The sequence below is a fragment of the Citrobacter sp. 50677481 genome (assembly GCF_001463265.1).
GTDB lineage: Bacteria > Pseudomonadota > Gammaproteobacteria > Enterobacterales > Enterobacteriaceae > Citrobacter_A > Citrobacter_A sedlakii.
The window spans coordinates 1-57,671 of the sequence record NZ_LNHZ01000027.1 but is presented as its reverse complement, the minus strand read 5'-3'; the positions used below and the strand labels follow the sequence as shown (position 1 = coordinate 57,671).

General features: G+C 54.6%; 44 protein-coding genes, 1 tRNA gene and 1 pseudogene (1 of these 46 running past the window's edge). 16 read left to right on the top strand and 30 right to left on the bottom strand.

The features are described from left to right. The 5 genes from APU02_RS06000 to cmoM form a co-directional block, all read right to left on the bottom strand. Window positions 1–769, bottom strand: the start of a protein-coding gene (locus APU02_RS06000) for an inverse autotransporter beta domain-containing protein (RefSeq protein ID WP_060569541.1). Its footprint begins 3,461 nt before the window's first position; the window shows 769 of its 4,230 coding nt (coding positions 1–769); it begins with the start codon at window positions 767–769; its stop codon lies off the left edge, out of view. Window positions 770–1,094: 325 nt separating this feature from the next. Next, window positions 1,095–5,543 carry a chromosome partition protein MukB gene (mukB, locus tag APU02_RS05995; protein ID WP_060569540.1) on the bottom strand — a complete coding sequence of 1,483 codons (4,449 nt, stop codon included), beginning with the start codon at window positions 5,541–5,543 and terminating at the stop codon, window positions 1,095–1,097. Beyond that, window positions 5,543–6,247 (bottom strand): chromosome partition protein MukE, encoded by a 705-nt coding sequence (mukE, locus tag APU02_RS05990; RefSeq protein WP_042288098.1) that lies wholly within the window; start codon window positions 6,245–6,247, stop codon window positions 5,543–5,545. The genes mukB and mukE overlap by 1 nt, the downstream gene beginning before the upstream one ends. After that, on the bottom strand, window positions 6,228–7,550 hold the full coding sequence (mukF, locus tag APU02_RS05985; RefSeq protein WP_042288102.1) for a chromosome partition protein MukF: 1,323 nt from the start codon (window positions 7,548–7,550) through the stop codon (window positions 6,228–6,230). The genes mukE and mukF overlap by 20 nt, the downstream gene beginning before the upstream one ends. Further along, window positions 7,543–8,355: a tRNA uridine 5-oxyacetic acid(34) methyltransferase CmoM gene (cmoM, locus tag APU02_RS05980; protein WP_060569539.1), complete on the bottom strand. Its 813-nt coding sequence runs from the start codon at window positions 8,353–8,355 to the stop codon at window positions 7,543–7,545. Before cmoM ends, mukF begins: the two co-directional genes overlap by 8 nt. 133 nt (window positions 8,356–8,488) lie before the next feature. On the opposite strand from cmoM, the gene elyC reads away from it, so the two are divergent. Further along, entirely contained in the window at window positions 8,489–9,268 is a 780-nt protein-coding gene (gene elyC, locus APU02_RS05975) for an envelope biogenesis factor ElyC (RefSeq protein ID WP_060569538.1), read from the top strand. Here the strand turns inward: elyC and APU02_RS05970 are convergent. From APU02_RS05970 to APU02_RS05905, 14 genes are all read right to left on the bottom strand, one after another. After that, window positions 9,245–10,138: a YcbJ family phosphotransferase gene (locus tag APU02_RS05970; protein ID WP_042288113.1), complete on the bottom strand. Its 894-nt coding sequence runs from the start codon at window positions 10,136–10,138 to the stop codon at window positions 9,245–9,247. The two genes, elyC and APU02_RS05970, sit on opposite strands and share 24 nt — an antisense overlap. Before the next feature lie 153 nt (window positions 10,139–10,291). Continuing rightward, window positions 10,292–11,038: a 3-deoxy-manno-octulosonate cytidylyltransferase gene (gene kdsB, locus APU02_RS05965; RefSeq protein ID WP_060569537.1), complete on the bottom strand. Its 747-nt coding sequence runs from the start codon at window positions 11,036–11,038 to the stop codon at window positions 10,292–10,294. Continuing rightward, window positions 11,035–11,217: a protein YcaR gene (gene ycaR / locus APU02_RS05960; RefSeq protein ID WP_042288120.1), complete on the bottom strand. Its 183-nt coding sequence runs from the start codon at window positions 11,215–11,217 to the stop codon at window positions 11,035–11,037. Before ycaR ends, kdsB begins: the two co-directional genes overlap by 4 nt. A 51-nt stretch (window positions 11,218–11,268) precedes the next feature. Then, the gene (locus APU02_RS05955) at window positions 11,269–12,501 is read right to left on the bottom strand and encodes a winged helix-turn-helix domain-containing protein (protein WP_060569536.1); all 1,233 of its coding nucleotides are present in this window, start codon (window positions 12,499–12,501) and stop codon (window positions 11,269–11,271) included. Between the two features lie 41 nt (window positions 12,502–12,542). Further along, window positions 12,543–13,520, bottom strand: a complete 978-nt coding sequence (gene lpxK / locus APU02_RS05950; protein WP_060569535.1) for a tetraacyldisaccharide 4'-kinase — start codon at window positions 13,518–13,520, stop codon at window positions 12,543–12,545. Continuing rightward, window positions 13,517–15,265 (bottom strand): lipid A ABC transporter ATP-binding protein/permease MsbA, encoded by a 1,749-nt coding sequence (gene msbA, locus APU02_RS05945; RefSeq protein WP_060569534.1) that lies wholly within the window; start codon window positions 15,263–15,265, stop codon window positions 13,517–13,519. The genes lpxK and msbA overlap by 4 nt, the downstream gene beginning before the upstream one ends. Window positions 15,266–15,301: 36 nt before the next feature. Next, entirely contained in the window at window positions 15,302–17,566 is a 2,265-nt protein-coding gene (locus tag APU02_RS05940) for a ComEC family protein (RefSeq protein ID WP_060569533.1), read from the bottom strand. Window positions 17,567–17,770: 204 nt separating this feature from the next. After that, the gene (gene ihfB / locus APU02_RS05935; protein WP_000167332.1) at window positions 17,771–18,055 is read right to left on the bottom strand and encodes an integration host factor subunit beta; all 285 of its coding nucleotides are present in this window, start codon (window positions 18,053–18,055) and stop codon (window positions 17,771–17,773) included. Window positions 18,056–18,210: 155 nt separating this feature from the next. After that, window positions 18,211–19,884 carry a 30S ribosomal protein S1 gene (rpsA, locus tag APU02_RS05930; protein ID WP_042288135.1) on the bottom strand — a complete coding sequence of 558 codons (1,674 nt, stop codon included), beginning with the start codon at window positions 19,882–19,884 and terminating at the stop codon, window positions 18,211–18,213. A 113-nt stretch (window positions 19,885–19,997) separates the two neighbouring features. Beyond that, window positions 19,998–20,681, bottom strand: coding sequence for a (d)CMP kinase (cmk, locus tag APU02_RS05925; RefSeq protein WP_042288138.1), 684 nt, complete (start codon window positions 20,679–20,681; stop codon window positions 19,998–20,000). A gap of 172 nt (window positions 20,682–20,853) precedes the next feature. Continuing rightward, window positions 20,854–21,615: a M48 family metallopeptidase gene (locus tag APU02_RS05920; protein WP_060569532.1), complete on the bottom strand. Its 762-nt coding sequence runs from the start codon at window positions 21,613–21,615 to the stop codon at window positions 20,854–20,856. A gap of 141 nt (window positions 21,616–21,756) precedes the next feature. Continuing rightward, entirely contained in the window at window positions 21,757–23,040 is a 1,284-nt protein-coding gene (gene aroA, locus APU02_RS05915) for a 3-phosphoshikimate 1-carboxyvinyltransferase (protein ID WP_060569531.1), read from the bottom strand. A gap of 71 nt (window positions 23,041–23,111) precedes the next feature. Further along, window positions 23,112–24,200 (bottom strand): 3-phosphoserine/phosphohydroxythreonine transaminase, encoded by a 1,089-nt coding sequence (gene serC, locus APU02_RS05910; protein WP_060569530.1) that lies wholly within the window; start codon window positions 24,198–24,200, stop codon window positions 23,112–23,114. Between the two features lie 199 nt (window positions 24,201–24,399). Beyond that, entirely contained in the window at window positions 24,400–25,092 is a 693-nt protein-coding gene (locus APU02_RS05905) for a DUF421 domain-containing protein (RefSeq protein WP_060569529.1), read from the bottom strand. A 136-nt stretch (window positions 25,093–25,228) separates the two neighbouring features. On the opposite strand from APU02_RS05905, the gene ycaO reads away from it, so the two are divergent. From ycaO to APU02_RS05880, 5 genes are all read left to right on the top strand, one after another. Then, window positions 25,229–26,989: a 30S ribosomal protein S12 methylthiotransferase accessory factor YcaO gene (gene ycaO, locus APU02_RS05900; RefSeq protein ID WP_060569793.1), complete on the top strand. Its 1,761-nt coding sequence runs from the start codon at window positions 25,229–25,231 to the stop codon at window positions 26,987–26,989. 405 nt (window positions 26,990–27,394) lie between these two features. Then, on the top strand, window positions 27,395–28,252 hold the full coding sequence (focA, locus tag APU02_RS05895) for a formate transporter FocA (RefSeq protein WP_042288150.1): 858 nt from the start codon (window positions 27,395–27,397) through the stop codon (window positions 28,250–28,252). A gap of 57 nt (window positions 28,253–28,309) precedes the next feature. Then, window positions 28,310–30,592, top strand: coding sequence for a formate C-acetyltransferase (pflB, locus tag APU02_RS05890; protein WP_060569528.1), 2,283 nt, complete (start codon window positions 28,310–28,312; stop codon window positions 30,590–30,592). A 190-nt stretch (window positions 30,593–30,782) separates the two neighbouring features. Then, window positions 30,783–31,523 (top strand): pyruvate formate lyase 1-activating protein, encoded by a 741-nt coding sequence (gene pflA, locus APU02_RS05885; protein ID WP_042288154.1) that lies wholly within the window; start codon window positions 30,783–30,785, stop codon window positions 31,521–31,523. Between the two features lie 63 nt (window positions 31,524–31,586). Continuing rightward, the gene (locus APU02_RS05880) at window positions 31,587–32,378 is read left to right on the top strand and encodes a hypothetical protein (protein ID WP_042288155.1); all 792 of its coding nucleotides are present in this window, start codon (window positions 31,587–31,589) and stop codon (window positions 32,376–32,378) included. Window positions 32,379–32,423: 45 nt separating this feature from the next. Here APU02_RS05880 and APU02_RS05875 read toward each other — a convergent pair whose 3' ends face one another. Continuing rightward, window positions 32,424–33,845 carry an amino acid permease gene (locus APU02_RS05875; protein ID WP_060569527.1) on the bottom strand — a complete coding sequence of 474 codons (1,422 nt, stop codon included), beginning with the start codon at window positions 33,843–33,845 and terminating at the stop codon, window positions 32,424–32,426. Between the two features lie 209 nt (window positions 33,846–34,054). Next, entirely contained in the window at window positions 34,055–35,203 is a 1,149-nt protein-coding gene (locus APU02_RS05870) for an MFS transporter (RefSeq protein ID WP_060569526.1), read from the bottom strand. Window positions 35,204–35,516: 313 nt separating this feature from the next. Here APU02_RS05870 and ycaC point away from each other — a divergent pair, with 313 nt between their 5' ends. Next, window positions 35,517–36,143, top strand: coding sequence for an isochorismate family cysteine hydrolase YcaC (gene ycaC, locus APU02_RS05865; RefSeq protein ID WP_060569525.1), 627 nt, complete (start codon window positions 35,517–35,519; stop codon window positions 36,141–36,143). A 73-nt stretch (window positions 36,144–36,216) separates the two neighbouring features. Here ycaC and APU02_RS05860 read toward each other — a convergent pair whose 3' ends face one another. The 8 genes from APU02_RS05860 to lrp form a co-directional block, all read right to left on the bottom strand. Continuing rightward, a complete protein-coding gene (locus APU02_RS05860) occupies window positions 36,217–37,080 on the bottom strand; it encodes a dimethyl sulfoxide reductase anchor subunit family protein (RefSeq protein WP_060569524.1) in 864 nt (287 codons plus the stop codon). Window position 37,081: 1 nt separating this feature from the next. Beyond that, on the bottom strand, window positions 37,082–37,699 hold the full coding sequence (gene dmsB, locus APU02_RS05855) for a dimethylsulfoxide reductase iron-sulfur subunit DmsB (RefSeq protein WP_060569523.1): 618 nt from the start codon (window positions 37,697–37,699) through the stop codon (window positions 37,082–37,084). A gap of 10 nt (window positions 37,700–37,709) precedes the next feature. Further along, window positions 37,710–40,154 carry a dimethylsulfoxide reductase subunit A gene (gene dmsA / locus APU02_RS05850; protein ID WP_060569522.1) on the bottom strand — a complete coding sequence of 815 codons (2,445 nt, stop codon included), beginning with the start codon at window positions 40,152–40,154 and terminating at the stop codon, window positions 37,710–37,712. Between the two features lie 234 nt (window positions 40,155–40,388). Further along, window positions 40,389–41,681, bottom strand: a complete 1,293-nt coding sequence (gene serS, locus APU02_RS05845) for a serine--tRNA ligase (protein WP_042288170.1) — start codon at window positions 41,679–41,681, stop codon at window positions 40,389–40,391. Window positions 41,682–41,772: 91 nt separating this feature from the next. Next, window positions 41,773–43,116, bottom strand: a complete 1,344-nt coding sequence (gene rarA / locus APU02_RS05840) for a replication-associated recombination protein RarA (RefSeq protein ID WP_060569521.1) — start codon at window positions 43,114–43,116, stop codon at window positions 41,773–41,775. 8 nt (window positions 43,117–43,124) lie between these two features. Then, a complete protein-coding gene (gene lolA / locus APU02_RS05835; protein ID WP_042288173.1) occupies window positions 43,125–43,736 on the bottom strand; it encodes an outer membrane lipoprotein chaperone LolA in 612 nt (203 codons plus the stop codon). Window positions 43,737–43,881: 145 nt separating this feature from the next. Beyond that, the gene (gene ftsK, locus APU02_RS05830) at window positions 43,882–47,769 is read right to left on the bottom strand and encodes a DNA translocase FtsK (RefSeq protein ID WP_082636778.1); all 3,888 of its coding nucleotides are present in this window, start codon (window positions 47,767–47,769) and stop codon (window positions 43,882–43,884) included. 134 nt (window positions 47,770–47,903) lie between these two features. Further along, on the bottom strand, window positions 47,904–48,398 hold the full coding sequence (lrp, locus tag APU02_RS05825) for a leucine-responsive transcriptional regulator Lrp (RefSeq protein WP_000228469.1): 495 nt from the start codon (window positions 48,396–48,398) through the stop codon (window positions 47,904–47,906). 544 nt (window positions 48,399–48,942) lie between these two features. Between lrp and trxB the strand changes: the two genes are divergently transcribed. The 6 genes and pseudogenes from trxB (at window position 48,943) to infA (ending at window position 54,775) form a co-directional block, all read left to right on the top strand. Then, window positions 48,943–49,911 (top strand): thioredoxin-disulfide reductase, encoded by a 969-nt coding sequence (gene trxB / locus APU02_RS05820; protein ID WP_042288179.1) that lies wholly within the window; start codon window positions 48,943–48,945, stop codon window positions 49,909–49,911. A gap of 114 nt (window positions 49,912–50,025) precedes the next feature. Further along, window positions 50,026–51,792: a cysteine/glutathione ABC transporter permease/ATP-binding protein CydD gene (cydD, locus tag APU02_RS05815; protein WP_060569519.1), complete on the top strand. Its 1,767-nt coding sequence runs from the start codon at window positions 50,026–50,028 to the stop codon at window positions 51,790–51,792. Further along, window positions 51,793–53,514 (top strand): cysteine/glutathione ABC transporter ATP-binding protein/permease CydC, encoded by a 1,722-nt coding sequence (gene cydC, locus APU02_RS05810; protein WP_060569518.1) that lies wholly within the window; start codon window positions 51,793–51,795, stop codon window positions 53,512–53,514. Window positions 53,515–53,556: 42 nt separating this feature from the next. Then, complete coding sequence (aat, locus tag APU02_RS05805; protein ID WP_042288185.1) at window positions 53,557–54,261, top strand: leucyl/phenylalanyl-tRNA--protein transferase; 705 nt, start codon at window positions 53,557–53,559, stop codon at window positions 54,259–54,261. Next, window positions 54,262–54,629 (top strand): annotated as a pseudogene (locus APU02_RS25745) (hypothetical protein). It abuts the gene before it with no gap. Then, window positions 54,557–54,775, top strand: a complete 219-nt coding sequence (gene infA / locus APU02_RS05795) for a translation initiation factor IF-1 (RefSeq protein WP_001040187.1) — start codon at window positions 54,557–54,559, stop codon at window positions 54,773–54,775. The pseudogene APU02_RS25745 and the gene infA overlap by 73 nt, the downstream one beginning before the upstream one ends. 73 nt (window positions 54,776–54,848) lie before the next feature. Here the strand turns inward: infA and APU02_RS05790 are convergent, their stop codons facing one another. Next, window positions 54,849–55,757: a LysR family transcriptional regulator gene (locus APU02_RS05790; protein WP_060569517.1), complete on the bottom strand. Its 909-nt coding sequence runs from the start codon at window positions 55,755–55,757 to the stop codon at window positions 54,849–54,851. Window positions 55,758–55,866: 109 nt separating this feature from the next. Between APU02_RS05790 and APU02_RS05785 the strand changes: the two genes are divergently transcribed. The 3 genes from APU02_RS05785 to APU02_RS05775 all read left to right on the top strand — a co-directional run bounded on the left by APU02_RS05785 (window position 55,867) and on the right by APU02_RS05775 (window position 57,655). Beyond that, on the top strand, window positions 55,867–56,727 hold the full coding sequence (locus tag APU02_RS05785) for a pirin family protein (protein ID WP_060569516.1): 861 nt from the start codon (window positions 55,867–55,869) through the stop codon (window positions 56,725–56,727). Window positions 56,728–56,743: 16 nt separating this feature from the next. Next, window positions 56,744–57,421 (top strand): isochorismatase family protein, encoded by a 678-nt coding sequence (locus APU02_RS05780; protein WP_042288194.1) that lies wholly within the window; start codon window positions 56,744–56,746, stop codon window positions 57,419–57,421. A gap of 146 nt (window positions 57,422–57,567) precedes the next feature. After that, window positions 57,568–57,655: transfer RNA gene (locus tag APU02_RS05775), tRNA-Ser, on the top strand. Window positions 57,656–57,671: the final 16 nt, after the last annotated feature.

Here is a 57,671-nt window from a genome sequence, read left to right as displayed (position 1 = left end):
CTCCGAATAACCCCACGCTGTCGCCATAATATTTTTCATAAATTATATTGGCGCCTAACTGAGGATAAGCAGGCAAATACCCCGTCGCGCGAACATCAAAACCATTCGCCGCGCGCTCGTCATAATCCCGATACTGAGAAGATGCCATCCAGTCACTGAGACGAAAATAGCCATTAGCGGCAAGTTTGACGTAATCCCAACCTAACTCAGCGCCCACGCCGAGACGTTCGTGATGGTTATCCGAAACCTGCCGATCGTAAAAAAGATTTGTGCCCCACATCCAGTCGTCAGAAAAATGGCGATACCCCAGTCCTGTATTGATAACATTTCTGTCATCATGCCGTCTGCCGCCTAACTGAGTAAAAAACAGATGTTCTTTTTCGTTATACAACGGAAGCAGGAGATCAAGTTCAGAATCAGAAAGCGTAAAATGTTCATCAGTACTGATATTCACCCGCGCCGTGCCAAACTGATTCAACCACTTTTGCACGGCGGAGGAGGCTTCGCCTGTCGCCGTCGAGATAACCGTAGTGCTTAATGCGGTCGCTGCGTCATCACTACTCAGTAACGATCCCGCTTGCACGGCCGCTTGCGCAACACGATTTGCGTCCTGCCCTTCGCGATTATTCGTATCGTTGGCTGATAAAACAGAGGACTTGTCCTGTGCGCTCTCAGCATAACTCGGTGAAAAATAGACCAGGCTTGAGGAGGAAAATAACTGAAGCGCTATTTGCAAACAGGCTAAAGACTTCCTTGTCGATAAATTCATATAATTTGTCCCTGGTTTATCCATAGGGAAAGTTAAAAGCTTATTTTATGGTAAACAGCACAACACCTTCAATTACGCCAATAATTAACAGGATTAAATTACCCGGATAAAAGTTGAAATTACATTCTTGAAAGAAATTAATATAAACCCGCCAGTCAGTTCTTTTGAATAAAAATTAACACCTTATAAAGATAAGCAGAATGAATATTAGAATTTTGAGTTATATATTTAATTTTATATAAATATAAATTTAGAATTTTTCAGGTATCACGCGTAAAAAAGCCGTAATCCAATGATTACGGCTTTTACGTTGTTGCGAACCGATCTACGACGCTTCAGTCACGCCCGGCACACCTTCCGGAGGCTGTGGCGCAAAGCCGCGCAGCCCTACCACGTGTACGTGTTCCGTATTCTGGAAGACTTTACGCACCAGTTTATAGGTGGTGCCTTTTTCCGGACTGATGTTTTCCGGCGCCGCGATGATGAGCTGCATCTGCAGGCGTTCGCACAGCTCAAACAGCGTGGCGATGGAACGCGCATCGAGACGCGCCGCTTCATCAAGGAACAGCAGGCGGCACGGTGAGATATCTTTGCCGCGCAGGCGACGCGCTTCATCTTCCCAGCTCTGTACCACCATCACCAGAATAGACATACCGGTACCGATCGCCTCACCGGTAGACAGCGCGCCGGACTCTGCGCGCAGCCAGCCGTCGGAACCACGGTTAACCTCAACTTCCATTTCCAGGTAGTTACGGTAATCCAGCAATTCCTCGCCAATGGTCTGCGGCGTGCGCTGCCCCATGTCAATTTGCGGATTCAGTCGCTGATACAGCTTCGCCAGCGCTTCCGAGAAGGTGAGGCGATTGCTGTTGAACAGATCCTGATGCTGCTCGTGCTGTTCAGACAACACCTCCAGCAGCGTCGCGTGGGTTTCACGCACGTTGACATTCAACCGTACGCTATTGACCTGGCCGAAGGAAACGCTCTGCAAGCCCTGGTTGAGCTGACGGATACGGTTCTGTTCACGCTGGATAGTTTTACGAATGATGTTCGCCACGCTACGGGAGCTGATCGCCAGTTTCTGTTCGCGGGACGTCAGCTCTTCGGTCAGGCGGCCCAGTTCGATCTCCATCTGTTCGATCGCTTCCACCGGGTCGTCGGTACGAATGATATCCTGACGGATACGTTCACGCAGATGCTGATACACCGCGACGAAGAACTGAATTTTACGCTCCGGACGTTTTGGATCTTCCGACAAGCGCAGGACGTCACGCAGATGCTCGTTATCCGCAACGGCCAGACGCAGCGCGCCGAGCGCCTTATCCGACATGGAACGCAGATCGTCCCCGGAAAGATAGGCCAGCTCGCGGCGGTGCAGGCGGCGCTCCACGCCGCTGTCTTTCACCAGCCGCATCACTGCACACCACCCGGCTTTCGCCGTGACAACCTGCTCACGCATTTCAAAGTAATCGCGTTCCAGACGGCGCAGTTTACGGGTCAGGTTATCCATTTCCGCTTCACAGAAGGTGAGCGCTTTCTCAAGCTGGTTGCGGCGCGAACGGTTATTGCTGAGCTGGGCATGCAGTTCATCACGACGCATCCGCGCACGCTCTTCCGCCCCGCTGTCGGCGCGCACGCCGATATCCTGCAGCTCGCGTTGCAGGTCGTTGAGCAACTCTTTCTTGGTGTCATAGGAACTTTTCAGCGACGCCAGCACCTGGTTGTACTGGCTCAATTGCGCAGCATGACCACGCAGCGCTTCGCGGGCGCGGGTGCGTTCCGCTTCCGCCTGTTCCAGACGTTGACGCAGCTTTTCGTTCAGATCGCTGTTGCCGCTGAGCATTTCCGCTGAGTCGGAGTAACCGAAGTGGGCACGACGCTGCACCACTTCCGTCAGCGCAAACGCCTGTTGACGGGCATCGCGCTGCACTTGTTGGGCATAGGCGAAATCGTCTTTCAGTTGTTCAAACTGTTCCGGGTCGCTCTGCAATACCGAAACGACCGGTTCCAGTTTAGCAAGCTGGTTGCCGTGCTGCTGAATAAAGCGCGCGGCTTCCTGCGCATCGTCCAGCCGTTCGCGGATCTCATCCACGCGATCCGCCAGACTGTCGTCCGCCAACAGATTGAGACGCGGCAGCAGGCGGTTCAGGGCAGAAACGCCCTCTTTCGCCTGTTCGTACTGGAGACGCTGCTGCTGGTTATCGCTTTCATGGGCGGTCAGCGCGCGCTCGAGCTCAACGCGGCGGGCGTTCAACTGGCGAATTTCGGCTTCCGGATCGGACTCAAACGCCACCGAAAGATGGCTACCGATGAAGCGGCTAAAAGCCTGATGCAGACGCTGGGTTTTCTGGACGTCAAAAGAGAGCGTGGCGAAACGTTCCGACAGACCTTCACGCTCAGCGTGCAGGCTTTCGATACGGCTTTCACGCGCAGCGCGGCCAAACAGCGGCACCGACGGAAAACGGGAGTAACGCCACTGGCGATCGGCAATTTTGACCACCACCGCTTTTTCCAGTTCGTCGACGCTGAAAACACTGTCATCGAAAGACTGCGGATCCCCTTCAATCAGATACAAATCTTCCGGGCAATCCGTTAAGCCTTCCAGTTGCTCGGCGATCTGCGAAAGATCCGGGACCACGATAGCATGGCGCGACGGGCCGTACAGCGCGGAGAAGTACGGGGCATCTTCCAGACTGACGTCGTCATAGATTTCCGACAGCAGGACGCCGCCAAACCGTTCCGCCAACGCGTTAAGCCGTTGATCTTCCGCACCGCCAGGCTGACTTAAGCGTTCAATTTCTTCGTCAACGGCGTTCTTACGCGCGCCGACTTCATCACGCTCAACAATCGCTTCACGTTCGCGTTCCAGCAACTGTTGCAGATATCCGGTCACATCCTGGCTGGAGGTGAACTCCTCGCCACACTGCTCGCTGAGTTGACTCAGGCTGTTCTGCGCCGCCAGCCACACCGGCGCGCGCTGCATTAAGTGCTGAATGCGCGACTGAAGCTGCTCCTGTTCCTGACGCAGCGCCATCCGCTGTTCGTGAGCGTTAGAGACGCTGTCAGAGAGCGACGCGATGCGCGCTTCCAGTTCCTGATGCAGTGCCTCCAGTTCATCAATGTCGAACTGTTTACCCTGCCGTTTGCAGAACTCCGCCAGCAGACGCTCCGCATCTTGCTGTTCGCGCAGGCGCTGCTCCAGCTCGCTCAGGCGCATCCGCAACGGCTGAACCTGTTCAGCCAGGTGGCGTTGATCGACGCCTTCGCGCAGCAGTTCGCGCGCCACGTCCCATGCTTCGTTACGCGCCAGCGGGCCGTTAATCGCCACCACCAGTTGATACGCCTGCTCAAACTGGCTGTGCGCCGTTTGCGCCACACTCATTTTCTGCTCGAGAGAGAGCATTTTTTCGGTGGCTTCCTGCTCTTTCGCCTGGAAGGTGTCCAGCCACTCGGCGGCGCTGTCTGCGGTGAGGTCCGGCAAATGGCAAAGTTCTTTAGCGCGCTGTAACGCGGAAATCGCCTGGTTGTATTGAATCGCGCGGGTCTGCTGAACGTCCAGCGCCTGCTGGTAGTCGGCGAGCTGGCTTTTCAGCTCATCCACTTCCAGTTCGGCGGCTTCGGCGCGCGCCTCGTTATCTTCCTGCCGTTCGGCGGCTTCCGCCACCACTTCGTTTTGCTCTTCGAGACGGATCTGCAGCTCGTCGAGATCCGCTTCGTAGCGCTCAATTTTTTCCTGCTGACGGAGCGCGGTTTGCACCAGATTCAGGTGATCGCTCGCGGCCTGATAGTCGGCCTCAAGATCCCCTTCCGCGCCGTTGTGCTCGGCAAGTTCGCGCGCCATATCGACATGTTTATACTGCTCAGCCGCAAGCTGTTTACGCGAGGCGTAAAGTTCACGACGGAACTCCAGCGCCTTGTCCAGGTGAATGCGACGCTCGTTGGCGTGGCGCATGTAGTCCGCCGCCACATAGTTGGTGGCTTCGCTGATCAGGTGCTTAAACAGATCGCGGTCAGACTGGGTGACGCGGATCGCTTCCAGGGTCATGCGGTTTTCACGCAGCGCCGCTTCCATATCCTGGAATGCCTTGCGCACACCGCTGTTTTCCGGCAGCAGGTAGTCGCGTAAAGAGCGGGTGATGGCGCTGGAGATGCCGCCGTACAGCGACGCTTCAATCAGGCGATAGAATTTACTGCGGTCGGAAGCCGAGCGCAGACGACGGGCAATGATGCCCAAATCAAACATCAACGAATGGTAATCAGTTATGGAGTTGAACTGCTTAAACTGTACGCCTTCCATTTCATCAAGCTTGTCTTTCAGCTCGTTGAGCGTGAGCACGCGCGCCTGACGTTCGTTGAGGGTTTCCGTCACCAGTTGCGTCGGCTGAACCGACATCGGCAGTCCCTGAATGGCAAAGGGTTTAATGTCCACTTTCCGGTCGCGACCGGCGACCTGTTGCAGACGCACGCCGACCACCACCCGCTGGTGGCGTGAGTTGATGGTATCGAGCATCGAATAACACACGCCCGCCTTCAGCTTACCGTGCAGGCCTTTATCGCGTGACCCGCTGGTCGCCCCCGCTTCGGTTGTGTTACGGAAGTGCAGCAGGGTTAAGTCCGGGATCAACGCCGTGACGAAGGCCGCCATGGTGGTCGATTTCCCCGCCCCGTTACCGCCGGAAAGCGTGGTGACTAATTCATCAAGGTCAAAGGTACGGGCAAAGAAACCGTTCCAGTTAATCAGCGTAAGTGAGCGAAATTTACCGCGTTCAATCATTATTCTTCTTCTCCACTGTCCGGCTGATTCTCTTCGGTCTCATCGTTGAGCTGTAAGTGGTTTTCGACCGGCATCGCCTCTCCGTCGCGAATTAAGCGGCGCTGGGCTTCGCGCGGGTCGTCGCCAGTACGAACATCCGCGCCAAAGCGGAATACCGATTCCGTAATGCGGAATTTGCTGCTGTCGTGCCCCATAAACCACACCATGCCTAAGCGACGCAGGCGGTTTAAGGACGAGCGCATTTTTTCCTGCAGCTTTTGCCGGTCCACGTCGGAGCCGGTTGAGCGGTTATTCACCAGCTTCAACAGTTTAGCTTCGTCGGCCAGCGTTAACAGTTCGTCGTACAGCTCCTGTTGGGTGAAAATCCCTTCATTCGCCAGCCTCTCCGGGCTGAGATAGAGGTAGCAGAGGATTTTCCCGACCATCATATCCAGTTCGGAAAGAACAGAACGCGGGATCAGCGTCGTGGAACGCGGACGCAGGTAGAAAAACCCTTCCGGCGCGCGGATCAGCTCGACGTTATAGCGGCTGTAAAACTCTTCCAGATAGTCCTGAAAATCCATCAAAAAGGCATGATTATCCAGTTCGTCCAGTCCAATATGACGGCCTGAGCGTAACGCGCTGTCCAGCGCCGGAAATAACGGATTCGCCAGCGCCTGCGCCAGCTTAACCGGCATCACTTGTTCAATATTTGTCAATGACATGCGCCTGTACCTTGGCTCCGTAATCATTAATCGGCTGCCATTTGGCTGGCAGTCCGGTGAAGTCTGCTTGCGCTACGCCAAGACGTACCGCCTGATCGATAACAATACGCGCCACGTCGAAATGACGCGCACGCGGGTACTGCGACAGATATTCGCGTACCACGAGACCGAGATCCAGCGGCGTCTCTTTGGTTTTGTAGACAGCCAACTGTTCTTCGATGATCGCCGCCAGTTGCTCGCGGATCTCGTTAAATTCTTCGTACTCTAAATCCGGTGGAAGTTCCCCGGTCACCTCTTCGTCGCGCAGCGCCATTTCCTCGTCACGCATATCCAGCAGACGATCGGCGTTCGCATAGGTCAGCGCCCACGGCTCGTCGAAATAGGTCTGGACAGACTGGCGCAGACGCTGGGCAAAAACGCGATTTTTATCCATGTCGATAGCGGTACGGATAAATTTATGCACGTGGCGGTCATAGCCGATCCACAGATCGATAGACTGCTGACCCCAACTGATAATACGGTCAAGCTTACTTTGCAGATCAAATACCAGACGATCGACGAAATGCAGATCGTCATGCGCCAACGTCGCATCCTGGATGCGCAGCAGGTTGGCCTGCAGCTTATCACCCGCCGCCTCCAGCGTATCCTGCAGTTCGCGCAGGGTGCCCGACGTTTCCGAGAGCAAGAGTTCGCAGCTGGAAATTGCCGCCCGCCAGTCTTTATTCAGCAGTTGCGCGATGTCGTCTTTAACCTGCTGTTGCTGCTCATCCATAATGCGCTGGGTGAGATCGATGCTGTCGAAAATTTCCGCCACCGAGTATTTTAGCGGCGCATAGACGTTACGATGCCAGTGGAACTCGTCGCCGCCTTCATCCGCGGCATCCGCTGCGCGCTTCAGTTCTCCTGCGACGATCGACAACTGCATTGACAGACGCAGCGTGGAGAACTCGCGCTGGCGGATATAATAATCGGTAATCCCGATGCCAAGCGGGGTAAGACGATAAATGGCGTTCCCTTCCGCCTGCTCGCTGGTAAAGCGGTTCAGCAGACGTTGACGCACCATGTCGTTGATCGCATTGTTCGCGCGTACGCCAATGGTTTCGCTGGTTTGCTCAAACGCATCACTGACATGGCGAAACGCATCCACCAGTTCGCCTTCACTCATCTCGCCGTCGAGTCGCTCACCGTTCAGCGTGGCCACGGCCAACAGGAACGAAAGTCGGTCTACCGGCAGCGAGATAGAAAAATCATTTTTTCTGGCCCAGGCAACCAGTTCGGGGACTGTCTGGGAAAATTCACTCATAGGTTATCCTTGCATCTGCGGGTAAAGCCTCATGGGACAGGCGTTTCAGCGCGGTGACGTGTATATACCGGCCAAGGCTTATCCAGGGTTCCTGACGGCAATAACGCGTTTCAAGTTCAAGCAGCATCTCATAGCAGTCCCGCTGCTGGTGCTTTTCACGCAGATAATCATGAAAGACGCGCACCCCGGTTTTTCCGGTTATTTGCCAGCCAATCTGTTCCAGCCACTGATAAACCTGCCCTGGCTCACGGGGATAGTCCGGTGAAAGCGTGCGCTTTTTACGCTTTGGCATCCCCACCTGCACGTAATCGAAATTCCCGGCCACCATATTGTGCATCAACAGGCCGTTGGCATTGTAGAACATTAACGACAGTGCGCCACCGGGGCGCAATACCGACCACAGCGTCTCTAATACGCAGACCGGTTCTGCAACCCATTCCAGCACCGCATGAAACAATATCAGATCAACCGGGCTTTCCAAATGCGAAGCTACGTCCTGAGCGGCGCATTGTATAAAATGCATGTTATCGCTCACACCTTTTGCGTCCGCCGCCTGCTGCGCGCGGGCGATCATTTCCGCGGAAAGGTCACATAAGGTGACGTGGTGGCCCCGCTCTGCCATTTTGATCGCGGTCTGGCCTTCGCCGCCGCCGGCATCCAGCACGCGCAGTTTTTGCGTACCGTATTGCGCCAGCAGGCCATCGAGATCCTGCCAGAGGATCGCCTGGCGCAACTGGCCTTTGGTGGTGCCGTAAATGTTACGGGAAAACTTTTCCGCGATGTCATCAAAATTGCGATCCCGCATCGGGCTCTCCACTGACGGCTTGGGGTTCTTAATCAAAACCGCTATTTTGTCACACCCGAGCGGAGAATGAACCTGTCTGGTGTAATATCCTGATTATTCTTCTGCTGTATGGTTAAAAAAGGAACCAAAAAGAATGCTTTTTACACTAAAGAAAGTGATTGGCGGCATGCTGCTGCCTCTCCCTTTCCTGTTGTTAGCGATCGGCGCAGGGTTGATGTTGCTGTGGTTTAGCCGTTTTCAGAAAACCGGGAAGGTGATAATCAGCGCAGGCTGGCTGGCGCTGTTTTTGCTTAGCCTGCAGCCCGTTGCGGACGGACTGCTTCGGCCGATAGAAAGCCGGTATCCCACCTGGCAGGAGACACGAAAAGTGGACTACATCGTCGTGCTGGGCGGCGGCTATACCTGGAATCCCGAGTGGGCGCCCAGCTCCAACCTGATCAGTAACAGCCTGCCACGCCTTAATGAGGGCATTCGCTTATGGCGGGCGAATCCGGGTTCGAAGCTGATCTTTACCGGCGCGCCCGCGCTGACTAATCCGGTCAGTACCGCGGAAGTCGGCGCGCGCGTCGCCGAATCGTTAGGCGTGCCTCGCGCAGATATTATTACCCTGGAGCAGCCGAAAGATACTGAAGAAGAAGCGCTGGCGGTGAAGCGGGCCATTGGCAACGCGCCGTTCCTGTTAGTGACGTCCGCCTCGCACCTGCCGCGGGCGATGATTTTCTTTCAACGCGTCGGGCTGGATCCGCTGCCTGCCCCGGCAAATCAGTTGGCAATTGATTCACCGCTGAATCCGTGGGAATACGCGCTCCCCTCGCCGGTCTGGCTGATGCACAGCGATCGCGTGGGTTATGAGACGCTGGGGCGTATCTGGCAGTGGCTGAAAGGACTGTCAGGCGAGCCAGGGCAGGAGTGATTTCGCCGCAAGATCGACGTTAGCGCGGCTAAAGCGCCCGGTATTGACCAACTGGGCCACTTCGTCCCATAAGACATAAAGCCAACGCCGACAGATAAACGACTCTGCCACAGGCGCGCGGCGCAGGTAATGCCAGAGCAGATCTTCCGCCAGCGCGTTATCCATCAGACGGAACAGTTCATATTCCCGCGGCGCCCAGAGCATAATGCCCGGCCCCACCATCGCCAGAAGCTGATCGCTTCTGGCATCTTTTAACATACTGCGCAGGCTGAAATTGCCATGCACCAGCACGCAATTATCATTGAACCCCTCGAATAACGCAGGGAGGCATTCCCGCGTTCGAAACAGGATCCTTTTGTCCTGCATCGTCAGCCCGGTGTTGTTGAACTGATTGAGCGTGCTCCATAGCACTTCAACACGCTGGCGATACCAGGAGGGCCAGATGTTTTCCTGGGTATTATCCACCGCGCCGACGCAGCCCCGGCTGTCCTGACGATGCCAGGCGAGCAGACCTTCGACGATCTGATCTTTAAGCTGCTCCCAACGCTCCGGGGTGCGCGCTGGCGCTTCCACAGACACGCCCCGCAGGCGTTCCAGCAGCAACACGTCGGGGCCGGGGTGCTCGTCGTGGGTCATTACGCCATACACGACCGGCATCCGGACGGTACCGCTGCGCGCCAGCATAGTGATTTTCCACGCCAGCTGCTGCGCGACGCCGGGAGTGGTGAAACTTCTGGCCATCAGCGGCATCGGATTGCCATGGCTGTCATACAGTGACCACAGCGCCGTATCGGCTTTTTCATTCACGCATTCAATACGGCTTAGTTTTTCGCCCAGTAAATGGCTTAATTCGGCACGCAGCTGTTCCATTCAGTTTACCCTTATAAACGCTACTGCTTTTATAATGAGCGCCAGAGGGGCAGATGTCACCCGGATGAGATCAATTGTTGACAAGAAAATGTGAGGAAAATCGTAACGGTACGACGCGCCGCCCGGGATCGGACGATGCGTCGTAAGGGAACATTAACGCATTTCGGCGCGGACGCGCTCAAGATCTTCGGCGGTATCCACCCCGGTACCGGGAACTTCTTTCGCCACCGCGACGTGGATCTTTTCGCCGTACCACAGCACACGGAGCTGCTCCAGCATCTCGATGTTCTCCAGCGGGCTGGGCTGCCAGCTCACGTAACGGCGAATGAAACCGGCACGGTAGCCGTAAATCCCCAGATGGCGCAGGAAGGTATCGCCAACGGTTTCCAGGCTTTTGGCGAATCGGTCACGATCCCATGGGATTGTCGCGCGCGAGAAGTAAAGCGCATAGCCTTCCGCATCCAGCACAACTTTGACCGCGTTGGGATTAAAGGCTTCTTCCGCGCCGTGGATCGGTGCCGCCAGCGTAGCCATGCCGACCTGACGCTGCGCCAGGTTTTCTGCGACCTGACGAATAATGACCGCCGGGATCATCGGCTCGTCACCCTGAACGTTAACAATCACGGTGTCATCGCTAAACCCGCACTTCTCGACGACTTCCGCCAGACGTTCCGTGCCAGACTGGTGGTCAGCGCGGGTCATGCAGACTTCGCCGCCCGCAGCCTCAACGGCGCGCGCGACATCGTGGTGATCGGTTGCGACGATAATACGCTCGGCGCCGGATTCACGGGCGCGCTCCAGGACGTGCACTATCATCGGCTTGCCATTAATATCCAGCAGCGGTTTGCCAGGCAGGCGCGTTGACGCATAGCGCGCGGGGATGATGACCACGAAACTCATGATTTCCCCTCGTCAGCCGCCAGCACGCGGGCTTCTGTTTCCAGCAGGACGGGAATGCCGTCACGCAGGGGAAACGCAAGGTTATCCAGTTTGCAGATCAGTTCTTGTTTTTCCTGGTTAAACCAGAGTTTCCCGTTACAAACCGGGCAGGCGATGATTTCAAGCAGACGATGATCCATAGTTCCTCCAGATGGACCGGACAGTGAATCGGTAAATCTTATCATAATCGTTCACGCGTCTGCGTCTAATTCCCAGCCCTGCCGACATTCCGTGAACAGTCCCGGCGGGCAGTGGCCTAACGTCACGCGCGTGGCCTGCTGCCAGCGGGCAAAATCGTCAATCGCCTGTTTTAAGCCGTTCTGTAGCGAAATCCCGGACGCGACGCCCTTTTCCAGGTGCAGCGAAATGATCTCCAGCACCGCTGTTTTACGGTGCATTTTGGCGTCCATCCGACCAACCAGCTGTCCCCGGTGAAGCAACGGCAGGACAAAATAACCAAACTGCCGTTTCGGCGCGGGGGTGTAGCATTCCAGCCGATAACTGAAACCGAAGAGTTGTTCCGCGCGTTTACGATCCCAGACCACCGGGTCAAACGGCGACAGAACCGCGCTGTGCGTCGCGCTCAACTTTTTCGCCTGCGCCTGTTCAAGCAGCGGCAGGAGCTCAGCGTGTAGCCACAGCGTACCGAGCGTGTCGACTTCAACGGGAATAATTTGCTGTTGCTCCGCGCGCGTCTCTCGCCAGCGCTGTAGATCGGGTCGCTTTAGCCGATAGTAATCCGCCAGCCATTGCTCGCGAAAAATGCCAAGGCTACGGGCGCTGTTGTCCAGCATGAACAGCTCAGCCTGGGCGCGCGGTAGCAGGTCGCGCTCATCATCCCAGTGCGGCATCACGCGATGGGTTAAATCATAAACGCGCTGAAAGTTGCGCCGTTCAACCACCATCAGTTTCCCGGCGGTGAACAGCCCTTCCAGGTGGCGCTTATGCGGCTTCCACTCCCACCATCCGCTGGTTCCCTTACGTGGATGCGCAAAATCCGCCGACCGCACCGGGCCGTTATGCTGAATATGCTGTATGAGTTGTTCAATTTCCCCGGCATGGTCGTTCATCCACGCCGCTTTGTACTTCCAGCCCATGTTTTCCGGGGTCAACATCCGGTGACGTATGAGCTTGAAGTCGCTGCGCGGCAAAAAGCAGGCTTCGTGCGCCCAGTACTCCATTAGCTCGCCGCGAGTCAGCGCGGCGTCAAGCCACTGCGAGGGATAATCCCCCAGACGGCTGAACAACACCAGATAAGGGCTGCGCGCGACAATATTGATGGTGTCGATTTGCAACAGCGACATGCGGGTTATGGTCGCGAGAATATCGGACTCACGGGCTCGACGGCGTGGCTTGCGCAGTAAGCCCTGTGCAGCGAGGTGGAGAAGACGGGCCTCTTTAAGAGAAAGGGACGGCAACGACATTGATGACTCCATCATTCATTCGCTGCCCTCGTGTCAGAATGCTAACGCGCCAGCGAGATCAGCTTTTCAAGTAACGCTTCAGGTTTGTTCCCCGACAAATGCGCATCGACAGGGAGATACCACCAGTTATCTTCTGCAAACGCGCGACACTTCACGGCATCTTTTTCCGTCATGATCAGCGTTTGCTCTGCATTCAGCAATGCCTGTACGTCACGCGCGCGCAACGCCTGGTGATCCGCCAGTGCGACACACTTTTGCGGCTGCACGCCGCAGGCTTCAAGCGTGGCGAAAAAACGTGGCGGATGACCAATGCCTGCCATCGCAACGACATTGTGTAACTGCGCGACGTTACGCCGCTCGCCAGTGCGCAAATTTACCGCCAGCCCCGGCTCCAGACGCATTGGAATTTCGCCCGGCTGCGGCACACCGCCATTAACAATCGTCGCATCAACGGTTTTCAGACGGCCTGCACGTTCACGCATCGGCCCTGCCGGTAACCACCAGCCGTTACCGAAGCGGCGAACGCCGTCAATGACCACGATCTCAACATCACGCGCCAGACGATAGTGCTGCAAACCATCGTCAGTCACGATAATCTGGACGTCATGCTGCGCCAGTATCGCCTGAACCGCCTCCGGGCGATGAGGCGATACGGCAACCGGCGCCCCGGTACGCTGATAAATCAGCACGGGTTCATCACCCGCCTCGGCCGTAGTGGTTTCAGCGCTCAACAACAGGGGATAGGCAGCCGCTTTGCCGCCGTAGCCTCGCGAAACAACACCAACGCGCAGTCCACGTCGCTGAAGCTGCTCCACCAGCCAGATCACCACCGGCGTTTTGCCGTTACCGCCTGCCGTCAGGTTTCCCACCACAACAACCGGCACCGGGGCGCGCCAGGCGCGTTTGATGCCCAGCCGATAGCACAGACGAATCGCCCCGCTCACCAGGCCATACAGCCAGGAGAGCGGCAGGAGTAGCCGCCACAGAGGCGATTCACCGGACCAGATGCGTGCGATCATTGACCAAACTGCATTTTGTGTAGCTGCGCATAAACGCCATGATGCGCCAGCAGTTCGCTATGCGTCCCGCGTTCTACGATCACGCCGTCTTCCACCACCACAATTTCATCAGCCTGTTCAATGGTAGAAAGGCGATGCGCAATCACCAGCGATGTGCGGTTTTTCTGCAACTCGTCCAGCGCCGCCTGGATGGCGCGCTCAGACTCGGTATCAAGCGCCGACGTCGCTTCATCCAGAATCAGGATTGGGCTGTCACGCAACAGCGCACGCGCAATGGCGATACGCTGGCGTTGACCGCCGGAGAGCAGCACGCCGTTTTCCCCGATGATGGTATCGAGGCCATTATCCATCTTATTGATGAAATCCATTGCATAAGCCATACGAGCAGCCTCTTCGATCTGCTCACGGGTGTAATGCTCGTTACGCGCATAGGCAATGTTGTTGGCTACCGTATCGTTGAACAGATGCACATTCTGCGACACCAGCGCAACCTGATTACGCAGGGACGCCAGCGTATAGTCACGCAGCTCGTGACCATCCATCAGGATTTCGCCTTCATCGATGTCGTAGAAACGCGTAATCAGACTGGCGATCGTCGACTTACCGGAGCCAGAGCGCCCCACCAGCGCGACCGTCTTACCCGCCGGAATTTTCAGGTTGATGTTGCGCAGCGCAGGCACTTCGCGTCCCGGATAGGTAAAGGTAACATTGCGGAATTCCAGATCGCCGCTGGCGCGTTCAATAACGCGTTTACCGTCATCTTTTTCCTGTTCGCTGTCGAGAATCGCAAACAGAGTCTGACACGCCGCCATACCGCGCTGGAACTGGGCGTTGACGTTAGTCAGAGATTTCAGCGGACGCATCAGGGCGATCATTGCCGAAAAGACAACGGTAATGGTCCCCGCCGTCAGGCTCTCCATAACGCTCGGGAAGCTAGCCGCATACAACACAAACGCCAGCGCCAGCGAGGCGATAAGCTGGATGATGGGGTCAGAAATAGACGACGCGGAGACCATTTTCATCCCCTGCAGACGCATTTTGTTGCTCACCTTATCAAAGCGTTTGGTCTCAACTTCCTGGCCGCCAAAGATCAGGACTTCTTTGTGTCCCTTCAGCATTTGCTCGGCGCTGGTCGTGACCTGCCCCATCGTGTTCTGCATGTTTTTACTGATGGCGCGAAAACGCTTTGATACCACGCGGATCGCAATCGACACAATCGGCGCCAGCACCACGAGGATAATCGACAGTTGCCAGCTGTAATAGAACATCATGGCAAACAGGCCGATTATCGACGCGCCTTCGCGCACAACGGTAATCAACGCGCTGGAGGACGAGGAAGCCACCTGTTCAGAATCATAGGTGATGCGGGAGAGCAGAGTCCCGGTAGATTGCTTATCGAAGAAGGCGACGGGCATTCCCATCATATGACCAAACAAACGGCGACGCATGGTCATCACCACTTTGCCCGATACCCAGGAGATGCAGTAACTGGAGATATAGCTGGTAATACCACGTAATATCATCAGCCCAATGACCACCAGCGGCATCCAGAGCAGCACTGAGCGATCGGTTTTACCAAAACCTTCATCAAGTAAAGGTTTGAGGAGCGATAACATGAAGGTATCGCTGGCCGCGTTGAGGATTAACGCCACACCCGCCACGATCAGACCCGCTTTGAAAGGCGCAATGGTAGGCCACAGTCGGCGAAACGTCTGCCACGTAGAGAGATCTTTATCGTTATGCATTCAAAAAACCAGCATTTGTTGAAATAGCCGCATATTCTACCCGTTATCGCCTGACACGCCAAACCACTGATGATACCAACGCGGTAAAATTTGCTCCCGTAGGCTGCTTATGCGCCAGCCCTGTGCGGAGAAATCCAGCGAAATTTGCCCCTGATGCGGGGTATCGCGCCACTGGTACCCCTGCTGCTGATAGCGCTGTCTGACCTTCCATGACGGTAACCGCCAGGCGTTATAACGCGATGCCGAGGCCAGCGCCATCTCGCCATTAACCCGCTGTATGAGTGCCAGCGAAGAGGACGTATTGCTGCCATGATGCGGCACCTGAATAATCGTAGCCGACAGATGCTGCCAGTAATGACTCAGCATCCGTTGCTCAGCTGGCGCCTCTATGTCGCCCGTCAACAGTAGACTGTGGCGACCATCGTCGATCTTCACCACACAGGAGTGATTATTGCCCTTGCCGCGATCGCCTTTTAACGGCCAGTGCGCGCTGAAACGCAATCCCTGCCAGTACCAGACCTCACCGCGATAACACGGTAAATGATTTCGCCAGCCTAACGGACTGCGGACCCAAAGCCCGGGCCAGGTGCTCAGCATAGAGTCTAGCCCACCCCGGTGATCAAGATGTTCATGGCTGAGAATAATCCCTTCTGGCTCCAGATGATGCCAGCGTAGCCACGGAATAATAATGTGTTGCGCGCTATCCCCATCAGGCCAGGCCAGCCCGGTGTCGTACAACAGCGCTTTGCCGTTACGCGCGATAACTACCGACAATCCTTGTCCAACATCCAGCATATGTGCGTGCCACATATCGGTACGCGGCGGACTCCAGAAAGGCCAACTGAGCAGGGCAAGCGTTGCCAGGCAGAGTCCGGGTAACACCCGTAAGGCATTAAACCGCCAGCCAACAAGCACCAGCCAGGGAGCGAAAACCAGCCACTGCCAGCGCGCATCTACCGCTATCCATCCTTTCGGCAATTGGGTTAACGCCCAGAACACGGCGGCAAGCGAGCGATCGGCCAGATACCACAGTACAGACTCAACCACTAACGGCCCGCTGACGTGCGCCACCATTCCTGCGAGGATCAGCGGTACGCTAATAAACGTTACCAGCGGCACGGCGAATAAATTCGCCGCAAAAGAGGTCAGGCTAAGGCCGTGAAACAACGCGATTTGCAGCGGCAAAAGCAACAGCGTCATCCCCAACTGTAAATGGGCCAGCTCGACCAATAAACGCCCTGCCCGCGGTAACGTCCACTCCGGACAGGGAAACCATTGATACCAGAACAGCAGGGCCGCAACGGCGAAAGCGGAAAGCCACAGGCTCTGGGAGAGCACCGCCAACGGATCGCAAATAACAATCGCCGCCAGACAGCTGCACCAGACGGCCCATCCGCTCCACTGCCGTCCACTCAGCTTTAGCGCCGTCCAGACAAATAGCGCAATGATCGTACGCAGCGCGGGTGGCTGAAGACCGGTTAGCCAGGCGTAGAATATGGCGCCGAGCAGCCCGCCGATAAGCGGATGCTGCCAGTGGATCCAGCGCACCGGCAGCAGAAACTGAACGCCACGAAGCAATCCACTGACGAGCAGAGCCATTAAGGCAATATGCAACCCGGAAATCGCCATCAGATGGGCGGTGCCGGTATCGCGAAGGATGTTTTTCACCTCTTTCGTTATCGCCAGACGTTCCCCCATCCCCAGACCGACTATCACCTGCTGCCACGGATACTCAGCCAGCCTGGCTTTCAGTGATGCGAGATATCTGGCTCGCCAACTGCATTCCCCGTCCAGGATTTTTGCCCGCAGAAAACGGCCTGTGAGCGGTTGATGCTGTGCCAGGGCGTAGCGCTGGCTGTCAAATCCCCCGTCATTTAACTGCCCGTGAACAGCCCTGATCCTAATCGTCATCGCCCAGCGCTGCCCTGCACAGGGTTCGGACGGCAAATACTGCCCATAAAGAACGATACCCACCGAAGGAAAAAGACGACGCCCTGCCAGATGAGTGATACGTCCGGCGTGTGTTGTGATGTTATCCGTCGCGGTCAGCTCGATAATGGCGTCCTGATTTTTTACCGGCAGCGTGTTTCCGGCCCAAAGCGACTGTTTAGCCGCGAAAACGCCCCACAGAAAAAACAACAGAACCAGCCCGGCAAGCTGCATCCATTTGCCGGAGAAAAGCGTTAGCGAACAGGCCAGCGCGAAAAGACTGACAAGCCAAAGCGTATCAGGCAAAGCCGGTAAGAAAAGCAAAGGGAAAATACCGCATAGCGCGCACAGGCTGACCGTCGTGATTTTCATGAACACCTCCGTGTGAGCGGAAGTGTGCAGGTTAGCCAACGGTCTGTCAGGCGGTAATGGCAGGCTTTACGATGCGGTTTCCAGCGTTTTTATCACCGTGTTGTAAACCGCCAAATTTATTGCGGGGCGTCTTCCAGAATGGAGCGTCAGAAATGAAAAAAGCACCAGAAAGGTGCTTTTTCGCAGGTTACGTTTTGAGGAAACTTAACCGTAAATATTGGCGCGATCGCGCAGTTCTTTACCTGGCTTAAAGTGCGGAACGTATTTTCCTTCCAGCTCGACTTTATCGCCAGTCTTCGGGTTACGCCCGGTTCGTGGTGCGCGATAGTGCAAAGAGAAGCTGCCGAAACCGCGGATTTCAATACGCTCGCCCTGCGCAAGAGTCGAGGCCATATGTTCCAGCATCTCTTTAACTGCATCTTCAACCGCTTTTGCGGGAATATGAGATTGCTGGGTTGCAAGTCTTTCAATCAATTCTGACTTGGTCATGATTCCTCCGGTTCCTATAAGGCATATAAGCGCTGCTGTTGCATTGATTAAGGGCGGCCGTAGCCGCCCTTTGTCATTGATTACAGAACGAATCCTGTAATCTGTCAAGTAATCTCATCTGACTTCGCGATGAAACATCCCGAAGTTTCAAAGAATTACTCGCCTTTAGCTGCTTTGAATGCTTCAGCCATTGCGTTGTTAGAGAAGTTTGCATCTTCCTGTTTGTTAACAGTTGCGATGGCATCTTTCTCATCAGCTTCGTCTTTCGCACGAACAGACAGGCTGATTGCACGGTTCTTACGGTCAACGCCGGTGAATTTCGCTTCAACGTCGTCGCCTACGCTCAGAACCAGTGTTGCATCTTCAACGCGGTCACGGGAAGCTTCAGAAGCGCGCAGGTAACCTTCAACGCCGTCAGCCAGTTCTACGGTTGCGCCTTTCGCGTCAACTGCAGTCACTTTACCGTTTACGATTGCGCCTTTCTTGTTCAGTGCAACCCAGTTGTTGAACGGATCTTCTGCCAGCTGTTTAACGCCCAGAGAGATACGCTCGCGCTCTGCGTCAACCTGCAGAACAACAGCTGCGATTTCGTCGCCTTTTTTGTATTCACGTACTGCTTCTTCGCCTGCAACGTTCCAGGAGATGTCAGACAGGTGAACCAGGCCGTCGATGCCGCCGTCCAGGCCGATGAAGATACCGAAGTCAGTGATAGACTTGATTTTACCTTCAACACGGTCGCCCTTGTTGTGGGTTTCCGCAAACTGCTGCCACGGGTTAGATTTGCACTGCTTCAGACCCAGGGAGATACGACGACGTTCTTCGTCGATATCCAGAACCATCACTTCCACTACGTCGCCAACGTTAACAACTTTGGACGGGTGGATGTTTTTGTTGGTCCAGTCCATTTCGGAAACGTGTACCAGGCCTTCAACGCCTTCTTCGATTTCAACGAAGCAACCGTAGTCGGTCAGGTTGGTCACGCGACCGGTCAGTTTGGTACCTTCCGGGTAACGCTTAGCGATAGCAACCCACGGATCTTCGCCCAGCTGTTTCAGGCCCAGGGATACACGGGTACGCTCGCGGTCGAACTTCAGCACTTTAACAGTGATTTCGTCGCCAACGTTTACGATTTCGCTCGGATGCTTAACGCGTTTCCAGGCCATATCGGTGATGTGCAGCAGGCCGTCAACGCCACCCAGATCAACGAATGCACCGTAGTCAGTGAGGTTCTTAACGATACCTTTAACTTCCATGCCTTCCTGCAGGTTTTCCAGCAGCTGATCGCGCTCTGCGCTGTTTTCGGATTCGATAACGGCACGACGAGAAACAACAACGTTGTTGCGCTTCTGATCCAGCTTGATGACTTTGAACTCAAGCTCTTTGCCTTCCAGGTGCAGCGTGTCGCGCACCGGACGAACGTCTACCAGGGAACCTGGCAGGAACGCACGAATACCGTTCAGCTCAACAGTGAAGCCGCCCTTAACTTTGCCGTTGATAACACCGGTAACAGTTTCAGCATCTTCGTAAGCTTTTTCCAGCGTGATCCATGCTTCGTGACGTTTAGCTTTCTCACGGGACAGCAGGGTTTCACCGAAGCCGTCTTCTACTGCATCCAGAGCAACGTCAACTTCGTCACCCACCTGGATTTCCAGCTCGCCCTGGGCGTTTTTGAACTGCTCAGCCGGGATGGCGGACTCAGATTTCAGACCAGCGTCAACCAGTACTACGTCTTTGTCGATAGCAACAACAACACCGCGAACGATGGAACCCGGACGGGTTTCGATTTCTTTTAAGGATTCTTCAAACAGTTGAGCAAAAGATTCAGTCATGTTTAATCTTCAGGTTTCATATTTAACGTCCATCTGACTCCATGCCGGATGGGGTTGTTTAACATACCCGCTGTCATTCCATTGCAACGGGGGTACTGCAAATTCGGTCGCTTTTAAGCGAGTGCCAGTTTTTGGCGCGCGTATTGTAGCGCTTTTTCAATCACTTGCTCAATGCTTAATCGGGTTGAATCTAAAACTAAAGCATCAGCAGCGGGAACTAACGGCGCTACAGCACGGTTTCGGTCGCGATCGTCGCGTTCTTTGATCTCGGCCAAAAGGCGTTCAAAGTTAACACTAAAGCCCTTTTCCTGCAACTGTAGCATACGGCGATGCGCACGTTCTTCAGAGGAGGCGTCAAGGAAGATTTTCACCGGCGCGTCCGGAAAAACCACCGTCCCCATATCCCGTCCGTCCGCGATCAGGCCAGGCAACTCACGGAAGGCGCGTTGACGACGCAACAGCGCTTCACGCACGCGTGGAAAGGCGGCGACCTGTGACGCAGCGTTCGCCACTTCCTGCGTGCGAATTTCACCGCTCACATCTTCGCCTTCGAGAATCACTTCCAGATTTCCGTTGGTTGAGACAAAGCGCACATCAAGATGGGTCGCCAACGGAACCAGCGCATCTTCAGAGGCGACATCGACATGATGATGCAGCGCCGCCAGCGCTAACACGCGATAGATAGCACCAGAGTCCAGCAGATGCCATTGCAATGCTTCCGCCATTGCCTTGCACAAGGTGCCCTTTCCTGCACCACTTGGGCCATCAATGGTAATTACCGGGGCAATTGCCGTCATCTTTCTCTCCTTAAACAGGCACACCGTTAACGTAAACGCCGCGCATTATACGCGCCAACGCCCACAATCGTTAACGTTGTGTGCAAAAACCCGAATCGTCTGTATTCAGATGAAGAATAATTGCGCAATTATAGCGGGCTGGTGCATAACCAGCCCAAAAGATGACAATGTTTTACTTTTTGTCGGCGGCAATACGGTCGCGCATGTGCTGAGCGCGATCGGCTGAGGCGGGGTGGGAGTCCATCAATGATTTCGCATGCCCCGCGTCCATGGTGGCGAATTTATCGAATGCGGTGACCAGTCCCTGGGTATTTATGCCGCGTTTCTTCAGCAGGTCATAGGAGAAATCATCAGCATCCGATTCCTGGCTGCGGGAGAACGAAGAGTTGATTACCCCTTCGGCCAGGTCGCCGAGTTGAGATTGCGACAGTTTGGACGCCACTCCGCTGGTAGCGGAGAGGGCGTCACGGGCCGCCAACGTTGCATAGGCCGTTTGCATGGCTTTACGGGAATGCCCTAACGAGACGTGGCCTAACTCATGCCCCAGAACGCCTTCGATTTCGTTATCGGTCATCAGATCCATCAGGCCTGAATAGACGCGAACACAGCCGTTGGCCATTGCCCATGCGTTGATCTCACGGGTCATATATACCTTGTAAGATACCGGCGTGCCGTCAATGTTATTGCCCAGCGCTTTCGCGATTTTATTTAGCCGCTTCGTGTATTTGCTCTTAGAACCCGCCAGTTTATTTTCACTGTCCATCTGTTTGCAGGACTCAGCAGACAGCGCTTTGACGTCCGCATCCGAAAGCGTCGCCGCTTTGTAAGCAGCGACGCCGGAACTGGCGAGTAAATCGCCGTTGACGCCATTTTTACAGCCAGCCATTAACGTAGCGGAAATCGCCACCGCCAGCAGCAATGATTTATTTTTCATGCTAATCTTCCAATGATATTTATAATAAAAAGATATAAATCAAGAGGTTAAATCGAGAGGAAGGTAGCATTAGCGATAAGGGTAAATAAAGTACGAAAGCGGACGCAAGCGCGCCAGCGCAAAGGCTGGCGCGAAAGATAATCAGGCGGGAGTGCTAATACGCGCCAACTGCTCGAAATAATCCGGGAAGGTTTTAGCGGTACATTTCGGATCAAGAATGGTCACCGGCGTGTCGGATAACGCCACCAGCGAAAAACACATCGCCATACGGTGATCGTTATAGGTGCCAATTTCAGCAAACTGTAATTTCGCTGGCGGGGTGATGCGAATATAGTCGCGCCCCTCTTCCACTTCCGCCCCTACTTTACGCAACTCGGTCGCCATCGCAAACAGACGGTCGGTCTCTTTGACGCGCCAGTTATAGATGTTACGAAGCGTGGTCGTACCTTTAGCAAACAGCGCCGTCGTCGCAATGGTCATTGCCGCATCGGGAATGTGGTTCATGTCCATATCAACGGCATTTAGCTCACCGCGAGTACAGGCAATAAAATCATCGCCCCAGGTCAGTGTCGCCCCCATTTTTTCCAGCACATCCGCGAAGCGAATGTCCCCCTGCATACTTTTGCGACCAATACCGGTCACCTTTACCGTCCCGCCTTTAATGGCTCCCGCGGCAAGGAAATAAGAGGCGGATGAAGCATCGCCTTCGACCAGGTAAACACCGGGAGACTGGTATTGCTGACGGCCTTTCACGACAAAACGCTGATAGTGATGGTTTTCAATTTCTACGCCGAAGGTTTTCATCAGATTTAACGTAATGTCGATATACGGCTTCGACACCAGCTCGCCTTTAATGCTGATGATGGTTTCCTGCGACGCCAGAGGGGCAGTCATTAACAGTGCGGTCAAAAACTGGCTGGAAACGCTGCCATCAACCTCAACCTGACCGCCGGTAAAGCCACCGCGCAGACGAAGCGGCGGATAGTTTTCCTGCTCCAGATAGTCAATACAGGCCCCGCCCTGACGCAGCGCATCAACCAGATGACCAATTGGTCGCTCTTTCATACGCGGCTCGCCGGTCAGCACAATGTCGTTTGTACCGAGGCAAAGCGCTGCGGCAAGCGGACGCATGGCCGTTCCGGCGTTGCCCAGAAACAGCTCCAGTGCGCCGGTAGCCTGTAGCGGACCACCGTTGCCGGTGATTTCGCAACGGGTACGATCCGCAGAAAGGGTGTAATTGATCCCCAACGCGCTCAGCGCATTGAGCATATGGCGCACATCATCGCTGTCTAACAGGTTGGTCAGAACGGTGGTGCCATGGGCTAACGCCGCCAGGAGCAAAGCGCGGTTAGACACGCTCTTAGAGCCAGGCAGATTAATGGTGCCATCGACCCGCGCGATGGGTTGTAACGTCAGGGATTCCATGTACTCAACTCTCAAAAAACAAAAATAAAAACCCCACAGACGACGCTGTGGGGATGAAACGCCACACTTATTTAGCCGTGACGACGTTCGAAATCGACCATAAAGTCGGTCAGGGCTTTGACGCCTTCCAGCGGCATCGCGTTATAAATGGACGCACGCATTCCCCCCACCACACGGTGGCCTTTCAGCGCGTGAAGACCTGCCGCAAAAGACTCTTCAAGGAACAGTTTGTCCAGCGCGCTGTCCGCCAGTTGGAACGGTACGTTCATGCGGGAACGGTTGGCTTTCGCCACATCGTTGCGGTAGAAATCGCTGTTATCAATCACGCCATACAGCAGTTCGGCTTTCTGCTGATTGATTTTATGCATCGCGTCGACGCCGCCATTCGCCTTCAGCCATTTAAATACTAGGCCGGAAAGATACCAGGCAAAAGTTGGTGGCGTATTAAACATTGAGTCGTTATCGTTCAGAACGGTGTAGTCGAGAATCGACGGGCAGCTGGTGTGCGCTTTTCCTAACAGGTCTTCGCGAACGATCACAATCGTCAGCCCGGCAGGTCCGATGTTTTTCTGCGCGCCTGAATAGATAACGCCGTAGCGGGAAACGTCTAACGGCGCCGAAAGAATCGTTGAGGAGAAATCAGCCGTCACGACCACATCGGAGGCAAAATTCGGCGTTTCATTAATGGCAATGCCGTCAATGGTTTCGTTCGGGCAGTAGTGCATATACGCCGCGTTATCCGAGAGTTGCCATTCGCTCATCGGCTTGACCGCGCGCAGTCCGTCCACGGTGACTTTGGCATCAATCACGTTTGGGGTGCAGTATTTTTTCGCTTCTTTTACCGCGCTGGCCGCCCAGTAACCGGCGTCCACGTAGTCTGCGGTGGTTTTATTTCCCAAAATATTCAGCGGAATAGCCGCAAACTGCCCGCGTCCGCCGCCGTGACAGAACAGAACTTTATAATTGGAAGGGATGTTGAGGAGATCGCGAAAATCCTGTTCCGCTTCCGCTGCGACCTGGATAAATTCTTTACCGCGGTGGCTCACCTCCATGACGGAGGTGCCAAGACCGTTCCAGTCGCACAGTTCCTGTTGAGCCTGTTTGAGCACGTCTGCCGGTAACATTGCCGGGCCTGAACTAAAATTGAAAACCTGAGCCATTTCCCCTCACCACGTTGCATTGTTATTCACCCACGCTCTGACGAAGCGCAAAGAGTGGGTTTACGTTATTCCTGTGGATATTGGTTTTATCATTCAGTGATACGCGCCGCAACGGGTAATAATCGGCGCGGTTAAAATGAGTGTTCGCTCACACAACACAATCTGTCGGATTGATGGCGAATGACCGATATTTTTGCTGTCAGAGCACACTTTTTGCCCGACTGGCCTTCGACCATTCTGGATTCTTGCAGCGCGGACAATCTTGCCTGTCGCCAGCGTTAAGGGTAATGACTTCGCTGCAACGCACGCAGGCGTAATCTCCCGTTTCGGGAACGACATGAAATCGCTCGGTGCAATATTTAGGCAAAATGCTCAGACCGGGTTTTATCTTTTCTTCTTCAAAGAAATAGACGCTGATTTGCCCGTTGGTTTCCAGTATCGCCAGCCGCACCTGACCAAGCTGCTCTACGCCATTCAGACGCAGTTCCATAAAGAACTCAAACTCCGTCATATTGGCATGATTCAGTTTGGACCATGCCAGCTCGCCATCTTCAATGATGACGACCGGTTTCCCCTCCAGTAAATCGCCAATCCTTTCACTACGCGCCATCAGCCACATCGCCAACCGGTAAAGCAGCGCAATTATGATAAAGACCACCAGCACCGGCAGCATTGGGACATCATCATAAAAAGCGACGTCCCCTGCCGCGGAGCCCAGCGTCAAAATAATCAACACTTCAAAAAGCGACATCTGGCGCACGCCGCGCCGTCCCGTCAGCTTAAGAAACAGATAGACCAGTACAAAGGTATAAAGACTACGTAACGCAACCTCGCCCAAAAATTCCAGTGGCACTTTGTCCAGTGCCATCCGTTGTAGATCAAACGCTTTCATTTCTCTGCTCTTATGGTGGTTTACTGCATAAAAGCATAGTCAAAACTTTTATTTCCGCCGCGTTCGTGGCGGCGATAGCGTCAGTCAGATAAAACCCGTATCATTGCGCGCTTTCCGTACGACAAAAGTGATTTTCATGACGCAAACATTTATTCCCGGCAAAGACGCCGCCCTGGAAGATTCCATCGCTCGCTTCCAGCAAAAATTGCTCGATCTCGGTTTCCATATTGAAGAAGCCTCATGGCTGAATCCGGTGCCAAACGTCTGGTCGGTGCACATCCGCGACAAAGAGTGCGCGCTGTGCTTTACCAACGGCAAAGGCGCGACGAAAAAAGCGGCGCTGGCCTCTGCGCTGGGCGAATATTTTGAGCGTCTGTCGACGAACTATTTCTTTGCCGATTTCTGGCTTGGCGATACCATCGCCAACGGCCCGTTTGTGCATTACCCTAACGAAAAATGGTTCCCGCTGAACGACAGTGACGACGTGCCGGAAGGGTTGCTTGACGCGCGTCTGCGCGCTTTCTACGATCCGGAAAACGAACTCGCCGGCAGTATGTTGATCGATCTCCAGTCCGGCAACGAGGAACGCGGCGTGTGCGGCCTGCCTTTTACTCGCCAGTCAGATAACCAGACCGTCTATATTCCGATGAACATTATCGGCAATTTGTACGTCTCTAACGGTATGTCCGCCGGTAATACCCGTAATGAAGCGCGAGTCCAGGGACTGTCGGAAGTCTTTGAGCGTTATGTGAAAAATCGCATCATTGCCGAAAGTATCAGTCTGCCGGAGATCCCTGCCTATGTACTGGCGCGCTATCCGTCGGTGGTGGAGTCCATTGCGACACTGGAAGCGGAAGGTTTCCCGATTTTTGCCTATGACGGCTCGCTGGGCGGCAACTATCCGGTGATCTGCGTTGTCCTGTTCAACCCGGCTAACGGCACCTGTTTTGCCTCTTTTGGCGCCCATCCGGATTTCGGCGTCGCGCTGGAACGTACCGTGACCGAACTGCTGCAGGGCCGTGGACTGAAAGATCTCGATGTGTTTACCCCACCCACCTTCGACGACGAAGAAGTGGCCGAGCACACCAATCTGGAAACCCACTTTATCGACTCCAGCGGTCTGATCTCGTGGGATCTGTTCAAGCAGGATGCCGACTACCCGTTCGTCGACTGGAACTTCTCTGGCACTACCGAAGAGGAGTTCGCAACGTTAATGGCCATCTTCAACGCCGAAGATAAAGAGGTCTACATCGCCGATTATGAACATCTTGGTGTGTACGCCTGCCGTATCATCGTACCGGGTATGTCTGACATCTATCCTGCCGAGGATCTGTGGCTCGCGAATAACAGCATGGGAACGCATCTTCGCGATACTCTGCTTTCGCTTCCGGGTAGCAACTGGGAAAAAGAAGAGTATCTCCGTCTTATCGAGCAGTTAGATGATGAAGGGTTTGATGACTTTACCCGCGTGCGCGAACTGTTGGGCCTGGCGACGGGTCCGGATAATGGCTGGTATACCCTGCGTATTGGCGAGCTGAAAGCGATGCTGGCTCTGGCGGGCGGCGATCTGGAACAGGCGCTTATCTGGACCGAATGGACAATGGAGTTCAACGCGTCCGTCTTTACGCCGGCGCGAGCCAACTATTATCGTTGTCTGCAAACGCTGCTGCTGCTTTCCCAGGAAGAAGAGCGCGAACCGCTGCAATATCTGAACGCCTTTGTGCGTATGTATGGCGCGGATGCGGTAGAAGCGGCAAGCGCGGCGCTGAGCGGTGAAGCGGCTTTCTACGGCCTGCAGCCGGTGGATTGCGATCTTCATGCCTTCGCTTCACACCAGTCTCTGCTGAAAGCGTATGAAAAGCTGCAGCGCGCAAAAGCCGCATACTGGTCAAAATAAAGGCAATTGGCTTACTGACTGTAGGCGTTAATTATCGTCTGAGCTATATTACGGGGCGCTTTACGTGCCCCGTTTTACTTATTTTTGAAGAGCCAAATATAAATGTAATAACAAGGTTAAATATTGGTAGTTAATATTACTATTATTAACCGCTATTTGTTACCTTATTTGGCAATTACTCCATATTAATTAACCGCTCAACAGACCCAGGAAGGAAAAAATTCAACTCATTTGCTAAATTTTAAAATTTATTTTTATTAGGATAATCAATAAATTACACCGAAATCGCATAAAAACCATGCGCTTTACGGGCCTATAAGCCAGGCGAGATATGATCTGTATCAATTTCTCATCTATAATGCTTTGTTAGTATCTCGTCGCCGACTTAATAAAGAGAGAGTTAGTGTGAAAGCTGACAACCCTTTTGATCTTTTACTCCCTGCTGCAATGGCCAAAGTGGCCGAGGAAGCAGGTGTCTATAAAGCAACGAAACATCCGCTTAAGACTTTCTACCTGGCGATTACCGCCGGTGTATTTATCTCCATCGCCTTTGTTTTCTATATCACTGCGACGACCGGCACGGGTACGATGCCCTTTGGTATGGCGAAACTGATTGGCGGTATCTGCTTCTCTTTGGGGTTGATCCTTTGCGTAATTTGCGGCGCTGACCTCTTTACCTCCACCGTTTTGATTGTTGTTGCCAAAGCCAGTGGGCGTATTACCTGGGGCCAGTTAGCGAAAAACTGGTTGAATGTCTATTTTGGTAACCTGGTGGGTTGCCTGCTCTTTGTGCTATTGATGTGGCTTTCCGGCGAGTACATGACCGCCAATGGTCAATGGGGACTCAATGTTCTGCAAACCGCCGACCACAAAATGCACCATACTTTTATTGAAGCCGTCTGTCTCGGCATCCTCGCTAACCTGATGGTGTGCCTGGCCGTATGGATGAGCTATTCAGGTCGTAGCCTGATGGATAAAGCGTTTATCATGGTTTTACCGGTCGCCATGTTTGTTGCCAGCGGTTTTGAGCACAGTATCGCAAACATGTTTATGATCCCGATGGGTATTGTTATCCGTGATTTCGCCACACCGGAATTCTGGACCGCTGTTGGGTCTACTCCGGAAAGTTTTTCTCACCTGACCGTGATGAACTTCATCACTGATAACCTGATTCCGGTTACGATCGGTAACATTATCGGCGGCGGTTTGTTGGTCGGGTTGACATACTGGGTCATTTATCTGCGCGGCAACGATCATCATTAATTCTGATTTTCGCACTGCGCAGTAAATAAAAAATCCACTTAAGAAGGTAGGTGTTACATGTCCGAGCTTAATGAAAAGTTAGCCACAGCCTGGGAAGGTTTTACCAAAGGTGACTGGCAGAATGAAGTAAACGTCCGTGACTTCATCCAGAAAAACTACACTCCGTATGAGGGTGACGAGTCCTTCCTGGCTGGCGCGACTGAAGCCACCACAGCGCTGTGGGACAGCGTAATGGAAGGCGTTAAACAGGAAAACCGCACTCACGCGCCTGTTGACTTTGACACCTCTGTTGCTTCTACCATCACTTCTCACGACGCTGGCTACATTAACAAAGCCCTTGAGAAAATCGTTGGTCTGCAGACTGAAGCGCCGCTGAAACGTGCGATCATCCCGTTCGGCGGTATCAAAATGGTTGAAGGTTCCTGCAAAGCGTACAATCGCGAGCTGGACCCGATGCTGAAAAAAATCTTCACTGAATACCGTAAAACGCACAACCAGGGCGTGTTCGACGTTTATACTCCGGACATCCTGCGTTGCCGTAAATCCGGTGTTCTGACCGGTCTGCCAGACGCATATGGCCGTGGTCGTATCATCGGTGACTACCGTCGCGTTGCGCTGTACGGTATCGACTACCTGATGAAAGATAAATTCGCGCAGTTTACCTCTCTGCAGTCTGACCTGGAGAATGGCGTAAACCTGGAAGCGACGATTCGTCTGCGTGAAGAAATCGCTGAACAGCACCGCGCGCTGGGTCAGATCAAAGAGATGGCGGCGAAATACGGCTGCGATATCTCTGGTCCGGCTACCAACGCTCAGGAAGCTATCCAGTGGACCTACTTCGGCTACCTGGCTGCCGTTAAGTCTCAGAACGGCGCGGCAATGTCCTTCGGTCGTGTCTCCACCTTCCTGGATGCGTACATTGAACGTGACCTGAAAGCGGGCAAAATCACCGAGCAAGACGCTCAGGAAATGATTGACCACCTGGTCATGAAACTGCGTATGGTTCGCTTCCTGCGTACCCCGGAATATGATGAACTGTTCTCTGGCGACCCAATCTGGGCAACAGAATCTATCGGTGGTATGGGCGTAGATGGCCGTACTCTGGTCACCAAAAACAGCTTCCGCTTCCTGAATACCCTGTACACCATGGGTCCTTCTCCGGAGCCGAACATCACCGTTCTGTGGTCTGAAAAACTGCCGCTGAACTTCAAGAAATTCGCCGCTAAAGTGTCCATCGACACCTCTTCTCTGCAGTACGAGAACGATGACCTGATGCGTCCGGACTTCAACAACGACGACTACGCTATCGCATGCTGCGTAAGCCCGATGGTTGTGGGTAAACAAATGCAGTTCTTCGGTGCGCGTGCAAACCTGGCGAAAACCATGCTGTACGCAATCAACGGCGGCGTTGATGAAAAACTGAAAATGCAGGTGGGTCCGAAATCTGAACCGATCAAAGGCGATGTTCTGAACTTTGACGAAGTGATGGACCGCATGGATCACTTCATGGACTGGCTGGCTAAGCAGTATGTCACCGCGCTGAACGTTATCCACTACATGCACGACAAGTACAGCTACGAAGCCTCTCTGATGGCGCTGCACGACCGTGACGTGATTCGCACCATGGCATGCGGTATCGCAGGTCTGTCCGTTGCGGCTGACTCCCTGTCTGCTATCAAATATGCGAAAGTGAAACCGATTCGTGACGAAGACGGTCTGGCTATCGACTTCGAAATCGAAGGCGAATACCCGCAGTTTGGTAACAACGACGCTCGCGTTGATGACATGGCGGTTGACCTGGTAGAACGTTTCATGAAGAAAATTCAGAAACTCACTACCTACCGTAACGCTATCCCGACTCAGTCTGTGCTGACCATCACCTCTAACGTTGTGTATGGTAAGAAAACCGGTAACACCCCAGACGGTCGTCGTGCTGGCGCGCCGTTCGGACCAGGTGCTAACCCGATGCACGGTCGTGACCAGAAAGGTGCGGTTGCCTCTCTGACCTCCGTGGCTAAACTGCCGTTTGCTTACGCGAAAGATGGTATCTCTTACACCTTCTCTATCGTACCGAACGCACTGGGTAAAGACGACGAAGTTCGTAAGACTAACCTGGCGGGTCTGATGGATGGTTACTTCCATCACGAAGCGTCCATCGAAGGTGGTCAGCACCTGAACGTGAACGTCATGAACCGTGAAATGCTGCTCGACGCGATGGAACATCCGGAAAAATATCCGCAGCTGACCATTCGTGTATCAGGTTACGCAGTACGTTTTAACTCCCTGACGAAAGAACAGCAGCAGGACGTTATCACCCGTACTTTCACTCAGACCATGTAATTCCCTGTCTGACTGAAAAAGCGTAGAATAAAGGCTCCACGTAAGTGGGGCCTTTTTAGCAAATAGCCCGCCTCACAGCCTGGTTTGTCAGTTATCTATACTTTGGGTATCTGCCAAAACAGACTCGACACAGCCCATGAGCTGTGCGCCAACACGGCCCCGGATGGGCCACATCTGGAGAAACACCGCAATGTCAGTTATTGGTCGCATTCACTCCTTTGAATCCTGTGGTACCGTTGACGGCCCGGGCATTCGCTTTATTACCTTCTTCCAGGGCTGCCTGATGCGCTGCCTGTATTGCCATAACCGCGATACGTGGGATACCCACGGCGGTAAAGAAGTTACCGTTGAAGAACTGATGAAAGAGGTGGTGACCTATCGCCACTTTATGAATGCTTCTGGCGGCGGCGTAACGGCATCTGGCGGCGAAGCGATCCTGCAGGCGGAATTTGTTCGCGACTGGTTCCGCGCCTGTAAAAAAGAAGGCATTCATACCTGCCTGGACACCAACGGCTTTGTCCGCCGTTACGATCCGGTTATTGATGAACTGCTGGAAGTGACCGATCTGGTGATGCTCGACCTTAAGCAGATGAACGACGAAATCCACCAGAACCTGGTGGGCGTATCAAACCACCGCACGCTGGAGTTTGCCCGGTATCTGGCGAAAAAAGAGGTTAAGGTCTGGATCCGCTACGTTGTGGTGCCAGGCTGGTCCGACGACGACGACTCCGCGCATCGCCTGGGCGAGTTTACCCGCGATATGGGTAACGTCGAGAAAATCGAGCTGCTGCCCTATCATGAGTTAGGCAAGCACAAATGGGTGGCGATGGGTGAAGAGTACAAACTGGACGGCGTAAAACCGCCGAAAAAAGAGACCATGGAACGCGTGAAAGGCATTCTGGAGCAGTACGGTCATAAAGTGATGTATTAATTAAGAACGGCTGCACATGAGCAGCCGTTTTGTTATCTGCCATAAACAGGGAATGGATGCTCTATGCGCTTATTACTATCAGGAATTCTTCTCTTCTCAGCGCAGTGCGCGTATGCCGCCGATGTCTGCAATATCAGCACTATCGTTCAGCACGCCTGGCCGGATGCCACGCCAACAACGGATGGTTTCACCACCCGCGACAGGCAGATCATTACTTTCGATGACGCCTCGCCGCAGCGCGCTATCTGCCGCGTCTGGCCCGCCAGGCCGGAGCTGACGCTGGCCGCCGTTCCGCTGATGTCGGATGAACAAACGGATTACGACCACACCGGCGATCTGGAACTCTTGGTGCTGGATTCCGCGACGCTGGCGGTGAGGCAGCGATTGCATCTGCCCAACCGTATGAGTGATGATGCCTTTCGCATCACCAGACTCACCCTTGATACCGCACGCTGGAAAGTCGCTCCCGATCAAATCGCGTTTGGCCTGCATATCGTTCGTGACGGTAGCTCGCGCGTTAACCCTTTTCGCGAGGATGCTCTCTCCCTGTACGTGATCGAAAATAATCAGCTGCGTACTCTGCTTCCAGGAATCATTCTGGAAGATAACAGCGGCGAATGGGACGGAATGTGCGCAGGCGAGTTTAATGATATAAAACGCACCCTTGCCATAGGCGCCTCTTCCCACAAGGGTTATGCCGATATACGCGTCAGCGAAAAAAGCGTGGCATCCACGGCTTATATTGACGCCAACGGTGAATGCACCGCAAAGGATAAACCGGGAAAAGCCAGCTGGACCTTACACTATGACGGCAACCAGTACGTCGTCCCGAAAAGCCTGACTCCGCTTGAGTAACCGTCTTAAGGCATAAATGGCGCAGTATCCGTTCCCGGTGACCGGTTATGCCTTGCTGCGCGCCAGCAGAGGAAATATCAGGCCCAGCCCGACCAGCACAAACGGCGTCACGATATTCAGCGTCAGCTGGAAGGTCCATTCAGGGGTAAAAGCTTCTATTTTGGGGAAGATGCCGGTCAGGCAGGCAAAGGCGGTAAAGCCGAAACACCAGATGCCAACCGTCAGCGCCAGCGGGCGGTTACGGATAAACACATATTCCGGCTGATATTTCTGCGCCAGACGAATCACGGCAATAAAGGCGACAAATACCCACAGATAACGCAACGGCATCACCACGGAATTCAGGTTCAGCAGCCATTTATAAAGATTATTCATATCGCCAATACCAAGCGTGGGCAACATAATCAAAATCGCCACCAGCACAAGCGTCAGTATATAACCGTTTACCGGCGTTCCGGATGCGTTCGTGCCGCATAAACGCTGCGGAATATATTTACTGTCCGCATCCCCAAGCAGCACTTTCAATGGCGCATCGATAGAGAAAACCAGCGCCGCAATCTGACCTAACGTATTGGCGATAGCGTAAATAATCATCAGCGCATTGCCCAGATGGTAATATTCGCCTAACTTCTGGAAGGCGTAATATTGACCATTGGTCATCAGATCGTCGGGAATATTTCCTGAGTCAAACATCATTCCCATCGCCAGCGAGCCGAGAATAGCGCAAACGGCCACCATTACCGCCAGAAACAGCATTCCTTTGGGAAATTCCCGTCCCGGATTACGCGTCTGATTCACATATGGCGAAATCTTTTCCGCCCCGCCGACGGCAAAAACCAGCATGGAAATGGTCGTAATGTAGGTGAAATCAAAATGCGGAATAAACGTTTGCCAGGTGATGTTGGTCGTCGCGATCTCTACGTGGGTAATAGCCGGGGCCGTCACCGCCATCACCACATAGAGTATGGACATGACGAACATGGCGATACCCGCCACCGAACCGACAATCTTCAGCGATTTCATCCCCCGTGACGCCACCCACATGAAGAAGACAAAAAGCACCAGTGTGAGGCCCTGCAGCGCCACGACTGAATACTCTTTAATTAACGAACCATCGCCATTTAGCGCCCACCCCAGCGCGATTAAAATCGCCTGTGGTTTTTGCGCCAGATAAGGGATATGCACCACCCAGTAAGTCCAGGCGGCAAGATAGGCCAGTCCCGGCCCCATAGTCTGTTTTATCCACGTGCTGACGCCGCCCTTACCATCTTTAAAGGTGGAGCCAAGCTGGCCGACGATAAGGGCATAAGGAATAAAATAGAGGGCAAAAATAAACGCCCATGAAAAAACCACCACCAGCCCCTGGTTGGCATAGTTATTTACTACGTTGCCAAAACCCCAGACGGTGATAAATGACATCAGCGCAATGTTGTACCAGCGCAACTGTTTTTCCCGTTCACCTGCCATAACACAATCCTTCGTGAAAGCTTTTATACAAAAATTAGGCGAAGGATTATGCGCGGGAAAAGAGGAAAGCGATATTGGCAGAGTAAAAAACTCTAACCGTCTGCACAGTTTATTTTGCAACAGTCGGAAGATATGATCGGTATATTAATTATTTCCCGTCATATATACGCAAACGCTATGCAAAAATAAGGCATAGCGTTTGCGCTGGTTTAAACGTGAGCAATCGGATCGGGCGTGTGCCCGGCATTACGCAGCAGCATCAGTAAATAAATAAACGAGACGCTGGCAATCATAATAAACAGCAGATTATCGGAATAATTCTGCATTAACATCGCGGTGAAGGAGGGCCCTAACAGGCTGCCCACGGTGTAGCTCAACAGCAATGCCTGGTTCATCGCCACAAGCTGATGCTGTTCCACTTTTTCACATGCCCATGCCATCGCCACCGGATAGAGGGTAAAACCTGCCGCCCCCAGAATAAACAACGCGGGGGCCATCGCGGCCTGGCTGAGCATCGCGATACTGCCGAGGATCACCACGAAGACCTGAACGCGCAGAACCAACAGGCGACCAAACTTATCGGCCAGACGTCCGATCGGCCACTGTCCCAGGATCCCGGCGCTAACCAGCACCGCCATCCAGAAACCGATGCTGGCGTTGCTTATCCCCTGGTGATTCAAATACAGCGGCATCAGACCGTACAGGGAGCCGAGAACAATTCCGGAGATAATACAACCGTTCACCCCCAGACGCGCCTGACGCAGCCTGAGCATCGACGTCACAGGTGTGGCGCTGTGTTCTTCCGACTGTTGATTCAGAATACGCGTGAAGAGCAGCGGTAAAATCGCCGCCAGTACCATACCCGTTACCCACGGTAACACATTCATCAGCTCCGTGGACACTTTGCTGACCAACAGTTGACCGAGGAATGTCCCCACGTAGTAAACCATCATATAAGCCGCCAGCAGGCGACCACGATTGCGTGAGGTGCCGCTGCACATCAGCGCACTTTCCACCACCACCCAGATCATGGCGCAGCCCACGCCCGCCACGAAGCGCCAGGCCAGCCAGCTCCAGAATCCGACCATTACACCAAGCCCCACACAGCCAGCGGCAAAAATCAGCGAAGCAAGGTAATAGCTACGGTTAAACCCGAGATGTTTAATTAAATAGCCCGTCAGTAACGTACCCACCAGATTCCCGGTGAAATAAGACGAACTGATAATGCCCACCTGCCAGGTCGGCAGGTTTTCCTGAGCGAGCCAGAGCGGGACGAGCGTGTTCAGCACCGCGATCGCCAGGGTCAACAAAAGCAGGCCAGACAGCAAAAGCATGACAGGCCGGGTATAGGTGGACATGAGTATAAACCGTGAGGAAGTTCAAATTTCACGCGCATCATGCCACCAACAAAAACATTGTCAATCGGCTGAAACCGCGGCCTGACGGCCCTTTTTATGGTTCGATTCAATTTATTGATTGAGAAAATGTATTCTGACCACAGCGTCCCACTCAGGTGGCTGTTTTTATTGATTTATCGCTAAAAGGCGCCGCGTCGTTTGGTCGAAAAATCTCATAGTCCCACCAACAATTTTTTTTCCGTTCTATGCTTTGAGTGAACCTCCCGCACCCGGTTGGTTTCGGGTGTTTCGCTGACTCTCTCAAGGAGAAGAAATGGCTAAACCTTATGTTCGTCTCGATAAAAATGATGCTGCGGTTCTTCTGGTCGATCACCAGGCCGGATTGCTCTCACTGGTCAGGGATATCGATCCCGATAAATTCAAGAATAACGTTCTCGCCCTCGGTGATTTAGCCAAATATTTTAAGCTGCCGACTATCCTGACAACCAGTTTTGAAACGGGTCCAAACGGGCCGCTGGTCCCCGAACTGAAGACGCAATTTCCGGACGCCCCCTACATTGCGCGTCCCGGCAATATCAACGCCTGGGATAACGAAGACTTTGTCAACGCCGTGAAGGCGACAGGGAAAAAACAGTTGATCATTGCCGGTGTAGTCACTGAGGTTTGCGTGGCGTTCCCGGCGCTTTCGGCCATTGAGGAAGGGTTTGACGTTTTTGTGGTGACCGATGCCTCGGGCACGTTCAATGACATTACCCGCCTGTCGGCGTGGGATCGAATGTCGCAGGCTGGCGCGCAGTTAATGACATGGTTTGGCGTCGCCTGCGAGCTTCATCGCGACTGGCGCAATGACATTGAGGGGCTGGCGACGCTGTTCTCAAATCATATTCCGGATTACCGTAACCTGATGACCAGCTACGATACCCTGACGAAGCAGAAATAGAAAACCGGGGTCAACGCCCCGGTTTGGTGAGAGAGCCGGATGGCGTTGTCGCCATTCGGTAATTCCCTGTACGTTAACTGGCTACCGCTACGCCCACGGTCATATGCAGACCGTAGAACACGCCGCGGCCAATCAGTTCACCGACCAATAGCAGAACAAATGCTACCGAAAGCAGCGGTACCGCCGGCTGGTAGCCTTTCAACTGCGGCACAATCCAGCAGCAGAGCGCCACGGTGAGAACAACTATGCGCCAGGCCATCAGCGTACCGTAATCCGGCACCAGCGCCGACGCCTGTTGAATGGAGCTATGGATAGTCGCCAGCTCGGCGCCTTGCATCACCGACATAACCGCGCTCACAACCAGCGCCAGCAGTGAAACCGCAGGCAGCAGACGCATCGCCCAGCCATCGACGTCAGCCACGCGCAGCAGCAGGTAACCGAGCAGCGGCCCCCCCAAAAACAGCGTCAGGAAGAAGCCCATCGGCGTCCAGAGGCTGTACCAGGTCGGTACGGTATCGATGCTGTTATAAACGCGAACCATCATCCAGACAAATATCACGCCCAGAATCATGGTGACGATCAGCCACACTGTGCGTAACGCCGGAGAGAGCTTTTTCATCACGGCCAGCAGCCAACCGATACCGCCAATCGCAAAGAAAACAGAGCCGCTGGCGATTTCATTACTCAGCGCCGACGACCCTACGCGATTCAGCGAATTAAACGCGCGCATCGGCGAGCCGAGGTGCAGCATGGAGGCGATAAAACCAATCCCCATCAGTACCCATAACGCAAACATACAGCGGATCACCCGCTGCTGCGTCTCTGCGCGCAGGTCGCCTTTGATCAGCGCCAGCGCCAGAACGATAAAGCCACCGACTACACACTGCCCGAAGACCGTGAAGATCATTAGCGGCCATTCATGCCATCCACTTCCCATCTTACACCTCCTTCGGATTGGCCAGATAACCCGTGGTGTCTCCCGTCGGGCGGCTGTTGGCGTTAGGTTTGATTACAATATTAGGTTTAGTGAAATGCGCCCCCGGCAGCGGAGCGACAGCGGCCAGATCGCCGTGTTTTTCACGCAGTTCTTCAATCGGACCGAAGTCCAGCGCGCGCAGCGGACAGGATTCCACACAGATCGGTTTTTTACCTTCCGCCACACGGTCATGGCAACCGTCGCATTTGGTCATATGACCTTTGGCGGCATTGTATTGTGGCGCGCCGTACGGGCAAGCCATATGGCAGTAGCGGCAGCCAATGCACACATCTTCATCGACCACCACAAAACCGTCTTCCCGTTTATGCATCGCCCCGCTTGGGCACACCTTGGTACAGGCCGGGTCTTCACAATGGTTACACGAAATGGACAAATAGTAGGCAAAGACGTTCTGGTGCCAGACGCCGTTATCCTCCTGCCAGTCGCCGCCTGCATACTCGTAGATGCGACGGAAGCTGACGTCCGGGGTTAAGTCTTTATAATCTTTACAGGCCAGTTCGCAGGTTTTGCAACCGGTGCAACGGCTGGAATCAATAAAAAATCCATACTGGGTTGTCATCGGCTACTCCTTACACCTTCTCAACCTGAACAAGGTTCGTATGTGACGGGTTCCCCTTAGCAAGAGGAGACGGACGCTGGGTGGTCAGCACGTTGATACAACCGCCCTGATCGATGCGTTTTGCATCCGGGTCGTACCACGCCCCTTCCCCTAACGCGACGACGCCCGGCATCATGCGCGGCGTGACTTTCGCCTCAATGTGCAGCTCGCCTCGACCGTTGAAAATACGCACCTTATCGCCATTGCTGATACCGCGCTTCTGAGCATCAAGCGGGTTGATCCACATTTCCTGGCGGCAGGCCGCTTTCAGCACCTCAACGTTGCCATAGGTGGAGTGGACGCGAGACTTATAGTGGAAGCCCGTCAGCTGTAACGGATAGTCTTTCGTCAGCGGATCGTTGTAATTCTCAAAGCCCGGGGTGTAGATCGGTAATGGATCGATCACGTCCCCTTCCGGCAATTCCCAGGTCGCAGCTATCTCGGCCAGTTCCTGCGAGTAGATTTCGATTTTGCCCGACGGGGTGGTCAGGGGGTTCGCCTGCGGGTCTTCACGGAAGGCTTTATACGCCACGTGATGCCCTTGCGGATCGCGCTGTTTAAAGATGCCCTGCTTGCGGAACGCTTCAAAGGTCGGCAGATCGGGAATCGCTTTACGCGACTGCTCGTACAGATGACGCATCCACTCTTCCTGCGTGCGCCCCTCGGTGAACTGCGCCTCCACGCCCAGACGCTTCGCCAGCTCGCTGGTCATCTGGTAGATGGTCTTGCACTCAAAGCGCGGCTTGATGGCCTGGTCAGCGAAAATAACGTAGGACATGCTGCCGCAGGAGGCATCCAGCGCGAAGTCCATCTGCTCAGAAGCCGTGCAGTCCGGCAGCAGAATATCGGCGTATTTCGCCGACGAGGTCATATGACAGTCAATGACGACAATCATTTCGCACTTCTTGTCGTCCTGCAGGATTTCATGGGTGCGGTTGATTTCTGAATGCTGGTTGATCAGGCAGTTACCTGCATAGTTCCAGATCATTTTAATCGGCACGTCGAGTTTATCTTTGCCACGCACGCCGTCACGCAGCGCGGTCATTTCCGGGCCACGCTCAATGGCATCCGTCCACATAAACATCGAGATACTGGTTTCAACCGGGTTTTCCAGCGTCGGCATACGCTCAAAAGGCAGCGAGTAAGAGCCTTCACGCGCGCCGCTGTTGCCGCCGTTAATACCCACGTTACCGGTCAGGATCGCCAGCATCGAGATCGCACGGGTAGCAATTTCACCGTTCGCGTGACGCTGCGGTCCCCAGCCCTGGCAGATGTACGCAGGTTTCGCGCTGCCAATTTCACGTGCCAGTTTGACGATGCGGTCTGCCGGAATGCCGGTGATCTGCGCCGCCCATTCAGGCGTTTTGGCTATGCCGTCTTTACCTTCCCCCAGAATATAGGCTTTGTAATGACCGTTTTTCGGCGCGCTGGCGGGCAGCGTTTTTTCATCGTAGCCGACGCAGTATTTATCGAGGAACGGTTGGTCAACCATATTCTCGGTAATCAGAACATACGCCAGCGCATTCACCAGCGCGGCGTCGGTTCCCGGGCGAATCGGGATCCACTCATCTTCGCGGCCCGCGCCGGTATCGGTGTAACGCGGATCGATGATAATCATCCGCGCATTCGACTTCTGTCGCGCCTGCGCCAGGTAGTAGGTTACCCCACCGCCGCTCATGCGCGTTTCACCTGGGTTATTGCCAAACAGCACAACCAGTTTACTGTTTTCAATGTCGGATGGGCTGTTTCCGTCGGCCCACCCGCCATAGGTGTAGTTCAGACCGGCGGCTATCTGGGCTGAAGAGTAATCGCCGTAGTGGTTGAGGTAGCCGCCACAGCAGTTCATCAAACGCGCGACCAGCGTTTTCCCTGGCGGCCATGAACGGGTTAACGTGCCGCCCAACGTCCCGGTACCGTAGTTCAGATAGATGGATTCGTTACCGTACTCTTTGATCAGCCGCTGCATATTGCTGGCGATGATGTCGTAGGCTTCATCCCAACTGATGCGTTCAAACTTTCCTTCACCGCGTTTGCCAACGCGCTTCATTGGATACTTAAGACGATCCGGATTATAAACGCGACGACGCATTGAACGCCCACGCAGGCACGCCCTTACCTGATGCAGACCATCGTAGCGATCATCGCCGGTATTGTCTGTTTCAACGTATTTGATTTCGCCATCCACCACATGCATACGCAGCGGGCAACGGCTGCCGCAGTTCACGGTACACGCGCTCCAGATAACTTTTTCGCTGGCCTGCGCCGGGCTGATGGCTTCGGCGGCGTTAGCGATTCGGGTAAATGGCAGGGTAAACGCGCTGCTGGCCATTGCCAGACCGCCTATGGCCGTCGTTTTTACTAAACCACGACGACTCACCTCAGCTGCCATAACGGCATCGGGGATCTTAGTTTTCATAATGGCTCACTCTGCTTGCTCACAGTAAAAGTGCAAAAATTAACGTTATTATTTGAATATGAATGCGACGCTATATAGTTACATATACAACGAAATAGTAGGATGACAGCGAAAAATGCTGAATTTCATTCGAAGGTAGTATTACTCCGTAGGGAGTATGAATTATTGTCCGGTGTCAAACAGGCACAAAAAAAGCGCCATCAGGCGCTTTTTTAGGGAAGGATGGCGTAACTATCAGCCAATATATTCCAGTCCGTTCATATATGGACGCAGTACTTCCGGCACCTGAATGCGGCCATCAGCCTGCTGATAGTTTTCCATCACCGCAACCAGCGTACGTCCTACCGCCAGACCAGAGCCGTTCAGGGTATGTACCAGACGGGTCTTTTTGTCGGACTTACTGCGGCAGCGTGCCTGCATACGGCGTGCCTGGAAGTCCCAGACGTTCGAGCAGGAAGAGATTTCGCGATAGGTATTCTGCGCCGGGATCCACACTTCCAGATCGTAAGTTTTGCAGGCGCCAAAACCCATATCACCCGTGCAAAGGATAATCTTACGATACGGCAGACCCAGCAACTGCAGCACTTTTTCGGCGTGGCCGGTCATCTCTTCCAGCGCCGCCATGGAATCTTCCGGACGGACGATCTGCACCATTTCTACTTTGTCGAACTGGTGCATACGGATCAGACCACGGGTATCGCGACCATATGAACCGGCTTCGGAACGGAAGCACGGCGTGTGCGCGGTCATTTTGATCGGCAGCTGATCTTCGTCGATGATTTCATCACGCACCAGGTTGGTCAGCGGCACTTCCGCCGTTGGGATCAGCGCATAGTTGCTGCTGTCCGCTTCTTCTTCCAGCGGACGGGTGTGGAACAGATCGCCGGCAAACTTCGGCAACTGTCCGGTACCGTACAGCGTGTCGTGGTTAACCAGATACGGAACGTAATTTTCGCTATAACCATGCTGTTCAGTGTGCAGATCAAGCATGAACTGAGAAAGCGCACGGTGCATACGGGCAATCTGCCCTTTCATGACCACAAAACGCGAACCCGTCAGCTTCACGGCAGCGGCAAAATCAAGACCGGTATGCATTTCACCCAGCGTGACGTGATCGCGCACGTCGAAATCAAACTCGCGCGGAGTGCCCCAGCGACTGACTTCAACGTTGTCGTTTTCGTCTTTCCCCACCGGCACTTCGTCAGCAGGCAGGTTTGGAATGTTCAGCGCGATGTCACGGATCTCAGCCTGCAGAACGTCCAGTTCAGCTTTCGCTGCGTCCAGCTCTTCACCAAGCTTGTTCACTTCCAGACGTAAAGGCTCGATATCTTCCCCGCGCGCTTTTGCCTGGCCGATGGATTTCGATCGAGAGTTACGCTCTGCCTGCAGGTTTTCCGTATTGACCTGCAAAACTTTACGACGCTCTTCAAGAGCGCGCAGCTTATCTACATCCAGCTTAAAGCCCCGGCGTGCCAGTTTTTCAGCGACTGCGTCTGGCTCATTACGCAGCAGATTGGGATCGAGCATGCTTATCCTGTGCTTATCGAATTAAAAGAGGAAATGTGACCACAGCCTGCAGTCACAGGGATACAGTGCCAACATTACCGCAACGCCTGCACTAACGGTAGCGTTTTATAGGGCTATTTTGATCCTGTCCGGCGAGCCAGGCGAGCTTTTCGCCAATCTTGCCCTCAAGACCTCTGTTGGTGGGATGATAATAACGCGTTTGTGCCATTTCCTGAGGAAAATATTCTTCGCCCGCGGCGTAGGCATTCGGCTCATCGTGGGCATAACGGTATTCCTGACCGTAGCCCATCTCCTTCATCAGCTTCGTCGGCGCATTGCGCAGATGGACAGGCACATCGTAGTCCGGACGTTCTCTGGCATCCGACATGGCCGCTTTGAAGGCGGTATAGACCGCATTACTTTTCGGCGCGCAGGCCAGATACACAATCGCCTGCGCAATGGCGCGCTCGCCTTCTGCTGGACCAACGCGAGTAAAGCAGTCCCATGCGGAAATCGCGACCTGCATCGCACGCGGATCGGCATTGCCGACATCTTCTGAGGCGATAGCCAGACAGCGGCGCGCAACATACAACGGATCGCCGCCCGCGGTGATGATACGCGCATACCAGTAGAGCGCCGCATCCGGCGCGCTGCCGCGCACCGACTTATGCAGCGCGGAAATCAAATCGTAAAAACGATCGCCCTTATTGTCGAAACGGGCGCTGCGCTCTCCGGCAATCTCGGTCAGCAATGCAGGAAGGAGAACGCGTTTACCGCTGTCGTCGACTTCCGCCATATCAGCCATCATTTCCAGCGTATTCAACGCCCGACGGGCATCACCGTTGACCAGTTCAGCAATCGCCCGACGCGTTTCATCCGGCAGCACGATATCCTGCCCCCCGTAGCCACGGGATTTATCCTCCATCGCCTGAGTGAGAACCTGTTCGATGTCTCCGGTCGTCAACGATTTCAGCAGATAGACACGCGCACGGGAAAGCAATGCGGAATTCAACTCAAAAGACGGGTTTTCCGTTGTCGCGCCAATAAAGGTAATAGTGCCGTCTTCAATATGCGGCAAAAAAGCGTCCTGTTGGCTTTTGTTGAAGCGATGAACTTCGTCGACAAACAGGATTGTACGACGCCCGGCATTTCGATTTTGCCGCGCGCGTTCAATGGCTTCGCGGATCTCTTTGACGCCGGACGTAACGGCGGATATCCGCTCAACGTCAGCGTCGGCGTAACGGGCAATCACTTCGGCAAGAGTGGTTTTCCCGGTCCCGGGCGGCCCCCACAGGATCATGGAATGCAGATGCCCGGCTTCAATAGCGCGGGGCAAGGGCTTGCCTGCGGCCAGCAGATGCTGCTGGCCGATATACTGCGCTAAATTTTCTGGCCGCATCCGCGCGGCCAGTGGCTGAAAAGTATTATCTGAAAAATCGAGCGACAGATTGCTCACTCATGCCTCTACTTACGTTGGTCGTCTACCGTTACGCCTTGCGGTGGGGTAAAGGTAAATTTCGATGCGTCGACCGCGCCGTTCTGCTGAGATTTCAGCTGGTAACTGCTGCGCTGGTCGTCCTGTTCCACGGCGCTGAACTGATGAATTGTCCCGTCACGTCCCACATTGATGGTGAACTGCTTCAGGTTTCCGTTGCTGGCTTTCGGCGTCAACACAAAATCATCGCCATTTTGCTTGATATTATACTGCTGCCAGTCGCTGGACTGGTTACGGGCAATGAGCATAAATGGCGTATTGCCGGTCGCGTCTTTCAGCCAGGTGGCGGTAGCCTGCTCAACGAACGGGTTGTAAAACCACAGGGTTTTACCGTCGGACACCAGAATACTTTCGTCAGGCTGCGTCATATGCCAGTTAAACAGATTGGGACGCTTTACCCACAGATCGCCCTGGCCTTCCTGAACGGCGGTGCCGCTGCCATCTGTCACTTTTTGCGTGAAGCTGGCATGGAAGCTGCTCACTTTATCCAGACGGCTTTTCAGATCGCTCGCGGCATCTGCCCAAACGCTACTGACAACGAACCCTGAAAGCAAAGCACAGGTGATGGCAATTTTTTTCATTGTTATTCCTCAAAATACGTCACTCCCGACCGGGAGTTCCTTCTGCTATCCATTCCAGGCCAAAATTCAGCGTGAGGAAAGAAGATTAAACTGAATTCGTGGTTATTGGCCGGATAGCCTCTCGTGACTTATCCGGCCAACAGAGTTACTCAAAGGGCGGCGGCGCCAGCACTTCACGGTTGCCATTATGGCCCTGCTCGCTGACGATCCCCTGCGCCTCCATCTGTTCGATAATTCTCGCCGCACGGTTGTAACCGATACGGAACTGGCGCTGTACGCCTGAGATAGAAGCCTTGCGTTTTTCAGTCACAAAGTTGACCGCCTGATCGAATAACGGATCCAGCTCTTCGCCGCCGTCAAAGCCACCGCCGCCGCCTTCGCTTTCGCTGTCGGACGTAATACCGTCGACATATTGTGGACGACCGCGCGCTTTCCAGTCCTGGACCACGGCATGCACTTCCTGGTCACGAACAAAGGCGCCGTGAACGCGTACCGGCATGGTGGAGTTAGGCCCGGAATAAAGCATATCCCCCATTCCCAGTAAAGATTCGGCGCCGCCCTGATCGAGAATGGTGCGCGAATCAATTTTACTGGAAACCGTAAAGGCGATACGGGTCGGGATGTTGGCTTTGATCAGACCGGTAATCACGTCAACGGACGGACGCTGCGTCGCCAGCACCAGGTGAATCCCCGCCGCACGCGCTTTTTGCGCCAGGCGGGCAATCAGTTCTTCGACTTTCTTACCAACGGTCATCATCAGGTCGGCGAACTCATCGACCAGCACGACAATGTACGGCAGTTTTTCCAGTACCGGGTGCTGAGCGTCCATACTGTCGCCCGGCTTCCAGTATGGATCCGGAATCGGACGCCCCATCCGCGCCGCCTCAGCGATTTTCTCGTTGTAGCCGGCCAGGTTACGCACGCCAAGCGCGGACATCAGTTTATAACGACGCTCCATCTCGTTCACGCTCCAGCGCAACGCATTGGCGGCGTCTTTCATATCGGTTACCACTTCCGTCAGCAGATGCGGGATCCCTTCATATACCGACAGTTCGAGCATTTTCGGGTCGATCATGATAAAGCGTACGTCTTCCGGCTGCGCTTTGTACAACATGCTCAGGATCATGGCGTTAACGCCAACGGATTTACCAGACCCGGTAGTCCCTGCTACCAGCAGATGCGGCATTTTCGCCAGATCGGCTACCACCGGATCGCCGGCAATGTCTTTACCCAACACCACGGTAAGCGGTGACGGATTTTCGCGGAATTTGGCGTTATCCAGAACCTCACGCAAATAAACGGTCTGACGTTTCTTGTTCGGCAGCTCCAGGCCCACATAGGGTTTGCCCGGAATCACTTCGACCACGCGCACCGCGACGGTCGAGAGCGAACGCGCCAGGTCGCGGGAGAGGTTAGAAATACGCGCGGCTTTAACACCCGGCGCCAGGTTCAACTCAAAACGCGTGATCACCGGACCAGGTGAATAGTTCACCACATCCGCTTTAATACGGAAGTCAGCCAGGCGTGCTTCGACCAGACGCGCCATCTGTTCCAGCGCAAACGTGTCGACAGGTTCTACTTCGCTCGGCGGCGGCGTCAGCAGATCCAACGACGGCAGCGGCGTAGTCGGTTTTTGCAACGGACGGCTGTCACCGTTACGCATCAACAACGGATGGATCAGGCTTTCCTGAGGTTGTTGCGCGACCGGCTGTTGCGGTTGCTGATAATGCTGCTGCGGCGCGACCGGCTGGTGCGGCTGCTGATAATGCTGCTGCGGCGCGACCGGCTGCTGCGGTTGCTGATAATGCTGCTGCGGCGCGACCGGCTGCTGCGGTTGCTGATAGTGCTGCTGCGGCGCGACTGGCTGTTGCGGTTGCGCCGGTTCAGGCATCACGCCCGGTGTAAACAACGGTTCATGCGGCCCTTCATCCACCAGCGCTTTCATTGGCGAAAAGGCAAAATCGTCCAAAGAGAAAGGGTTCGCTCCGACAGGCTGTTCACCGGAATAACGCTGTTGCTGCGAGGAAGCAAACTGACGGGCCAGCTCAGCTTCTGCCGCGGCATCATCATCTTCTGCCTGCTGTGAATCGTGCTGATACGTCTCGCCATAACGGCTCTGCTGCGACTGGGCGAACTGACGCGCCAGTTCGTCTTGCTGCATGGCGTCAATTTCGTCGTCGCTATAGTGCTCGTCATGAAGCTCCGCTTCGCGCGCCCTCTCTTCGGCCATACGCTGGGAAGGAAGCTTGATGCCATACGACGCCAGCTCACGACGCGTCGGGACACGCACACGATTTGGACGCGGCAACTGGGGACCAATACCTTCTTTCACCTGCGGACGCGGCGCACCACCGTTCGCCAGGCTAAATACCGGCGCGGCGGCGGCGGATACGCCGGCAGCCTGGGTGGCACCCTTAACCCCAGCGGCGACAGGCGCGACCGCCGCCGATTCAACTGGCGGAACAGCAGCAGAAACCGCGGGTTTTACCGGCTGAGGCTCTTTCACCGGTTCCGGTATCGGCTGATACCATGCGGCTAACTGCTCACGCTCGCGGGCGCGTTTTTCCTCAACTTCTTCAAAATAGTACAGCGGCGGACGCGCGGGTTTTGTCTCTTCAACCACGGGCTCAGGTTCGGCAGTCGACTGCGTCGCTGTCACGGGTTGATGGGCGTAGTCCGGCTCAGGTTGCTGAACCGGCGGCGGATACGCAACGGGTTGTACCGGCTCTGGCGGTTGCGTCAGCTCCGGCTCCTGCCACTGCGGTTGCGGCGCGGCAGGTTCAACGTAAGGGGCTGTAACCTGCTGTGGCGCGTAATACGACGGCTCAGGTTGTACAGGCTGCTGCGTCGGCGCGTAATGTGACGCTGTTTGCGAAGGAGATGGCGTCCGGGACGGATAGCCGTCCGGCGAAGGGGCAATCACCGGTTCGCCCGTCTGCGGGCCGGGAACAGGTTGCCATTCCACGGTCGGCGGGGTCGGGACAGGTTCCGCGCCTGGCACCTGCGGCGTTTGCATCACCGGGTCAGCAGGCGCAGCCCAGGTCTGCGTCGCGGCGGTTGCCGCAGCGGCAGCGGCGACGGGTTCAGTGACGGAGTGACCGTTTAACAGGGGATCGAATTCGTCATAGTCCGGCTGGGTTGCCCGATGCCCCGAGAACAGAACATCGCCAGGATCCGCCGGTACGCCGCGAGCGCTCCAGGCAATGTCATCTTCGTCATCCATACGTTTACCGGAGAACAGCGCCGCATCGGTCTGACGACCATGAGGATTGATAAATTTCTCCGCCAGACGTTTACGTCGCGCCAGCGCGCCACGCAGGATGCGTGCGCGACGAGATTCACGCTGCACACCCTCGGCCTCGTCTTCGTACTCGTCTTCATCGTCATAGTCGTCTTCCACCCAGGTATCGTCACGACGGGTGCGATTGCTGGCGAAAGTCAGAATATTGAGCAGCCAGCCGCCGATTTTTTCAGCGATGGTAACCCAGGACCAGCCGGTAAAAAGCGTTAACCCCGCCGCCCAAATACACAGCAGCGCGATCGTGCCGCCGCTACTGTGCAGCAACGGTTGCAGAGTGGTGCTCAGCAGGCTGCCGATCACTCCGCCAGAAGCAAAATACCAGATATCATCGGCATTAATTGCAGCGAGGCCGCAGGAGGTCAGAATCAGCGCCAGAACGCCGATCAGTCGCAGCGAAACGGCAAAATAGTCGATATAGTCATCGGTGGCCTGGTGCCGCCAGGCAAACCAGCATCCGCCGACAATGATCACCGGGATGGTGTATGCCATTACCCCGAAGATAAAGAATAACGTGTCTGCCAGCCACGCGCCGGGGATCCCCCCCAGATTGTGGATAGGCTCATGCCAGGCCGTTTGCGACCAGCTGGGATCGGAAGGGTTGAAGCTGAGTAAGGCGGCCATCAGCCAGACGGCAAAAAGCGCAATAAGGATGAGCAACGCCTCCAGAAGTCGGCGCCCGCTGCTTAACTTTGTCAATGTGACTTCTTTGTCTTCAGTGTATTCCTGGCTCAAAAAAGGCTCTCCAGGTTTCAGGCTTTTCCTGCCCGGTGCTAAAACGGACAACAGCACCGGGTTGCCCCGGCACTGTTGCTGTATGGATTAACAGGAGTGTAATCAAAATACGCCGATTTTGCACCTGTTCCGTATTAGCGTGTCTTAATAACCAGACGATTACTCTGTTTGACTTCTTCCATCACCACATAGGTACGCGTGTCATTTACGCCAGGCAGTCGCAGCAGGGTTTCACCCAGCAGCTTACGGTAGGCTGACATATCCGGTACACGCGTTTTCAACAAGTAGTCGAAATCACCTGAAACCAAATGACACTCTTGAATCTCTTCAAGTTTTTGTACAGCGGCGTTAAATTGTTCAAACACATCCGGCGCGCCACGATTCAGAGTAATCTCAACAAATACCAGAAGTGATGCATCCAGATAATGTGGGTTTAACAGTGCCGTATAGCCCTGAATGAAACCCTGTCTTTCCAGACGACGCACACGCTCAAGACACGGCGTCGGGGAAAGACCCACTCGTTTAGAAAGCTCGACGTTGGAAATACGCCCATCCTTTTGCAGCTCATTAAGAATGTTACGATCGATACGGTCGAGATCTTTGCCAGGGCGCTTCTTGCTATCTACCATTATTATTGTCTCTCTGTATTCCTTCCCTACTCCTGCCTGACTCTATAAACATCATGTTCAGAGTCGATGCCCATCACCACAGACCGAACCCAGAGGGATTAGCGGCGCGCAAGCCTGCGTCCGTGGTGAGAAGACCGTTGCCTGAAGGCAGCTATCGACATCACGAATGGCGTCTGTCCACGCCATGCGTAGATTTCGCTAGCCCGGTAAACATGGTATTTACATGCATGATTATGCAGCACACACATAACACTGTTTTTTTCTTCCTCGAATGTTTTCGCAAAACAGCAGGGGATTGTCAAAGTAAAACATCGATTTTTAGTACAACATGCCAGTTATTCATTGCGAGTGGTGACAATTCGTCATTTTATCACCTTATAACTGACCACTTTTAAGTAGATTTGGTTATACCCTTGCGGCAAAACGGCCCACCGATTGTCCGTCCCTATTACACAAATTGTTAACAAAATCGCTGCACTCTTTTTTTACGTCGGTAAATTCCCTACAATCCTGCCCATTGCCTGCCAACAACTATGGGGATCTCATGGGCACGACCAAACACAGTAAACTGCTTATCCTGGGTTCCGGCCCGGCGGGATATACCGCTGCGGTCTACGCCGCGCGCGCAAACCTGCAGCCGGTGTTAATCACCGGCATGGAAAAAGGCGGTCAACTGACCACCACGACGGAAGTGGAGAACTGGCCGGGCGATCCTAACGATCTGACCGGGCCGCTGCTGATGGAACGCATGCATGAACATGCAACCAAATTCGACACCGAAATTATTTTCGATCACATCAATAAGGTGGATCTGCAAAATCGTCCTTTTCGTCTGACGGGCGACAGTGCGGAATACACCTGCGATGCGCTGATTATTGCGACCGGCGCGTCCGCGCGTTATCTCGGTCTGCCTTCTGAAGAGGCGTTCAAAGGCCGCGGTGTGTCCGCCTGCGCCACCTGTGACGGTTTTTTCTACCGCAACCAGAAAGTGGCGGTTATCGGTGGAGGCAATACTGCCGTTGAAGAGGCGCTGTATCTGGCAAACATCGCCGCCGAGGTGCACCTGATTCACCGTCGCGACAGCTTCCGTGCGGAAAAAATCCTGATTAAGCGTCTGATGGATAAAGTGGAAAACGGCAATATCGTGCTGCATACCCACCGTACTCTGGAAGAGGTAACCGGCGACCAGATGGGCGTAACAGGGCTGCGTCTGCGCGACACGCAGAATGCCGACAATATTGAAACCCTGGACGTGGCGGGTCTGTTTGTCGCGATCGGCCATAGCCCGAACACGGCGATTTTCGAGGGGCAGCTGGAACTTGAAAATGGTTACATTAAAGTGCAGTCCGGTATTCACGGCAACGCGACGCAGACCAGCGTTCCGGGTGTTTTCGCGGCAGGCGACGTAATGGATCACATTTATCGTCAGGCGATCACCTCGGCGGGTACTGGCTGTATGGCTGCGCTGGATGCGGAACGCTATCTCGACGGTTTAGCCGACGCGTGCAAATAAGTTTTACAAATCAGTAACAAAAGTAAATAAGGCGACTATAAGTCGCCTTTATTTTTGTCGCGTTGTAACATTGCCCTGCCGAAAAATACTGACAACTCACCTGCAAAGCGCGCAATGAATAAAACCCGTCAAAAAGAGCTAACTCGCTGGTTAAAACAGCAAAGCGTCATTTCCCAACGCTGGTTGATGATTTCCCGTCTGCTGGGATTCGTGAGCGGCGTGTTGATCGTCGCCCAGGCCTGGATCATGGCCCGCATTTTACATCACATGATCATGGAAAATATCCCCCGCGAGGCGCTTCTGATGCCTTTTGTTATCCTGGTTCTGGTGTTCGTGCTACGCGCGTGGGTCGTATGGCTACGGGAACGGGTCGGGTTCCACGCGGGACAACATATTCGCTTCGAAATACGTCGTCAGGTGCTGGATCGTCTGCAACAGGCCGGTCCGGCATGGATCCAGGGAAAGCCTGCGGGCAGTTGGGCCACGCTGGTGCTGGAACAAATTGACGACATGCATGATTACTACGCCCGCTACCTGCCACAAATGGCACTGGCAGTGTGCGTACCGTTGCTGATTGTGGCGGCCATCTTCCCCTCTAACTGGGTTGCTGCGCTTATTCTTCTGGGAACCGCCCCACTGATTCCGCTGTTTATGGCGATGGTCGGCATGGGCGCAGCCGATGCGAACCGACGCAATTTTCTGGCGCTGGCGCGTCTGAGCGGCCATTTCCTCGATCGGTTACGCGGCATGGAAACCCTGCGTATTTTTGGACGCAGCGAAGCAGAAACAGACAGCATTCGCGCGGCGTCACAGGACTTTCGCCAGCGCACCATGGAGGTGCTCCGTCTGGCCTTCTTATCTTCCGGCGTACTGGAATTCTTTACCTCGCTCTCAATTGCGCTGGTCGCGGTTTACTTTGGCTTCTCTTACCTGGGCGAGCTGGACTTCGGGCACTACGGCGCGGGCGTGACGCTGACGGCGGGTTTCCTCGCGCTGATTCTTGCCCCCGAGTTTTTCCAGCCGCTGCGCGACCTCGGTACGTTTTACCATGCCAAAGCGCAGGCGGTCGGCGCGGCTGACAGCCTGAAAACGTTTATGGAAACACCCCTTGCTCATCCGGAACGTGGCGAGGTTGAGCTTTCCACGAAAGAGCCCGTTTCAATTACCGCCGAAAATCTCATCATTACCTCCCCGGAAGGCAAGCCGCTGGCAGGACCGCTGAACTTTACCCTCGTTCCCGGGCAGCGCGCAGTGCTGGTGGGGCGCAGCGGTTCTGGCAAAAGTTCGCTGCTGAATGCGCTGTCGGGGTTCCTGCCGTATCAAGGATCGCTACGCGTCAATGGCGTAGAGCTGCGTGATTTGATCCCGGAATCCTGGCGCCGGCAGATCTCCTGGGTGGGACAAAATCCCCAACTGCCTGCCGCAACGCTGCGTGAAAACGTGCTTCTGGCGCGCCCGGAGGCCAGCGAGCAGGAGCTGCGCGCCGCGCTCGACAGCGCGTGGGTAAGTGAGTTCCTGCCGCTGCTGCCGCAGGGAATCGACACGCCGGTGGGCGATCAGGCTGGTCGTTTGTCCGTCGGCCAGGCACAACGTGTGGCCGTGGCTCGCGCCCTGCTCAACCCGTGTCAATTGCTGCTGCTCGACGAACCGGCCGCCAGTCTGGATGCGCACAGTGAACAGCGGGTCATGCAGGCGCTGAAAGAGGCGTCCCAACGCCAGACAACGCTGATGGTTACCCATCAGCTTGAAGATCTTGCCGACTGGGACACCATACTGGTGATGCAGGACGGACGGATTGTCGAACAGGGTACATGGGCCGAGCTCAGCGCAGCGCAGGGCGCGTTTGCGACACTGTTAGCCCATCGTCAGGAGGAGATTTAAATGCGCGCGTTACTGCCTTATCTGACGCTGTATAAACGTCACAAATGGATGTTAACGCTGGGGATTGCCCTTGCCATCCTCACGCTGCTCGCCAGCATTGGCCTGTTGACGCTCTCCGGCTGGTTCCTCTCCGCCTCCGCGCTGGCGGGCTTTGCCGGTATTTACAGTTTTAACTACATGTTGCCTGCGGCAGGCGTTCGCGGTGCGGCGATTACCCGTACCGCCGGGCGCTATTTCGAGCGTCTGGTCAGCCACGACGCCACCTTCCGCGTATTGCAGCATCTGCGTATTTACACGTTTAGCAAGCTGCTTCCTCTCTCCCCTGCCGGGCTGGCGCGTTATCGTCAGGGCGAACTGTTGAACCGGGTGGTGGCGGATGTGGATACGCTGGATCACCTTTACCTGCGGGTTATATCGCCGCTGGTGGGCGCGTTCGTGGTAATCATGGTGGTCACGCTCGGCCTGAGCGTACTGGATTTTACCCTCGCCTTCACCCTTGGCGGCATTATGCTGCTGACGCTGTTTATCATGCCGCCCGCTTTTTATCGCGCGGGTAAAGCGACCGGACATCAACTCACGCATCTGCGCGGTCAGTATCGCCAGCAACTCACCGCGTGGTTACAGGGTCAGGCCGAGCTAACCCTTTTCGGCGCAAGCGAACGTTATCGCGCGCAGATGGAAGCCACGGAATTGCAGTGGCACGAAGCGCAGCGTCGCCAGTCAGAGCTGACGGCGCTTTCTCTGGCGCTAATGTTGCTGATTGGCGCGCTGGCTATCCTGCTGATGCTGTGGATGGCCTCCGGCGGCGTAGGCGGAAATGCGCAACCTGGCGCGCTGATCGCCCTGTTTGTCTTCTCTGCGCTGGCGGCCTTTGAAGCCTTAGCGCCCGTAACCGGTGCTTTTCAGCATCTGGGGCAGGTGATCGCTTCCGCATTGCGCATTACCGAGCTGACGGAGCAAAAGCCGGAAGTGACCTTCCCGGCAAGTGACTTTAGCGTCCCCGCGCGGGTGGCGTTGACCCTGCGCGATGTGTCATTCCGCTACCCGGAGCAGGCGCAAAACGCGCTGGATTCCTTGTCTCTTACGGTCAAACCCGGCGAGTATATCGCCATTCTGGGCCGTACCGGATGCGGTAAATCCACATTGCTGCAACTGCTGACCCGCGCCTGGGATCCGCAACAGGGCGAGATTTTGATTAACGATCTCCCCCTTTCTGCGTTCAGTGAAGCGACGCTCCGCAAAACCATGAGCGTCGTGCCGCAGCGCGTACATCTGTTTAGCGCCACCCTGCGCGACAATCTGCTGCTGGCGGCGCCTGATGCCAGCGATGACTCGCTTGCAGATACGCTGCGTCGCGTGGGTCTGGAAAAACTGCTTGAGGATGCTGGCCTTAACAATTGGTTAGGAGAAGGCGGTCGCCAGTTGTCCGGCGGCGAACTTCGCCGTCTCGCCATCGCCAGAGCGCTGCTGCATGACGCGCCGTTAATGCTGCTGGATGAACCAACCGAAGGGCTGGATGCGACCACCGAAAGCCAGATGCTGGAATTACTGGCTGAAGTAATGCGTGAAAAAACGGTGCTGATGGTGACCCATCGCCTGCGCGGGCTGGCGCGATGCGATCGGATAATAGTCATGGACAATGGGCAAATTATTGAGCAAGGTAATCACGCAGATCTGTTAGCCATGCAGGGTCGTTATTACCAGTTCAAGCAAGGTCTGTAAGCTATTATTTAACGATCTTATGCGTAGTGGAGTTCTGCTGTCATGCGGCTGGTTCAGCTATCTCGTCACTCAATAGCCTTCCCTTCGCCGGAAGGCGCTCTACGTGAGCCAAACGGTCTGCTGGCGCTTGGCGGCGATCTCAGCCCGGCACGTCTGCTGATGGCCTACCAGCGCGGTATTTTTCCGTGGTTTTCTCCGGGCGACCCGATCCTGTGGTGGTCCCCCGATCCGCGCGCGGTGCTTTGGCCGGAAACGTTTCATCTCAGCCGCAGCATGAAACGCTTTCATAAGCGCTCACCTTATCGTGTTACGCTGAACTATGCCTTTGGTCAGGTGATCGAAGGCTGCGCGAACGATCGTGACGAAGGCACCTGGATCACGCCAGCCGTTGTCGAAGCGTATCAGCGCCTGCATGAATTAGGACACGCCCACTCCGTTGAGGTCTGGCGCGACGATGAGCTTGTCGGCGGCATGTACGGCGTTTCGCAAGGGGCGTTATTTTGCGGCGAGTCAATGTTCAGCCGCCGGGAAAACGCGTCGAAAACCGCGCTGCTGGTATTCTGCGCAGAATTTATCCGGGAAGGCGGCAAACTGCTCGACTGCCAGGTGCTGAACGATCACACCCAATCGCTGGGCGCCGTTGAAATCCCGCGCAGAACATATTTGCATCATCTCGACACCTTACGTCAGTTACGTTTACCCAGCCATTTCTGGGTGCCGCGGACGTTATTTTTGCCTCAGACGTGAATGTTTTCGGCACATTTTTTATCAGGGTGTTATAATTGCCGCGCAGAGAAGGTTTAGCCCATTACCCCGCTGCCGTTAAGGATCCATTCGCGTCAGGTAACGCCCATCGTTTATCTCATCGCTCCCTTATACGTTGCGCTTCACGTGCGACTTTGTCGTGTGTTTCAGAAGCAATCCGGAGTAATGCGCCAAATCTCGTTTGCAGCGTTTTAAACGTACAAATCTTTACTTATTTAAAGAACTTCGGCATTATCTTGCCGGTTCAAATTACGGTAGTGATACCCCAGAGGATTAGATGGCCAAAGAAGACAATATTGAAATGCAGGGTACCGTTCTCGAAACGTTACCTAACACCATGTTCCGCGTAGAGTTAGAAAACGGTCACGTGGTTACTGCACACATCTCCGGTAAAATGCGTAAAAACTACATCCGCATCCTGACGGGCGACAAAGTGACTGTTGAGCTGACCCCGTACGACCTGAGCAAAGGCCGCATTGTCTTCCGTAGTCGCTGATTGTTTTCACGCCTCAATGGCGTACAGATGAGAAAAGGTCGGTTTATCCGGCCTTTTTTGTCTACGCTGATTTTCATTCTTCCGTCATCTGCGCATATTCATCTGTTAAGAAATCCACCAGTGCCCGAACGGACGGCAGCAGGCCACGCCGCGACGGGAAAACGGCGTGAATCACTTCCCTTCTCGGTTCCCACCCTTCCAGTAAAGGAATAAGCTCTCCGGCAGAAAGCTGTTCTTTTACCATCAACATGGGCAGTTGCACGGCGCCGACGCCTGCTACCGCTGCTTCGCGTAGTGCCAGCATGTCAGTGGTAATTAAGCGTGGCGTAAAATGAACCTCCGCCCTGGCGCCTTGTGGGCCATAGAGTTCCCAACGATGAATATGTTTTCCAGCAGAAAGACTCAGTCCTGGCCAGCGGGTTAATTCAGCCGGAGAGACAGGGACGCCCATCCTCGCCGTCAGCGCTGGACTGGCAAAGATGCGATGCGCCCGATCGGCCAGCACCCGCATCACCAGATCGCTGTCCTCAAACGGTCGCGGCCGCACACGGATCGCAACATCCACGCCTTCAGCAACCAAATCGACGCGTCGGTTGGTCGCTTCCAGTTGCAGCGTCACCTCGGGGTAGCGGGCCATAAACTTTGCCAGCATGGGGCCTACATGGACATGCAACAGCGTAACCGGACAGGTCAGCCTGACCACTCCGCGTGGTTCCACCTGCAATGCGGCGATGGCCTCCTGCGCCGCCTGCGCTTCTATCAGCATCGCTTTGCAATGCTCATAAAACGTCTGTCCGACTTCGGTGACATTAAACTGCCGTGTCGTTCGTTGAATAAGCCGCACCCCCAGTTGCTCTTCCAGTTGCGCAATCCGGCGACTGAGTTTGGACTTCGGTTCATCCAGTACACGCCCCGCGGCGGCAAATCCGCCCTGCTCAACCACATGCACAAACCACGCAAAATCATTGAGATCCGGCTTCATTCTTATTGTCTCATTTATAGAACGATGAAGACCATTTTAGCGACTACTCCGCTCGTTGTCTTAAATATAAGCTTATTGACATCAAGACAACGCCAATGAGGAGACTACGATGAAACAGGTGACAGGCGTCTATACCGCGCCTCGCCCGCACTGGGTTGGCAATGGATTTCCGGTTCGCTCGCTGTTTTCTTACCAAAGTCATGCGCAGCAGTTAAGCCCGTTCCTGCTGCTGGATTACGCCGGTCCGCACACTTTTACGCCCGGTACTGAAAAACGTGGCGTGGGCGAGCATCCCCACCGGGGGTTCGAAACCGTCACTGTCGTCTACAACGGCGAAGTTGAGCACCGGGACTCTACCGGACGCGGCGGCATTATCGGTCCCGGCGACGTACAGTGGATGACAGCCGGCGCGGGTATCCTGCATGAAGAGTATCACTCAGATGCCTTTACCCGTAAAGGCGGTGAACTGGAGATGGTCCAGCTATGGGTGAATCTGCCTGCCAAAGACAAAATGGCGGCGCCGGGCTATCAGAGCATCAGCCGTGAACAGATTCCCGTCGCCGGGTTACCCGATGACGCCGGTACGTTACGGGTGATTGCCGGCGAATACCGGCAATTTACAGGGCCTGCGCATACGTTTTCACCCCTCAACGTGTGGGATATGCGACTTAAGCAGGCGCATCCGGTCACGCTGACGCAGCCGGATGGCTGGAGTACTGCGCTGGTCGTTCTGAAAGGCACGATCAAGGTGAATGGCACGACCACAGTCGGTGAAGCGCAGCTGGTGGTGCTCAGTCAGACAGGTGAAACGCTGCACCTGGAAGCCAACAGCGATGCCAGCGTCCTTCTGCTGTCAGGAGAGCCGTTAAATGAACCGATCGTCGGTTACGGTCCCTTTGTAATGAACACTAAACAGGAAATCGCGCAAGCCGTTCGCGATTTTAACACTGGCCACTTCGGCCAAATCTGAATTGAAGGAGAAGATGATGTCCAGTCCAGCAAATTTTAATGGCGCACGCCCGGTTATTGATGTTAACGATGCGGTTATGTTGCTAATCGATCACCAGAGTGGCCTGTTTCAGACGGTCGGTGATATGCCCATGCCGGAACTGCGCGCCCGCGCGGCGGCGTTAGCGAAAATGGCGACTCTCGCGAAGATGCCGGTGATCACCACGGCCTCTGTTCCGCAGGGGCCGAACGGGCCGCTGATCCCGGAAATTCACGCTAACGCGCCGCACGCCAGGTATGTCGCGCGTAAAGGGGAAATTAATGCCTGGGATAACGCCGGGTTCGTCGACGCTGTCAAAGCGACGGGTCGGAAAACGCTGATTATCGCAGGCACCATTACCAGCGTTTGCATGGCATTTCCGGCTATCAGCGCCGTAGCCGAAGGTTATAAAGTGTTTGCGGTGATCGATGCGTCCGGAACCTACAGCAAAATGGCCCAGGAGATCACCCTTGCCCGTGTCGTTCAGGCGGGCGTTGTGCCGATGGACACGGCGGCAGTGGCATCTGAGCTTCAGGGGACATGGAACCGTGAGGATGCGGCGGAATGGGCTGAGGTGTATACCCATGTCTTCCCGGCGTATCAACTGTTGATTGAAAGTTACAGCAAGGCGCAGGATGTGGTGAAGCATAACGAAACGCTGGATTCTCAGCGTTAAAAGTCAGCCCCGGCGCCTGCCGTCGGGGCTGCTGCTCACTGTGTAACCAAATAAGATGTTAAGCGTAAATACTGCTTGACCCTTTTCGCGCAACTCCCTATAGTAGCGCCCCGTTGCCCCCAAGCGGTCAGGCAGCAATACAATATGGTGAGGTGTCCGAGTGGCTGAAGGAGCACGCCTGGAAAGTGTGTATACGGCAACGTATCGGGGGTTCGAATCCCCCCCTCACCGCCATATTTAAGAAAGAGCC

Coding starts and splice junctions, on each gene's coding strand:
- lpxK (WP_060569535.1), bottom strand. CDS start 13,520: ATGATCGCACGCATCTGGTCCGGTGAATCGCCTCTGTGGCGGCTACTC.
- mukE (WP_042288098.1), bottom strand. CDS start 6,247: ATGTCATTGACAAATATTGAACAAGTGATGCCGGTTAAGCTGGCGCAG.
- ycaC (WP_060569525.1), top strand. CDS start 35,517: ATGGCTAAACCTTATGTTCGTCTCGATAAAAATGATGCTGCGGTTCTT.
- APU02_RS05880 (WP_042288155.1), top strand. CDS start 31,587: ATGCGCTTATTACTATCAGGAATTCTTCTCTTCTCAGCGCAGTGCGCG.
- APU02_RS05970 (WP_042288113.1), bottom strand. CDS start 10,138: ATGGAACAGCTGCGTGCCGAATTAAGCCATTTACTGGGCGAAAAACTA.
- cmoM (WP_060569539.1), bottom strand. CDS start 8,355: ATGCGGGATCGCAATTTTGATGACATCGCGGAAAAGTTTTCCCGTAAC.
- APU02_RS05905 (WP_060569529.1), bottom strand. CDS start 25,092: ATGAAAGCGTTTGATCTACAACGGATGGCACTGGACAAAGTGCCACTG.
- ycaR (WP_042288120.1), bottom strand. CDS start 11,217: ATGGATCATCGTCTGCTTGAAATCATCGCCTGCCCGGTTTGTAACGGG.
- APU02_RS05870 (WP_060569526.1), bottom strand. CDS start 35,203: ATGTCCACCTATACCCGGCCTGTCATGCTTTTGCTGTCTGGCCTGCTT.
- msbA (WP_060569534.1), bottom strand. CDS start 15,265: ATGCATAACGATAAAGATCTCTCTACGTGGCAGACGTTTCGCCGACTG.
- rpsA (WP_042288135.1), bottom strand. CDS start 19,884: ATGACTGAATCTTTTGCTCAACTGTTTGAAGAATCCTTAAAAGAAATC.
- cydD (WP_060569519.1), top strand. CDS start 50,026: ATGAATAAAACCCGTCAAAAAGAGCTAACTCGCTGGTTAAAACAGCAA.
- cmk (WP_042288138.1), bottom strand. CDS start 20,681: ATGACGGCAATTGCCCCGGTAATTACCATTGATGGCCCAAGTGGTGCA.
- dmsB (WP_060569523.1), bottom strand. CDS start 37,699: ATGACAACCCAGTATGGATTTTTTATTGATTCCAGCCGTTGCACCGGT.
- pflB (WP_060569528.1), top strand. CDS start 28,310: ATGTCCGAGCTTAATGAAAAGTTAGCCACAGCCTGGGAAGGTTTTACC.
- dmsA (WP_060569522.1), bottom strand. CDS start 40,154: ATGAAAACTAAGATCCCCGATGCCGTTATGGCAGCTGAGGTGAGTCGT.
- APU02_RS05785 (WP_060569516.1), top strand. CDS start 55,867: ATGAAACAGGTGACAGGCGTCTATACCGCGCCTCGCCCGCACTGGGTT.
- lrp (WP_000228469.1), bottom strand. CDS start 48,398: ATGGTAGATAGCAAGAAGCGCCCTGGCAAAGATCTCGACCGTATCGAT.
- serS (WP_042288170.1), bottom strand. CDS start 41,681: ATGCTCGATCCCAATCTGCTGCGTAATGAGCCAGACGCAGTCGCTGAA.
- mukF (WP_042288102.1), bottom strand. CDS start 7,550: ATGAGTGAATTTTCCCAGACAGTCCCCGAACTGGTTGCCTGGGCCAGA.
- elyC (WP_060569538.1), top strand. CDS start 8,489: ATGCTTTTTACACTAAAGAAAGTGATTGGCGGCATGCTGCTGCCTCTC.
- pflA (WP_042288154.1), top strand. CDS start 30,783: ATGTCAGTTATTGGTCGCATTCACTCCTTTGAATCCTGTGGTACCGTT.
- mukB (WP_060569540.1), bottom strand. CDS start 5,543: ATGATTGAACGCGGTAAATTTCGCTCACTTACGCTGATTAACTGGAAC.
- APU02_RS05790 (WP_060569517.1), bottom strand. CDS start 55,757: ATGAAGCCGGATCTCAATGATTTTGCGTGGTTTGTGCATGTGGTTGAG.
- APU02_RS05875 (WP_060569527.1), bottom strand. CDS start 33,845: ATGGCAGGTGAACGGGAAAAACAGTTGCGCTGGTACAACATTGCGCTG.
- APU02_RS05940 (WP_060569533.1), bottom strand. CDS start 17,566: ATGAAAATCACGACGGTCAGCCTGTGCGCGCTATGCGGTATTTTCCCT.
- ihfB (WP_000167332.1), bottom strand. CDS start 18,055: ATGACCAAGTCAGAATTGATTGAAAGACTTGCAACCCAGCAATCTCAT.
- ycaO (WP_060569793.1), top strand. CDS start 25,229: ATGACGCAAACATTTATTCCCGGCAAAGACGCCGCCCTGGAAGATTCC.
- APU02_RS05780 (WP_042288194.1), top strand. CDS start 56,744: ATGTCCAGTCCAGCAAATTTTAATGGCGCACGCCCGGTTATTGATGTT.
- serC (WP_060569530.1), bottom strand. CDS start 24,200: ATGGCTCAGGTTTTCAATTTTAGTTCAGGCCCGGCAATGTTACCGGCA.
- aroA (WP_060569531.1), bottom strand. CDS start 23,040: ATGGAATCCCTGACGTTACAACCCATCGCGCGGGTCGATGGCACCATT.
- kdsB (WP_060569537.1), bottom strand. CDS start 11,038: ATGAGTTTCGTGGTCATCATCCCCGCGCGCTATGCGTCAACGCGCCTG.
- trxB (WP_042288179.1), top strand. CDS start 48,943: ATGGGCACGACCAAACACAGTAAACTGCTTATCCTGGGTTCCGGCCCG.
- APU02_RS05860 (WP_060569524.1), bottom strand. CDS start 37,080: ATGGGAAGTGGATGGCATGAATGGCCGCTAATGATCTTCACGGTCTTC.
- aat (WP_042288185.1), top strand. CDS start 53,557: ATGCGGCTGGTTCAGCTATCTCGTCACTCAATAGCCTTCCCTTCGCCG.
- cydC (WP_060569518.1), top strand. CDS start 51,793: ATGCGCGCGTTACTGCCTTATCTGACGCTGTATAAACGTCACAAATGG.
- APU02_RS05920 (WP_060569532.1), bottom strand. CDS start 21,615: ATGAAAAATAAATCATTGCTGCTGGCGGTGGCGATTTCCGCTACGTTA.
- lolA (WP_042288173.1), bottom strand. CDS start 43,736: ATGAAAAAAATTGCCATCACCTGTGCTTTGCTTTCAGGGTTCGTTGTC.
- infA (WP_001040187.1), top strand. CDS start 54,557: ATGGCCAAAGAAGACAATATTGAAATGCAGGGTACCGTTCTCGAAACG.
- APU02_RS05955 (WP_060569536.1), bottom strand. CDS start 12,501: ATGTCGTTGCCGTCCCTTTCTCTTAAAGAGGCCCGTCTTCTCCACCTC.